Here is a 54,623-nt window from a genome sequence, read left to right as displayed (position 1 = left end):
ACACCGGGGACGTCCTGGCGGTCGACGCGCTGCTGCCCCCGGTGCTGGCCGGCGGCGCCGCCCGGCAACGCGCGACCGCGGCCGCCGGTGGTCTCACCGCCGTCGTCGACGAGCTGGCGGGCCTGCTGACGGAACCGGTGACCGGCCCGGCGGCGGGGGAGCGGAGCGCGGAGCACGCCCCGGTTACCCGGTGACGGCCGACGCTGTCCACAAGGGACAGTGCGCCGGTCAGCCTGCCGGGCCGGAGACGTCGAGGATGTCCCGCTGTTCGATCCAGCTCACCGCGTACGCGGGCCCGTCGTCGGCGATCACCGGGACGACGATGGTGCCGGCGGGCCGGTACCGGGGCCGGCCGGCGAGGGTTCCGGTGCGGGGCGACGCCGGATCCTTACCCGAGTAGGTGACTCGCCACCGGCCGACGCTGTAGGCGATCTGCCGCCGCGGCCGGTGGCCTGGACCGGTGGCCGCGCTCGCCGGCGGGATTCCTGGTGTCATCGCGTTTTCCTCGCTTTCCGGCGCCACCCACGCGAGCGTGGGGCGACTGCGGAGCCGAGGTCCGGGGCAGTCCGGCAAGTCTAGGCAGCGTTGTTTCGCCTGCCGCGAAAGTCCCCCGAACGGGTTACGCGCCGGGAAAAGGTTTCCTTCGCCTCCCGATCCGGGGACTTGTGACCCTGGGCGCCGCCGGTCCCCGGCACGGACGATGGATCGGGAACGGCGGGCCGTCGAGAGGACACCCCGAGCCGATCCGGATCGTGCGTGGCGGGCGTCGGCCACCACGGTCGACTGTCCTCAAAGGACTCTTCCGCGCCCGGTCGCGGGGTATGATTCAGCCGTACCAGCGCCGGAGCGCCCAGTCCCCGCCTCGCGACGAACCCACCGAACCCACCGAAGGCGGCCGCGGTGAGCACCGGCGCGGCCGGTCAGGAGCTCCGATCGTGAAACTCAACGTCTTCGACTTCCCCCGCCCCCGCCGTCCGCGGCCGGAATCCGCACCGGCGTCGCCGCCGGTCCCCGGAAACCGTGGCCACCGTGACGGACACAGTGTCATCCACGCGGTCTTCACCGCCTCCGGTGGCGGTGAGCCGCCGGTGCCGCGTTACCACGACCTGGCGATCACCGTGGAGCGGTCCGGCTGGACGCTGGTCGTCGCCGTGGTCGGCGACATCGACCTCAGCACCGCGCCCATGCTCCGGCACGCCCTCGACGAGGCCCTCGCCCGGACGCCGCGGCGGGTCGTCGTGGACCTGTCCCTCGTCCGGTTCCTGAACACCACCGGGCTGGAGGTGCTGCTCGACGCGCACCACCGGGCCGGGCCGGCCACCGACCTGCGGCTGGTCTCCACGACCCGCGCGACGTGGCGGCCCCTGGAGCTCACCAGGACGCACGAACGCCTGGTCGTCCACGCGTCCCGGGCCGCGGCGATCGCGGCGCCGCGATAACCGGGCGAAGGCGTCCGCTCACCGCCTCCGCGGCTGCGCGGTGTGCGGCCGCCGGCCGAGGAAGTGCGTCGGTTCCGTCGCCTGCGCCGGGACGTCCACCGCGGGGAGGCCGTCGGCGGGGCTGAGGCCGAGGACGGCGAGCAGCAGCCCGCAGTCGGCGGCGTCGTGTGCTTTCGACGCGACCACGCGGGTGGCCCGGCGCCGTTGCCCGTCGTCGAGGCTGAACGGATCCGCGGTCATCGCGTCCGGTGTTCCTGTCATTGCGGGCCCCTTCGGTCGGCCACGTGGGTGCCGGCCGCCGGGGGCCGGGGCGGTGCCGGGCCGCCGGCTGTGCACCGGCACCCGGACCCGCCAATGTAGTCCTCCGCGCGGGCGGGCTGGGCTGGCGAACGGGTGGGAGCTCAGGTCCGGTCCCGGTCGGGCGGACCGGGCGGGCGCGCGTCGAGGATGTCGGTGGCCCGGACCAGGCTGACCGGCGTGTCGGTGGCGCAGCCCTGCGGGCGGACCGGCACCCAGGTGGTGCTGGTGTGCTCGTCGCGGAGGCTGCGCCCGGCGACGGTCCCGAGCCGCTCGTGCCACACCGGTGTCGCGCACGAGGCGGACCGCGCGCGGCCCACGCGGCCGCGGAACCGGTAGCGGACGTGCCAGCCGAGCGGGTAGCCACCGCCGTGACGCGTGGGCCAGGCCCGGTGCCCGCTCCCCGCCGGGTGCGGATCGGTCTGCTCGTCGTCCACCGGTGCCCGCTTTCACTCCCGGTGCGCGAGCGGCGCACCGTCATCGGTCGCCGGGGTCCGGGGCGCGGTTCTTCCCAGCGTAGGGGCGCCGGCGCCGGCGGGGTTCGGCCAGCCGAGTGGTTCGTCGCCCGGGGCCGTCGCCGTCCTGGCCGGCCGTCGCGGGGGGCTTTTGTTGCCCGGCCGGGCTTTCGGCCGGCCGGCAGCCGGGGTCGGCGGCCGGGTCCGGGACAACGCGGTCCGGTCGCGGCGCGGGCCGCTCGGCCCGTTTCCCGCTGCTCCCGGGGCTATAGTGAGGTCGACGCCCCGGACCCCGGCATCGTGGTTTCCGCGGCGCGGGCCCGCCGGCCCGCGTCCGACCGGACGGCGAGGCGCACCATGGTGGCACGCGTGGCAGGGGTGGTCCTGCTCGTCCCGGTCTGCGTCCTGGCCGTGATCGGCGCGGCGCACACCTCGGCGGACGCCCTCATCGGCTGGAGCCTGGTGGGTCTCGGCGCCGGGATCCTCGTCGCGGTCGGCGCGCCCCGGTTGCGGCGCGGCCGCCAGATCGGGATGCACGGGCCCGACCTGCCGCTCGGCGTGGCCGCCGCGGCCACGTTCGTCACGGTCTGCCTGGTGATCGCCGGGCTGCTCGCCGCGTTCGGCGGCGGCCTCACGACGGCCGCGCTGCTCCTGTTCGCCGTCTCCGGGCTGTGGGCCGGGAACCACCACCGGCCACGGGCGCGCGCGACGCCGGTGGCGAACCCGCACGACGTCCTCGCGGCGGTCACGCTCCCCGCGTCGTCGACGCTGGTCGCCGACATGGGCACGGAGGAGCTGTGCGTGGCCTGGCGGCGCAGTTACTACCAGCTGGTCCTGGCCACCGACGAGCCGGCGCGCCGCCTGGTCGTGCAACGGCGGCAGGAGTTCCTCGACGAGATCGAACGCCGTGACGGCCGCGGCTTCCGCCGCTGGCTCGACAGCGGCGCCCGCGCCGGCGGCGATCCCGGCCCCTACCTGACCACCCGGAGCTGACCGTCCTCAGTGGACTCACACACGGAAAGGACGCCATGCCGCACCCGGACGGCGCGCCGCGGGGGGTGCGCGGTGGCTGAGGTCGAGGTGCTGCGCGCCGGGGTGCTGGCCGCGTTGCGGGAGCACGGCAGCGGTTCCGGGGTCGACGTCGTCGGCCGGGTGTGCCGGGCCTGCGTGCGGCTGCTGCCGGTGGACGGCGCCGCCGTGTCGGTGACCGTCGACGCCGGGCACCGGGAAGTCGTCTACGCCAGTGACGCCGTGAGCGCCGCGTTGGCGGAACTGCAGTTCTCCCTCGGCGAGGGGCCGTGTTTCGAGGCGTACGCCGTCGGCGGGCCGGTCCTGGTGCCGGATCTCGCGGCCGGGCTGCCGCCCGCGTGGCCGACGTTCGCCGCCGAGGCCGGCACGCACCCGGTGGCCGCGCTGTTCACCTTCCCGGTGCAGATCGGGGCCGTCCGGGTGGCGACCCTCGACACCTACCGCACGACCCCGGGTTCCCTGCTGCCCGGCGAACTGTCGACGGCCCTGCAGGTCGCCGACGTCGCCGCGCTCGCCTTGTCGGGGCTGCAGGCCGGTGGCGACCGCTGGCTCGACGGGGACGGCCGGTGGATGGCGGGGGCGGGGATGCGCTACCGGGAGGTGCACCAGGCCACCGGCATGCTCATCGCGTACTTCGACCTGTCCGCTTCCGCGGCGCTGGCCCGGCTGCGGTCCTACGCGTTCGGGCACGGCCGGCCCCTGCTCGACGTCGCCACCGACGTCGTGACCGGGCGGCTGGGATTGGACGGGGAGTTCCGGTGAGGAGCACCCTGGTGACCGCCGGCATACGAGGAGATGGTGGAGATGCCCGACCGTGAACGGCAGGTGATCCGGGCGTTCGTCGCGCTGGCCGACACGCTGGTCGACGACTACGACGTCGCGGATCTGCTGCACACGATGGTGGTGGAATGCGTGGAGCTGCTCGACATCACGGCCGCGGGGCTGACGCTCGTGGACGAGCGCGGTGGCCTGCAGGTGCTCGCGTCGTCCACCGAGCAGGCGCGCCTGCTCGAACTGTTCCAGCTCAACATCGACGAAGGACCGTGCGTCGACTGCTTCACCGGCAGCGCACCGGTGCTGGTGGCCGACATCGCCGCGCAGGCGGCACGCTGGCCGCGGTTCGCGGCAGAGGCGGCCCGGGAGGGCTTCGCGTCCGTGCACGCGCTGCCCCTGCGGCTGCGCAAGCAGACGATCGGGGCGCTGAACCTCTTCGGGCCCCGGCCGGGCGAGCTGTCGGCGGACGACGTGGCGCTGGCGCAGGGGATGGCCGACACCGCGACCATCGGCATCCTGCACGAACGCGCCCTGCGCCAGGGCGAGATCCTGTCCGAGCAGCTGCAGACCGCGTTGAACAGCCGGGTGATCATCGAACAGGCGAAAGGGGTGCTCGCCATCAGCGGGCAGCTGAGCATGGACGCGGCGTTCGCGGCCCTGCGCGGTTACGCCCGCCGCAACAACCGCCGGCTCAGCGACGTCGCCCGGGCTTTGGCCGACCACGACCTCGACCCGCGGCTCGTGCTGGCCCCGGCGAAGGCGGATCATCGTCGCTGATCGGCTCCTCGTCACCGGGCGGCGGCGACGGCGGTTCGAGGAACAGGCCGCCGTACCGCTCGTCCTGGGGTTTGACGAGCGCGCCCGGCCGGACGGGCTCGTCGGGGCTGTGACTGTCCATTGTGGAACCTTCCGGGCCGGTTCACCGGCCGGGGCTGGGAGCCGAGGACGGCACGGGCTCGACCACTCGCGCACGAGGTGCTCTCGGACGCCACCCACGCTACACGGCACCGCCGGTCCTCGCCCCGCGTCGCGGTCCGCCGGGTGCCGAACGCGGCGCGCCCCGGTGACCAACGGCCCTCGTGCGCCGGGGCCCGCCGGGTGATGCTGGGACCAGCCTTCGACGGGAGTGGCCATGCGGTTCCGTGATCGCCGGGAAGCCGGCGAGCGACTGGCCCTGCGGCTGCGCCCGCTGCGCGGGCACCCGGCCGTGGTCCTCGGCCTGTCCGCGGGCGGGCTGGTGGTCGGCGGCGAGATCGCCGACGTCCTCGGCGTGCCCCTGGACATCCTGCTGACGCGCCGGATCGAGTACGACGGCCCGCCGGCGACCACGCTCGGCGCGGTCGGCGAGGGCGGCCTGCTCGTCTCGGACCACGAGGCCATCAAACGGTTCGACGTCACCGCCGACGAGCTGACCCGCCTGGCCGGCGGCGCGCGGTCCGAGCTGGCCCGGCAGGTCGCCGTCTACCGCCACACCGTGGCCCCGGCCCCGATCGCCGGCCGCACGGTCGTCCTCGCCGACGACGGCGCCGCCACCGGCACGACCGCCCACACGGCGATCCGCGTCCTGCGCGCCCGCCAGGCCGGCCGCATCGTGCTGGCCGTCCCGGTCGCCCCGGCCCGCGTCCTCGACCGGCTCGCCCGCGAGGTGGACCAGGTGGTCTGCCTCCGGACGCCGACGTGGGTGCACGCGGTGCGCAACAGCTACCGGAAGTTCGGCGCGGTGGCCGAGACGGAGGCGCTGGAGCTGCTGCACCGCGAACCGCGGCTGCCGACGGAAGTCCCACGCTGAGTCCACAAGGGACAGTCAGCCCGGGAGGCGTACCGCGAGCCGTGTCTGCCGAACGAGGTTCCGCGACAAGTCCACCGGTCAGCCCGGGAGGCGTACCGCGATCTCGTCGCCCAGACCAGCCCGCCCAGCCCGGTTCGGTGAGGAGGCCGAGTCGGAGGCGTTGGAGTTGGAGTTGCTGCATCGTGAGCCACGGCTGCCGAACAAGGTTCAGCGGTAAGTCCACAAGGGATGATCAGCTCGGCCGGCGCATGGCGATCTCTCTCGCCCAGCACGACGCGGAGCCGAGGCAGAGGTGTTGGAGTGCTGCGCCGTGAGCCCCTTCTGCCGAAAGAGATTCCGCGACAAGTCCATCGGTCAGCCCGGGAGGCGGACCGCGATCTCGTCGCCCAGTTCGGCGCCGTCGTCGAGTTCCAGGTGGTCGCCGCTCCAGAAGCGGCCCGGGTCGTACCAGTTGGGGCGGCGGCCCTTGGGCAGCAGGCCCATCGCCTCGTACGTGACCGCGACGATCTCCGCGCAGTACCCCGACTCGAGGTCGACCTCCCGCGGCTCCCGGCCCTCCCGCTTCCAGGACGGCACCCGGCCGCCCAGCCAGCGGGACGCGAGGCGCGCGGTCGAGGGGAACGGCGTGCCGTCGAGGCGGGCGACCGTGCGCAGGGCCGCGTCCTCCATCTCCGCGGTGACCGGGTGGACGAGCTGGCGCAGCCAGACCCGCTGGTGGTACTTCTCCGCCCACACCTGCACCGCCCGGCTCAGGTCGTGCAGCTGGGCACCCCGCTGGTGCGTGCCCGACCAGACGTCGGGCAGCGACCGGCCCAGCTCCGCGTGCCACATCAGCGGCGGCAGGTCCTCGATCACCACGGCCATGCCGACGTGGTTGACCGGGCTGTTGGTGACCACGCGGATGGTGCGGTCGGCCGCCGACCGGCCGCGGAACAACCACAGGTCGCCGGTGCGTGTCACGGCTACTGCTTCGTCGAGATCCAGCTCGGTGCCCGGCACGGGCAGTAGCCTAGGCCGATGCGCTGGTGGAAGACAGTGGGCCTGGCCGGGCTCGTCGGAGTGGCCGCGACCGGAGTGGTCGTCGCCCGGCAGGAGCGCCGGCGGCGCGCCTACACCCCGGACGAGATCCGCGAACGACTGCACGCACGCCTCGACGGCCCTGATGCCACTCCGGAGGCCCCCAAGACCGACTGACGGGCTACGCGTCGGCCGGCTCCTCCTTGGCGGGGATCCGGCCGCCTTCGACTTCCCAGCGCTGCACGGCCGCGACGTCGGACGGTGACGTCTCGGCGGTGTCGTCGTCGCGGTGCGCCGCGGCCACCGGCGGGCCCGGCTTCACGCCGGGGCTCCCGGCCGTGAAGCGTCGGCGCCGGGCCGGCACGGGATGCCCAGGGCCGCGAAGACGCCGAGCAGCTTCGCGTTCTCCGCGCCGACGTCGACGACGAGGGCGCGGACGCCTTCGTGCTCCGCCGCGACGACGAGCTGTTCGAGCAGCAGGGTCGCCACGCCGAGCGCCCGCGCGCCGCCGTCGACGACCAGGACGACCGCCGCCTCGGCGGAGTCGGCCAGGATGTCGTAGCGGGCGACGCCGGCCAGCCGTGAGTGCAGGAAGCAGCCCATCGCGGTGTGCCCGACCCCGGCGTTGCGGGACAGCTGCGCCGCGAGGTCGGTCAGCCCGGTCTCGCCGAGGCCGAAGAACCGGAGGTGCCGGTCGCGGTCGGCGAGCCGGGCCCGCAGCGCGAGGACGGCCGCGGTGTCGGCGGCTTCCAGCTTGCGCACCCAGGCGATCTCGCCGTCGGGGAGCAGGGCGCGCGCCGGTGGGGTCGCGGTGGTCATGTCGTCTCCTCTCGGGCCGGCCCGAGGTACCGCTCGGCTTCCCGGCCCTGTGTGCGGATCGGTCGGAATGGCCCGGGTCCACAGTGTCCTGTCCTTTTCGCACAGAACACTGCGGAGTCCGGGGGCCGGCCGCGATCAGTTCCCGTCGGCCCGTGCGCCGTTCACGGCGGCCGGGGGCGGCACGATCGCGGCGGTGACGGCCGGGTTCGGCCGGCTCGCGGCGGCGGTTTCGCGGGCCAGGAAGGCCCCGAGCTCACCGATGGTGCTCATCAGCGGAGCGGGGAAGACGACGGTCGTGTTCTTGTCCACGCCGATCTCCACCAGGCTCTGCAGGTTGCGCAGCTGCAGCGCGAGCGGGTGCGCCATCATCGTGTCCGACGCCTCGCCGAGGGCCGCCGCGGCCTGGGACTCGCCTTCGGCGCTGATGATCTTGGCGCGCTTCTCGCGTTCCGCTTCGGCCTGCCGGGCCATGGCCCGCTTCATCGTGTCCGGCAGCTGGATGTCCTTCAGCTCCACCAAAGTCACCTCCACGCCCCAGTCGAGCGTGGTGACGTCGAGGATGCTCCGGATGTCGACGTTGATGCTGTCGGTCTCGGACAGGGTCTCGTCCAGCGTGTGCCGGCCGACGACCTTCCGCAGCGTCGTCTGGGCGATCTGGTCGATCGCGGCGTAGACGTTCTCGATCGCGACGACGGACTTCACCGCGTCCCGCACCCGGAAGTAGGCGACGGCGGACACGTCCACGCTCACGTTGTCCCGCGTGATGATGCCCTGGGACTGGATCGGCATGGTGATGATCCGCAACGGCACGCGACGCAGGACGTCGATGACCGGGATGATCAGCCGCAGCCCCGGTTCGCGCACGCCCAGCACCCGGCCGAGCCGGAACAGGACGCCCTGTTCGTACTGCTTGACGATCCGCACCGAGGAGGCCAGCAGTATCAGCACGACGATGACGACGATGACGAGAACGTTCATGGTGCTCCAGAGTCGACTGCTGCGCGGCGGGTGGTTCAGCCCGAGAGCTTCACCTGGTTGTCGACCGACGTGACGCCGGGGGCGAACCAGGCGGTCTGCTCGGCCGACCGGCGTTCGGCGGGGGTGAGCACCTCGCCGGTCAGGGTGACCTGGCCGTCGTCGATGCCGACCTCGACGTGCTGCGCGAAGCCCGGCGCGTGCCGGGCCAGCGCCGCGGTGATCTTCAGCTTGATGTCGGCCGGCGAGATCGACGTCGACGCCTTCAGGGTGATCAGGTTCCGCACCCCGCTGATGCCGGGGAGCGAGGAGACCGCGCGGCGGGCGGCTTCGCGCTGGTACTGCCAGTCGACCGAGCCGCGCAGGGTGATGACCTGGTCGCGCACCTCGACCTGCACCGAGTCCTTCGGCACGACGACGGTGCGGCGGTCGAACACGATCATGGCCTCCCGGGCGAGGTCCGCGTCCTCCGGGATGTCCGTGCCGTGGCGCACCAGGATCTTGTCCGCGGTCGTGGTCACGCCGTGGACGCGGGTGGCCGCGCGCAGGGCCTCTTCCTTCTCCGGGTACGTGCCGACGTGTCCCGAGAGGGTCGCGACGCCGTCGGTGACGGCCACGCCGATCTCTTCGGCGTTGACGCTGGGGGTCCAGGCGAGCTCATCGGTCACCGCGGTCTTGAGCTGGTGATCAGGCCTGTGCTGGATCTGTGTCATAGCTCCAGCGTTTCCCCCGCGCGGCGCGCGGCCTAGAGTCGCGGGACCCTTTCTTCCGGGGTCGTTCGGCGCGCGGGCGTAGCCTGGGGCGGTGGATGACCGCACTCGGCACGACCGGCCCGTCATCACCGTCTTCCTGGTCGACGACCACGAGCTCGTGCGGCGCGGCGTCGCCGAGCTCGTCGACGACGAACCGGACCTCACCGTCGTCGGGCAGGCCTCTTCCGTCGCCGAAGCACTGGCCAGGATCCCCGCGCTGCGCCCGGACGTGGCGGTGCTCGACGTCCGGCTGCCCGACGGCAACGGCGTCGAGCTCTGCCGGGACCTGCGCACGGCGCTGCCCGGCCTGCGGTGCCTGATGCTGACTTCCTTCACCGACGCGGATTCCATGGTCGACGCGGTCCTCGCCGGGGCCGAGGGGTACGTGATCAAGGACGTGAAGGGGCTGCAGCTGGTCGACGCCATCCGCCGGGTCGGGTCGGGCGAGACGCTGCTGGACGGCCGGGCGGTCGCCGCGCTCGTCGCCGAACTGCGGGCCACGACCGGGAAACCGGGCCCGCTGGCCGGGTTGAGCGAGCAGGAGCTCGTCCTGCTGGACCTGCTCGGGGAGAGCCTGACCAACCGGCAGATCGCCGAGCGGATGTTCCTGGCGGAGAAGACCGTCAAGAACTACGTGTCCCGGCTGCTGGCGAAACTGGGGCTGGAGCGGCGGTCCCAGGCCGCGGTGCTCGTCACCGGGCTCCACGGCGGGCAGCGCCGTCCGGGCGGCTAGCGGCGAACGGGTGCTCGTCGCTGATCACGACGTCTTCGAGCAGCGCCTGCGCGGACACCGGCACGGCGGTGCCGTGGCCGAGGCGCAGCATGATCTGGGGCCAGAGCCCGCCGCCGATCAGCTGCCGCAGTTCGCGCCGGGTCGCCGGCGCCGCCATCGGCTGGGAGGAGAGCGACGCCGAGATCCCGGCGGCGGTGGCCGTCAGCAGCACCCGCTGCATGGCCTGGCCGGCCTGCAGCCGGGCGAGCGCGGTGTCGTGCAGCGAGCCGATGACCACGACCAGCCGCTCGGGTTCGACGTCGAGGTCCGTCCCGCTGCCGGGCCCGGGGGTCGCCGGCGGGAGTTCCGAGCGGCGCATGATCTCGCGCAGCTGCGGCACCTGGTCGGCGGTGACGGTGGCCAGCCACGCGCGTTCCATCTCGGCGCCGCGGCGCAGCTGCCGCTGCACCGATGACGGCACGACGGCGGCGGTGAACGGACGGCGGTTGCTGTGCCGGTCGGCGATGGCCGTCACGAGCTCCTCGTCGTGCGGGGAGATCGTCTCGTACCCGTGCGGCCGCACGATGGCGAGCAGCTCGGGCCGGCCGGCGGTGGGGAACAGCCGCACGTCGGCGTGGCTGCCCTGCGCCTTGATCGCCAGCCGGAGGTTCAGCAGGGCCGCGCCGCAGTCCAGGAGCCGTTCACGCTGGTCGCTGTCGTTGCCGGTGAGCGGGTTCGCGTACAGCTCGATGGAGTCCGGGGTGCACTGGAACCGCCAGGGCCGGGAGTTCCGCAGCGGCGGGGGAGCCGTCGCCGAGAGCAGGACGGATCGCACCTGGCTGGCGCTGAGGTGCCCGACGGGCATGACACCGGTCTTCATGGACGGCTCCGAACTGTGGGTACCCGGGATGACGCTTCCCGCACACCGTCCGCCACGGCCGGGGGCGGGCCAAGTGCCGAACGGCCTCCGGCGGCCGGGCGAAGGTCGTCGGTTGCGGTTCGGCCGGATCCCGTCGCGGTCCCGGTGACTGTGCGAGGGTGGGGGCATGCCCGAACGAAGTGTGTCGGGCCGGGACCGGATGGCCGCGCTGCCGGCGGCCGTCCTCGCGTTCTCCGCCGGGCTGGAGCTCGAGACCACGCTGCGCCGGATCGTGGCGGCCGCGGCCGGGCTGGTCGACGCCCGCTACGGCGCCCTCGCCCTGCTCGACGAGGACGGCCGGACGACCGGGTTCGCCGTCACCGGCGTCGACGACGCCACCCGCGACCGGATCGGCCCGCCGCCCGCCGGCCACGGCCTGCTCGGCGCGCTCGTGGCGGGCCGGGATCCGGTGCGCCGGGCCGACCTCGGCGCCGCCGGGTTCCCGCCGGGGCACCCGGCGATGCGGACCTTCCTCGGCGTCCCCCTCCTCGTCCGCGGCGAGGTGCTCGGCCGGCTGTACCTGAGCGGCGAGCGGCCGTTCACCGCCGACGACGAACGGGCGATCGTGGCGCTCGCGGCGGCGGCCGGGATCGCCGTCGACAACGCGCGGCTCCACGAGCAGACCCGCAGCCGGCAGCGGTGGCTGGAGGCCACCGGGGAGATCGCCGCCGAGCTGCTGGGCGGCACCGACGTCCACGAGGTGCTGCGCCTGATCGCGAGCCGGGCGGTCGAGCTCACCGGCGCCGACGACGCGCTCATCGCGCTGCCCGCCGACGTCGGCGGCGCCCTGGTCGTCACGGTGTGCGCCGGCCCGGACGCCGACGCCCTGACCGGCCGCCGGATCCCGCTCGACGGGTCGACGTCCGGCGCGGTGCTGGCCGACCACGTGCCACGCAGCGTGCCGAGCCTGGCGTTCGACCTGGCCGACGGCCTGGGCGTCGACCTCGGGCCGGCGCTGGCGGTGCGGCTGCGGTCGGGGGAGTCCACCGCCGGGGTGCTCCTGGCGATCCGCGCGCCCGGGGCGGCGACGTTCGACGAGCACGAGCTCCAGATCGTCTCCGCCTTCGCCGACCAGGCCGCCCTCGCCCTGCGCGACGCCGAGAGCCAGGCCGCCCGCCGCGAGCTCGACGTCGTCGTCGACCGCGACCGGATCGCCCGCGACCTGCACGACCAGGTCATCCAGCGGCTGTTCGCGGTCGGCCTCGGCATCGAGGGCACCCGCCGCCGCACGGACTCGCCCGCGGTCGTCGTCCGGCTCACCCAGCACATCGACCAGCTCCAGGACGTCATCGAGGAGATCCGCGGCGCGATCTTCGACCTGCACGCCGAACCGGGCGCCGTGCGGGGCCTGCGGGCGCGGCTGCAGGACGCGATCACCGACACGACGGCCGACTCCGCGATCCGCACCACCGTGCGGTTGTCGGGCGCGTTCGACCGGGTGCCCGCGGCCTTGGCCGAGCACGCGGAGGCCGTCGTCCGTGAGGCTGTCAGCAACGTCCTGCGGCACGCGCGCGCCGCCGAGCTGACGATCACCGTGTCCCTGGACGGCGACCTGGTCGTCGAGGTCTCGGACACCGGCATCGGGATGCCGGAAGCCGTGGCGCGCAGCGGGTTGCGCAACCTCGGGCAGCGCGCGGCGGAAGCGGGCGGGTCCTTCCGGGTGGAGCGCCCGGCCGAGGGCGGCACCCGGGTCGTGTGGGCGGTGCCGCTGCCCGGGCGTTCGTGATGCTTGAAGTTCACCCGATCCGGGTACATCCCGGATGTCCACGGTTCAGCCGAGTAGCCGTTGTCCCATTCGCCGGTGCCCCGCACCGGCCTCGCGGCGACGGCTCGGTCCGCGGAGTCGCCGTCCGCCACGGAGGTGACAGCCATCATGCGCGATCCCCTGGACCGCTTCCACCGCAGCACTTCGACGCTCACCGTGACCACCACCTACGACTCGACGGTCGTGGCCGCCACCGGTGATCTCGACGGCGGTGTCGCCGAGCACCTGCTCGGCCGCCTCGCCGACGAGGTCGCCCTGCGGCCGCAGGCGCTGGTCATCGACCTGAGCCGGGTGGCCTTCTGCTCGGCCCGCGTCCTGCGCGTGCTGCTCACGACCTCGGCCGACGCGCACGCGGCCGGCATCCCGTGCGTGCTCGTCAGCGACCAGCGCGCGGTCCTGCGCCCGATCGCCGTGCTCGGGCTGGACCACCTCCTGCAGGTGCAGCACAGCCTCGCCGCCGCCCGGGAGTGGCTGGCGGTGCTGGGCACCGCCGACGTCACCGGGTAGCGCCGGTCAGGCCGCCGGGTACTGCCGTTCGCGGAGCAGGTGCGCGAGGTGGATGCCACGCCGGGTGACCGGCGTTTCCCGTGCTCCTCGCGCGGGTACGCGGAAGCGGACGATCTTTCGACGAGCGAGGAGTGCACTGTGGCCATCGCGACGGTCAACCCGGCGACGGGCGAGCGGGTCCGGGAGTTCGACGCGCTCACCGAGGAGCAGCTGGACGGCAAGCTGGCACTCGCCGCGGAGGCCTTCCGCGCCTACCGGAAGACGTCGTTCGGCGATCGCGCCGCGCTGCTGCGCCGGGCCGCGGACATCCTCGAGGCCGAGGCGGACGAGCTGGGCCGCCTCGCGACGCTCGAGATGGGGAAGACCCACGCCGCCGCCGTCGCCGAGGTGCAGAAGTCGGCGAAGGGCTGTCGCTGGTACGCCGACCACGGCGCGGAGATGCTCGCCGACGAAGCCTGGCCGGTCGAGGGCGCGAAGGTCTTCACCCGGTACGAGCCGCTCGGGCCGGTGCTCGCCGTGATGCCGTGGAACTTCCCGTACTGGCAAGTCTTCCGGTTCGCCGCGCCGGCGCTGATGGCGGGCAACGTGGGCCTGCTCAAGCACGCGTCGAACGTCCCGCAGTGCGCGTTGGCGATCGAAGACGTCCTGCGCCGCGCCGGTTTCCCCGAGGGCGTGTTCCAGACGCTGCTCGTGCCGTCCTCGGCGATCGAGGCCGTGATCGGCGACGAGCGCGTCCGCGCGGTGACGCTGACCGGCAGCGAGCCGGCGGGCCGTGAGGTCGGGGCCGCCGCGGGCCGCAACGTCAAGGCGAGCGTGCTCGAACTGGGCGGTGCCGACGCCTTCATCGTGATGCCCTCGGCGGACCTGGACAAAGCCGTCGAAGCCGGCGTCGGCTCGCGGACGCTGAACAACGGCCAGTCCTGCGTCAACGCCAAGCGGTTCATCGTCCACGAGGACGTCGCCGAGGAGTTCACCCGGAAGTTCACCGAGAAGATGGCGGCGCTGACGGTCGGCGACCCGATGAAGGACGACACCGACCTCGGCCCGCTGTCCTCGGCCGACGCCGTCGAGACGATCCACCAGCAGGTGAGCGACACCGTCCAGGCCGGCGCCCGGCTGCTCACCGGCGGGAAACCCCTGGACGGCCCGGGCCACTACTACCCGCCGACCGTGCTGGCCGACATCCCGGACGGCTCGCCGGGCCACCACGAGGAGTTCTTCGGCCCGGTGGCGCTGATCTGGCGGGTCCGCGACGTCGACGACGCCATCCGCGTCGCCAACGACTCGCCGTTCGGCCTCGGCGGCAGCGCGTGGACGGCGGACCCGGGGGAGCAGGAGCGGTTCGTGACCGAGGTCGAGACCGGGATGATGTACCTCAACGAGTTCACCCAGTCCACGCCGGAAGTCCCGTTCGGCGGCGCCAAGAACTCCGGGTACGGCCGCGAATTGGCGTCGTTCGGGCCGCGGACGTTCGTCAACGCCAAGACGGTCTGGATCGCCTGACCCGCGGTCGCGGCGACCGGCCGAATTGACGCGCCCGGGCGGGCGGGAACGTGTCTATCCTGATTGGCCGGTTTCGCTCGCGAAAGGGTCCCCGCCATGGAACAGACCGATCGTCCGACCACGACAGACGGAGTGAACCGGCGTAGCCTGCTCGCCGGGGTCGGCGGCCTCCTCGCCGCCAGTGGTGTCGCGTCGAGCAGCCTGCTCGCGCCACCCGCCGCCGCCGATCCCGTCGCCGCCAAGCCGGAGCGCAACGACCGTGTCGAGGGTCTGCTCAAGAAGATGACCCTCGCCGAGAAGCTCGGCCAGCTGCAGCTGCTCGGCAACGAGACCGACGCGCGCACGGCGCTGGCGACCGGTCAGCTCGGCGGCGTCTTCTCGGTGGTCGGCGCGGCGAAGCTCAACGCGTTGCAGCACCTCGCCGTCGAGCAGACGCGGCTGCGCATCCCGCTGATCTTCGGCCTGGACGTCATCCACGGGTACACCACCAACTTCCCGATCCCGCTGGCCCAGGGGTCGAGCTTCGACCCCGCCGTGGCGGGCGCGGACGCGTCGGTGTCGGCGAAGGAGGCCCGGCGCAGCGGCATCCACTGGACGTACGCGCCGATGATGGACGTCACGCACGAGCCGCGCTGGGGCCGCATCGCCGAGGGGTACGGCGAAGACCCTTACCTGGCCACGAAACTCGCCGTCTCGAAGGTCCGCGGCTACCAGGGTGACGACTATTCGTCGCCGGACCGCCTCGCCGCCTGCGCCAAGCACTTCGTCGCCTACGGCGGGGCCGAAGGCGGGCGCGACTACAACACCGTCGACGTCTCGCTGCAGCGGCTGCACAACTTCTACCTCCCGCCGTTCAAGGCGTCCGTCGAAGCCGGTGTGGCGACAGTGATGGCCAGTTTCAACACCATCAGCGGTGTCCCCGCGCACGGCAACGGTTACGTCCTGCACGACGTCCTCAAGGGCGCCTACGGTTTCCGCGGGTTCGTCGTCAGCGACTACACCGGCGTCCAGGAGCTGATCCTGCACGGGCTCGCCGGTGACGGCGCCGACGCCGCGGCGGCCGCGCTGCCGGCCGGTGTCGACATGGAGATGGTCAGCACGAACTACGTGCAGTACGGCCAGCAACTGCTGGCGCAGCGGCGGATCACGCGCGACCAGATCGATGACGCCGTCCGCCGGATCCTGCTGGTCAAGGTCCAGCTGGGGCTGTTCGAACGGCCGTACGCCGACGAAGCCGTCGAGGTCAAGGCGCCGTCGCCGGCCGCGCTCGCGGCGTCGCGTCAAGCGGCCGGGCGGTGCATGGTGCTGCTCAAGAACGACGGCCCGGTACTCCCGCTGGCGAAGACCGCCGGCTCGGTCGCCGTCGTCGGCCCGCTGGGCAACGCGACCTACGACCTCAACGGGACCTGGTCGGGCCTCGGCACCGGCGCGGCCACGACACCGCCGGTGACCGTGGTCGACGGGATCAAGGCCGCGGCACCCGGGGCGGCGGTGACGTTCACCGCCGGCTGCGCCGTCGAAGGGACCGACACCAGCGGGTTCGCCGCCGCGCAACAGGCGGCCCGCGCGGCCGACGTCACCGTCGTGGTGGTCGGCGAGACGGCCGCGATGAGCGGTGAGGCGGCGGCGCGCAGCAACATCGACCTGCCGGGCGTCCAGCAGCAGCTGGTGGCCGCGATCAAGGACACCGGGAAGCCGTTCGTGGTGGTGCTGGTCAACGGCCGGCCGCTGACGATCCCGTACCTGCACGACAACGCGCCCGCCATCCTCGAGGCGTGGGCGCCGGGCGTGCAGGGCGGCAACGCGGTCGCGGACGTCCTGTTCGGCACCGTGAACCCGGGCGGCAAGCTGCCGGTGAGCTTCCCGCGCGCGGTCGGGCAGATCCCGATCTACTACAACCACGAGAACACCGGCCGTCCGGCCGACCCGGCGAACAAGTACACGTCCAAGTACCTCGACCTGGAGTCCGGCCCGCTCTACGAGTTCGGTTTCGGCCTGTCGTACACGACGTTCCGCGTCGATGGCCTGCGCCTGTCGGACACCCGGCTGCCGGCTCGCGGCGGCCGGATCCAGGTGAGCGCCAAGGTGACCAACACGGGCGGCCGCGCCGGCGACGAGGTCGTCCAGCTGTACGTGCGCGACCCGGTCGCCTCGATCGTCCAGCCGGTCCGCCGGCTGCGCGGCTTCCAGCGGGTGACCCTGGCCGCGGGCGCGTCGACGACGGTCTCGTTCACCCTCACCCCCGAAGACGTCGGCTTCTACGACAACGCGGCCAAGTTCCGGGTGGAGCCGGGCAAGATCGAGGTCTACGTAGGCACCAGCTCGGCCGCCACCCTGACGTCGAGCTTCACGGTGGTGTGACCCGTAACTCGCGTGACTGGGCACGTAACTCGCGTGATGGGGGCCGGAACTCACGAGTTCCGGCCCCCATCACGTCGGATCCGGTACTGATCACGCGAGTTCCGTCTCCGATCACGCGAATCACGTCTCCGATCACGTGAGGGACGGGTTCGGTCCGCCGGTGTGACCGACAAGACATACAGGTAACTGTACAGTCTGACTGTACATTTCCCGCCGTCGCGGTTACGGTGACGGGCATGGGTGATCAACTGTCTCCGTCGGCCGTCGAGGCGTCACAGCGGGTCCGCGCCGTCATCCGGCGGCTGCGGCGGGGCATCGCCGGCGCCTCGGATCCCGGAGACGTCACGCTGTCGCAGGCCACGGTGCTGACCAGGCTGGCCGACAGCGACGGCCGCACCACCAGCGACCTCGCCGCGGCGGACGGGGTGCGGCACCAGTCGATGACCTCGACGGTCGCCGCGCTGCTCGACCTCGGCCTCGTCAAGCGGCGGCCGGATCCCCGGGACGGCCGCCGCCTGCTGGTCACCGTCACGGCCAAGGGGCGCCGGCACGTCGAGGCGGGCCGGCAGGCTCGTGGCGAGTGGCTCGCCGCGAGGCTGCAGGAGGAGTGCACGGAGGAGGAACGGCAGACCGTCCTGGCCGCGATGGCCGTGCTGGATCGGCTCGTCCATGAGTGACCGGACCGCGGAAGCCGCGAAGACCGGCTTCGACCGCGGGCTGATCCCGCCGATGCTGCTGGGGTCGATCCTGAACCCCGTCAACTCCACGATCATGGCCGTCGCGCTCGTCCCGATCGGCGCGGCGCTCGGCGCCCCGCCCTCGCAGACCGCGTGGCTCGTCTCGGCCCTGTACCTGGCCACGGCGCTCGGCCAGCCGATCGTGGGCCGGCTGATCGACATCTTCGGTCCACGCAAGCTCTTCCTGATCAGCACGAGCCTGGTCGGCGTCGCGGGTGTCATCGGGACCGCGGCCCCGGGCCTCGGCGTGCTGATCGCGGCGCGGGTGCTGCTCGGCTTCGGCACGTGCGCCGGCTACCCGGCCGCGATGGCGTTGCTGCGCAGCGAAGCCGAGCGCACCGGGGAGGACAACCCCGCCGGCGTGCTGACGGCGCTGGCCGTGGCCAACCAGACCATCGCCGTCATCGGCCCGCTGCTGGGCGGCCTGCTGATCGGCCTCGGCGGGTGGCGCGCCACCTTCGCGCTCAACGTGCCGCTGGCCGCGGCGGCGGTCGTGCTGGGCCTGCTGCGGCTGCCCCGCGCGCGGGAGACGTCCACCCGGGAACGCTGGACCGCCCGGCTCGACCTGCCGGGCATGGGCCTGTTCGCCGTGATGCTGGTGGCGCTGCTGTGGTTCCTGATGAACCTGCGGTTGAGCAGCTGGTACTTGTTGGTGCTCGCCGTCGCGGCCGGTGCCGCCTTCGCCGTGCGGGAGCTGCGGGCCGCGATCCCGTTCATCGACCTGCGGGTGCTGGGCGGCAACGCGCCGCTGCTGGCCACCTACGGGCGCGCGCTGGTCGCCTACATCGTCTCCTACGCCTTCCTCTACGGCTTCACGCAGTGGACGGAGGAGGGCTTCGGGCTCTCGCCGTTCTACGCCGGGCTGGTGCAGATCCCGATGTTCCTGGTGGCGATCGTCATTTCGATCACCACCGGCCGGCGCCGGGGTGTGCGGGGCAAGCTCCTGGTCGGCGCGCTGGCGCAGATCGCGGCCTGTGTGCTGATGCTGGTGCTCACCGGCGAGAGTCCACTGTGGATGTTGCTGCTGATCGCCGTGGTCTTCGGCATCCCGCAGGGCGCGGTCAGCCTGGCGCTGCAGAACTCCGTGTACCACCAGGCCGATCCCGAGCGCACCGGCTCGTCGGCCGGGCTGCTGCGCACCTTCGCCTACGTCGGTTCGATGGTCGCCTCCGCCACGACGGCGGTGGCCTTCGGCCCGCACGCGAGTACCGCGGGCATGCACACCCTGGCCTGGGTGATGCTCGCCGCCGGCGTCCTGTTCCTGCTGATCACGGTCGCCGACCGCAGCCTGCGCCACGTCTGATTCCCTTTGTACGGCAAGAAAGGCACGACTTTGTCCCGCACCGCCCTGCTCGCCATGGACCTCCAGAACACCCACCTCGCGCGCGTCCCGGACGGCTACCTGCCGCGCGCCGCGCGGGCGCTGGAGACGGCGCGCGATCACGACGTCCCGGTGATCCACGTCGCGCTCCGGCTGCGGCCGGACCACGCCGACGTCCACCCGCGCAACCGGATGTTCGGCGCCGTGCCCGCCGGCAAGTACACCGCGGCCGACGAGGGCGCGGCCATCCACCCCGGCGTCGCGCCCCTCGACGGCGAGATCGTCGTGTACAAGAACCGCGTCAGCGCGTTCGCCGGCAACAACCTGCACCAGATCCTCGGCGCCCAGGACATCGGCCACCTCGTCCTGGCCGGGATCGCCACCAGCGGCATCGTCCTGTCCACCGCGCTGCAGGCCGCCGACCTCGACTACGGCGTCACGGTGCTGTCCGACGCGTGCGTCGACCCCAGCCCCGAGCTGCACGACACCCTCGTCACGCAGCTCTTCGCCCGCCGCGGCGGCGTCGCGACGGTCGGGGAGTGGGCCGAGAGCCTCTCTTGACGCGCTCGACTTGACAGTGGCCGCTGCCGTCTCGCAGGATGCGAACAGGTGTTCGATAGTTGTCCTGGGTTCGCCCGCGGGTCCCTTGCGGGTGTCTCCGGTACGGGTTCGTGGTGCTGGAGGTGAGCGGCGGTGGCGGTACCGGAAGCGCTCACGTCCATCCCCGGCGTCCGGGTGGCTTCGCAGCTGCGCGAGCCGCATCCGGACGTCACCCAGCCGGGTGAATCTCTGCCGCTGACCCCGGCGCTGGCCGGCCTGTTCCCGGCGGGCGGCTTGCGGCGCGGCAGCACGGTGTCGGTCGCGGGGTCGACGTCACTGGTCCTGGCGCTGCTGGCGGAGGCGACGCGGGCCGGCTCGTGGGCGGCGGTGGCCGGGCTGCCGGACCTGGGCCTGGCGGCGGCCGCGGAACTCGGCGTCGACCTCGACCGGATCGCGCTGGTGCCCCGCCCCGGCGCCGAGGTGGTCGCGGTCCTGTCGGCGCTGGTGGACGGGTTCGACCTGGTGGTGGTCGGCCCGGCGGTCGCCCGCGGCGTCCAACCCCAGGTGGCCCGCCGCCTGGCGGGCCGGGTCCGCAACCGAGGCGCGGTCCTCCTGGCGGCCGGCCCTTGGCCGAGTGTGGACCTGGAACTGCGCGTCTCCCGCCGTCACTGGCGAGGAGCCACCACGGACGGCCACGGCCACCTACGGGCACGCGACATCACGGCGACCAGCCAAGGCCGCGGCGCGGCAGCCCGCCCGCAGACGGTGACGTTGCAACTGCCGGGCCCCGGAGGCGCGATCGCACCGGGCGAGCCCCCGGCGGGGCGGCGGCTGGTCGAGGTGGCCGGGTGAGCGGGGCGGCCTGCCGCGCGCCCGGTGCGGTGTTTCGTTGGTGGCCTGGTGAGTGCGCGGTGAGTGGTGCGCTGCTGCACTCAAGTGGTCGCCGCGGTGTGCGGCTGGGCCGGTGTGCGGTGTGTCGGTGGAGACCAGACGAGTGCGCGGTCGCACCGGGCGAGCCCCCGGCGAGGTGGCGGCTGGTCGAGGTGGCCAGGTGAACGGGGTGGCCTGCCGCGCGCCCGGTGCGGTGTTTCGTTGGTGGCCTAGCGAATGCGCGGTGAGTGGTGCGCGGCCGAGTGGTCGTCGGGGTTGCGGGGCGGGCGGTGCGTGGCCGGGCCGGTGTGCGGTGTGTTGTTGGCGACCAAGCGATCGCGCGGTGAGTGCTGCGCTGCCGCAGCCAGGTGATCGCCGGGGTTGCGGGGTGGGCGGTGCGTGGCCAGGTCGTTGTGCGGGGTTTTGTTGGCGGCCAAGCGAGTGCGCGGTGTGTGGTGCGCGGCTGCAGCCAGATGATCGCTGGGGTTGTGGGGCGGGCGGTGTGCGGCCGGGCCGTTGTGCGGGGTTTCGGCGGAGACCAAACGAGTGCGCGGTGAGTGATGCGCTGCCGAAGCCAAGTGATCGCCGGTGCAGGCGGTGCGCGACCCGGCCGTTTTGCGGGGTTTCTTTGGTGGCCAAGCGATCGCGCGCACCGAGGCCACTCGGCGAGTGGGGCGGTGAGGCTCGGACACCAACCGCGCGGCCAGGCCACTCGGCCGGATGGCGTCCCGACCGGGCTGGTGCGCGGCGGTTCGACGGTCGCGGGCGCCGCTCGGGGTCGGGTCGCGGCGTTCCGGTGGCCGCCGGGTGAGTGATGCGCCGCGGTTGCTGGTGCTGTGGTGCCCGGACTGGCCGGTCGTTGCCGCCGGGGCCGTCGTGGGGACGCCGCCCCTCGCGCCCGCCGCGGTGTTCTCCGCCAACCGGGTCGTCGCCTGTTCCGCCGTCGCGCGGCAGCACGGCGTCGTGCGGGGGATGCGGCGCCGCGACGCGCAGTCACGCTGCCCGGATCTCGCGGTGCACCAGCACGATCCGGAACGGGACGCGCGGCTGTTCGAGCCGGTCGCCGCCGCCGTCGAGGGGCAGGCCGTGGGCGTGGAGGTCGTGCGGCCGGGGATCGTCGCGGTGCCCGTCACCGGCGCGGCCGGGTACTTCGGCGGCGAGGAGGCCCTGGCCGAGCTGCTGCTCGACGAGGTGTCGGCGAACGCGGGCGTGGAGTGCCAGGTCGGGATCGCCGACGGCCTCTTCGCCGCGACGCTGGCCGCCCGCCGTTCCGCGCTCGTGCCGGCCGGCGGGGCGGCCGGGTTCCTGGCGCCGCTGTCGATCGCCGAGCTGAACCAGCCCGGCGACGACCGCGGCGAGCTGGTCGGCCTGCTCAAACGGCTCGGGCTGCGGACGCTCGGCGCGTTCGCCGCGCTGACCGAACGGGACGTCGCGGGCCGCTTCCCGCGCGACGCGATCACCGCGCACCGGCTGGCGCGCGGGCTGTCGGAGCGGCCGCCGTTGCGGCGGGCCCTGCCGCCGGAGCTGTCGATCACCGAGGAGTTCGAGCACCCGCTGGAACGCGTCGACGAGGCCGCGTTCGTCGCGAAGACGCTGGGGGAGCGGTTCTTCGCCGGGCTGGCGCGGCACGGGATGGCGTGCACGCGGCTGGCGATCGTGGCCGTGACGGAGGCGGGCGAGGAACGGGTCCGCGTCTGGCGCTGCGCCGAGCCGCTGACCGCGCGGGCGACGGCGGACCGCGTGCGGTGGCAGTGCGAAGGCTGGCTCACCGCCCGCGACGGCCGGCCCACCGCCGGGATCGTCCGGCTGCGCCTCGACCCGGAGGAGGTCGTCGGCGGGCAGGCGTTGCAGCTGCAGCTCGGGTCGATGGGCCGGGACGCCGACGCGGCCGAACGCGCGGCTCGCGCGCTGGTCCGGATCCAGGGCCTGCTCGGCCCGGACGCCGTCGTCACCCCGCTGCTGGACGGTGGCCGCGGCCCCGCCGAGCGCGTGCGGCTCATCCCGTGGGGCGACCCGCGGACGCCGGTTTCGCCGGACGCGCCCTGGCCGGGACGGCTGCCGGCGCCGTCCCCGGCCGTCCTCGCCGCCCACCCGGCCCGGGTGCTGGACGACCGCGGTGCCGTCGTCGTCTGCACCGATCGCGGCGAGCTGACCGCCCTGCCGGCAACCGTCGCCGTCGAGGGCCGATCATCGCGGCCGGTACTCGCCTGGGCCGGCCCATGGCTGCACCACCCGGCGCTGACGACCCGAGGCCGCCGCCTGGCACGGCTGCAGGTGGTGGTCGAGGACGAGACCGACGAGGTCGCTCTGCTGCTGACCGTGACCGTCGGCGGCACTCCACAGTGGACAGTCGAGGGCAGCTACGACTGACTCACCCGAACACCGCCTGGGCCACCGCCGTGCCGAGGTAAGCCGCGCCCAGTCCGGCGAGCACGCTCGCGATGACGTTCGCGGCAGCGGAGAACTTCGCCCCGGTCTCGGCCAGCCGGAGCGTTTCGTAGGAGAACGTCGAATACGTGCTGAGCGTGGCGCACAACCCCGGGCCGATCAGGTGCTGCAGCGGCTGGGGCACGGTCGTCGCGGTGGCGGCGCCGGTCAGGAAGCCGAGCACCGTGCAGGCGATGAGGTTCACCGTGAAAGTGCCCCACGGGAAGCCGGTGTCGTGGCGGGCCTGGACGGCGCGGTCGGTCAGGTAGCGCAGCGGGGCGCCGACCAGGGCGCCGGCGATGACCATGAGCCAGTTCACGAGCGGCTCCCGAGGCTCAAGGCGCGGCGGGTGAGCGCGGCCGTCGCCCACACCGCGGCGACGGCCGCGACGACCGTGGCCGCGAGGTAGAGCAGGGCGGTCAGGGCGTGGCCGCCGTCGAGCAGGTGCTCGGCGTCGACCGCGTAGGTGGAGAACGTCGTGTAACCGCCGAGGACGCCGGTGCCGAGGAAGGGCCGCACCAGCGGGTGGGCCGCCGGCATCGCGGTGATGACCGCCATCAGGACGCCCATGGCCGCGCAGCCGGTGACGTTGATCCAGAACGTCGTCCACGGGAACCCGCCGGACGCGGTGGGCCACAGCAGGGTGGCGCCGTAGCGGGCGCAGGCGCCGAGCACCCCGCCGGCCGCGACGACGGCGACGGTCTGGCGGTGACGGCGCCGCGGCGGGGAAGCGGGCTGGGAGTGCGGCACGACGGGCAGGCTCCTACCTGATCGGGGCACGAGGGCGGCCTCGTACGGCGTGGTTCAGGTAGGGACCGTTGGCGGCCGGATCGCCGCGGTTCGGGTACGGCGGGCCCCACCGCCGCGCGGCCGCCGGTGAGGGTGGTCGCGAACTCAGGGTAACAGCGCCCCGACGCTCTCGATCACAGCCCTCACCGGACCGTCTACCTGCGGTTATCGATGTCACGCCGAGTTGACAGCGCGCTCTTCCCGGCCCAGGATCAAGGGCGAGAGTCGTACGTGTGTTCGAACAGTAGTCGCTGACTTCCCCGCAGCGAACTCGTGTCGTGGGGAGCTGGCGTTGGCGTTCAACAACCCGAACGTGCCGTGGTCCGAGGTCGAGCGGGTCGCCTCAGGCCGCGCTCCGGTGATCGGAGACGGCGGCGACTCACCCGCGTGGTCGCGCAAGCGTGACGGCTACTCCGGCGCCCCGGCAGATCTGCAGCACCGCCGCAGCCGTGACGACGGCGGCGAGCGGCTCCGGGCGCCGTACGCCGAGCTGCACGTCCACTCCAACTTCAGCTTCCTCGACGGCGCCTCCCACCCCGAGGCCCTCGTCGAGGAGGCCGCGCGCCTCGAACTGGACGCCCTCGTCCTGACCGACCACGACGGGATGTACGGCGCGGTCCGGTTCAACGACGCCGCCCGCGAGCTCGGCGTCCGCGTCGGCTTCGGCGCCGAGCTGTCCCTCGACCTCCCGGCGCCGCAAGGGGGTGCGCCGGACCCGGCCGGATCGCACCTGCTCGTGATCGCCCGGCAGCAGGAGGGTTACCACCGGCTCTGCCGGGTGATCTCCCGCGCCCAGCTCGCCGGCGGCGAGAAGGGCCGCCCGGTCTACGACGTCGAGGAGCTGGTCGACGAGCTGGCCGGGCACGTCGTGGTCCTGAGCGGCTGCCGCAAAGGCGCCGTCCGCCGCGCCCTCGCCGAGCGCGGTCCCGCCGCCGCGCGCGCCGAGCTGACCCGGCTGGCCGGCTGGTTCGGGCGCGGCCACGTCGCCGTCGAGCTGATCGACCAGCGGCTCCCGCACGACTCGGCCGCCAACGACGTCCTCGCGGAAATGGCCGCCGACCTGCGGTTGCCGACGATCGTGTCGAACAACGCGCACTACGCCCGCCCCGACGACGCCGTCGTGGCCGAGATGGTGGCTGCGGTCCGCGCGCGGCGGTCGGCCGAGGAGCTGGACGGGTGGCGGCCGCCGTCCGGACAAGCGTTCCTGCGGTCGGGCATGGAACAGCGACGCCGTTTCGAGCACCGCTACCCCGGCGCGGTTGGCCGGGCCGCGCTGCTGGGCGTCGAAGTCGCGTTCGACCTGCAGGTAGTCGCGCCGGACCTGCCGCCGTTCGACGTCCCGCCCGGCCACGACGAGATGTCCTTCCTGCGCGACCTGACCTGGGCCGGCGCGATCACGCGCTACGGGCGCCGCGAGGACAACCCGAAGGCCTACGCCCAGCTCGACCACGAACTCGACGTCATCAAACAGCTCGAGTTCCCGGGTTACTTCCTGGTGGTGTGGGACATCGTCCGGTTCTGCCGCCAGGCGAACATCCTGTGCCAGGGCCGGGGATCCGCCGCCAACAGCGCGGTCTGTTACGCGCTGGGGATCTGCCACGCGGACCCGGTGAAGTGGAACCTGCTGTTCGAACGCTTCCTGGCGCCGGAGCGGGACGGGCCGCCGGACATCGACATCGACATCGAGTCCGACCGGCGCGAGGAGGCCATCCAGTACGTCTACGAGAAACACGGGCGGTTCCACGCCGCGCAGGTCGCGAACGTGATCACCTACCGGGCGCCGTCGGCGATCCGCGACGCCGCGAAAGCCTTGGGGCACAGCGTCGGGCAGCAGGACGCCTACGGCAAGCTCGTCGATCGCTGGGGCGGCGTCACCGCCACGAAACAGCAAGCCACCGGCGACATCCCCGACGACGTCCTCGACCTGGCGGCGCGGCTCGAGGACTTCCCGCGTCACCTCGGCATCCACTCCGGCGGCATGGTCATCTCGAAGCAGCCGGTGTCCGAAGTGGTCCCGGTGGAGTGGGCGACGATGAAGGATCGCAGCATCCTGCAGTGGGACAAGGACGACTGCAACAGCGTCGGCCTGGTCAAGTTCGACCTGCTCGGCCTCGGCATGCTTTCGGCGCTGCACTACATGATCGACCTCGTCGCCGAGCACCACGGGGCAGGAGTGGACATCGGGAAGCTGGACCTGGCCGATCCGGCCGTCTACGACATGCTCTGTGACGCCGACGCGGTCGGGGTGTTCCAGGTGGAGTCCCGCGCGCAGCTGGCGACGTTGCCGCGCCTGCGGCCGCGCAAGTTCTACGACCTGGTCGTCGAGGTCGCGTTGATCCGGCCCGGCCCGATCCAGGGCGGCTCGGTGCACCCCTACATCCGGCGCCGGCGTGGTGAGGAGCAGTGGCAGCACGCGCACCCGCTGCTGGCCGGGTCCCTCGACCGGACGCTGGGGGTGCCGTTGTTCCAGGAGCAGGTGATGCAGATGGCCGTCGACGTCGCGTCCTTCACCGGCGCCGAGGCCGACCAGCTGCGCCGCGCTATGGGCGCCAAGCGGTCCAGTGCGAAGATGCACGCGTTGATGGCGCGGTTCTTCGCCGGGTGCGAGGCGAATGGCCTGGATCGTGAGCTGGCGACGCGGATCTTCGAGCAGATCCACGCGTTCTCCGGCTACGGTTTCCCCGAGGCGCACTCGATGTCGTTCGCGTTGCTGGTCTACGCGAGCGCGTGGTTCAAGCTGTACTACCCGGCCGCGTTCTGCGCCGGGCTGCTGCGGGCGCAGCCGATGGGGTTCTACAGCCCGCAGTCCCTGGTCGCCGACGCCCGCCGCCACGGCGTCCTGGTGCGGGAACCGGACATCAACGCCAGTCTCGCCCACGCCACCCTCGAACCCGAGCCGGACAGCACCGGCGCCGTCGCACTGCGGCTCGGCCTCGCCGGCGTCCGCCACCTCGGCGACGACGTCGCCGAAGCGATCGTCGCCGAGCGCGACGCGAACGGGCCGTTCGCGTCGATCGGTGACCTCACTCGCCGCGTCCAGCTGAAGAAGACCGTCGTCGAAGCCCTGGCCACGGCCGGCGCGTTCAGCGGCTTCACCCCCGATCGGCGGCAGGCGCTGTGGGCCGCGGGCGCCGCCGCCGCGACCCGGCCCGGGCACCTGCCCGGCCTCGCGCACGGCCTGGACGCGCCCGCCTTGCCCGGGATGACCCGGTTCGAGGTCACCGCGGCCGACCTGTGGGCCACGAGCGTCTCGCCGGACAGCCACCCCGTGCAGTACCTGCGCGAATACCTCGACAAGCGCGGCGCGCTGACGGTCGCCGACCTGGCACGTGCGAAGGACGGGACGCGCGTGTGGGTCGGGGGAGCGGTGACCCACCGGCAGCGGCCGGCGACCGCGGGCGGGATCACATTCTTCAACCTCGAGGACGAGACCGGCATGGCCAACGTCCTCGTCTCACCCGGACTCTGGAACCGGCAGCGCCTCGTCGCCCGCACCAGCGCGGCGTTGCTGGTCCGCGGGCAGGTGCAGGCGGCCGAAGGCGTCGTCACGCTCGTCGCGGACCGGCTGGAACGGCTCGACCTCTCGATGGCGACCGGGCCGTCGCGTGACTTCCGGTGAGCCGGGCGACCGTCGGCGGGCCGGCGTCCGGGACGCGCGGCGAGTACGGCGAGCTCCTCCCCGTGCGCCCGGCGACCGCGGCGCCGCCGGTGGTGTGCCTGCGCGGCCACTACCTCGCGCTCTTCGGGATGATCAAGAGCCACAGCCCCCGCTACCGGCTGCACACCACGCTCTGCGAAACCTGCCGCAAGCAGGAGGCGCCCGACCCGGGTGAACGCCGGCTCGCCGAGTGGGCGCACCTCGACGTGAAGGTCCAGCACGCGCCGGACACCGCGCCGCAGGACGGCCTGGTCCTCGTCGCGGTCCCGCCCGCCGCCGGGTCGGCGACGGGGAAGATCGAACTGCGCCTCGACGGGCGGGCCACCGGCACGGCGTCGCTCACGTCCTGTTCGCCGTGCCGCACGGCCACACTGGACTACGTCCACGTCGAGGCCGCCCACCGCCGGCTCGGGTACGGGCGCACCCTGGTGAGCGCCACCCTCTTCCGCGCGCCGGGCTACACGTGGACGGCGCCGGTGCCGGACGGCCCGGTCGCGCGGGCCTTCCGCGCGCGCATCGCGCTGCCCCGCACCGGCCCGCTCTGCGTCCACCGCGGGAAGTGAGTGTCCCACTCAATGTGAACCTCACCTTGACAGCGAGCAACACCGAACTTAATCTCCTTCATCGTTACTCTCTTTTCGGAAACGCATTTATTCACATACGTGAACAAACACATACGTGAACAAATGAGTGAGCGAAGTCCTCTCCCCGCTTCGCTGCTCGCCGTGAAAGGACGCCACCATGCGTGTGCGCGCTATGCTCACCTTTCTCGCGATCCCGGCATTGCTGGCCGGGACCGCGATTTCCGCCGAGGCATTCCCCAGTGCCGAAGTCAGCGGAATCGCGTTGGCCCCCATGGCCGACCCGGGAGTTGCCCCCGGTGGCAACTTCGACCTCTCGACCTGGCAGCTGCAGGAGCCGGTGGGTTCACCGGGTTCGCCGACGACGATCTCGTCGTCCCGGCTGCAGGGCTCGAGCGGATTCCAGGACTCCTACTTCTACACCGACACGCGCGATGGCGCGATGACATTCTGGGCGCCGGAAAAAGGCGTCACCACACCCAACTCGAATTACGCACGATCCGAGCTGCGTGAGATGAACAAGAGCGGCTCCGCGGCGAACTGGTCGTTGAGCGGATCGCACAAGCTGAGCGCCACCCTGCGCGTGGTGTCGGTGACGTCCAACGTCTGCGTCGGCCAAGTCCACCTCGGCACCGGTGGCTCGTCGACGAAGCCGCTGCTCGAGCTGTACTACCACTCGAACGGCGACATCGTGCTGGGCACGGAGAACTCGCCCGACGGCGGCCAGACCGCGCACACCGTCGGCCACGTGGCCATCGGCAAGACGTGGACCTACACGATCGGCATCTCCGGCGGCAACACGATCGACCTGACGGTGAACGGCAGCACCACGCACTACAGCATCCCGTCGTCGTTCAAGGCGTACAAGCAGTACTTCAAGGCCGGTTCCTACAACCAGTCCTCTTCGGACAGCACGACGAAGGGTGCGAAGGTCGCCTTCTACGGGCTGACCGTGTCGCACAGCTGATCGGCTCTGTTCCCCGGGTGGGCGGACACCGGTGAGTGTCCGTCCACTCAGGACAGGACGGCGGAGATCTCGACGACTTCTCCCGTCGAGTCGCCGCCACCGAAGGCTTGACGCAGTTCGGCCATCTCCGGCAGTGTCGTGCGGCCGGTGACGAGCAGCGCGGCGAGCCGGGGCAGCGGGCGGCCCGCGTCGAGCAGGCGGCGCACCTGGTCGCCGTCCAGTTTGAGCACGCGCAACTCCGGCAGGTCGCAGACCTGGCCCAGGTCCGGCACCGCCGAGCCGGACAGGTTGAGCCGGGTCAGGCGGGGCAGGGTGGTCAGCACCGCGAGGTCGATCGGCAACCGGATCTCCTCCAGCTGGAGGTCCCACAGCACCGGGTGCCCGGCCAGGACGCCGAGATCGACGCGGCCGCCGCTGATCCGCAGCGACTCCAGGGCCCCGAGCCCGCCGATCAACGGGGTCACCGCCGCCGCGCGGTTGACCTTGAGCATCCGCAGCGACGTCAGCGGCTCGAACACCGCGAGGTCGGTGTCGGCGGGGTCGTTGAGGTAGACCTCCTGGACCAGCTCCGGATCGCGCAGCCCGGCCACCACCGCGGGCAGGCTCAGCTCCGACGCCCTGGAGATGACCTCGCTGTAGGAGCGTTCCCCGCCGTCGCGGAGGCTGGTTTCGGCGAACAGGTACTGCTCGCCCGGATCCTCGTACTTCCCGGCCCGCAGTGTCTCGACGACCTCGGTGAGCATGGCGGTCAGCGACGCCGACACGTACCGGAGCGGGCCGTAGATGTCCCGGCCGTACTCGAGGACCTGGCCGGCGTGGCCCCGCTCGGCCGGGTCGAGGTCCACCGCGAGGTAGTTCATCGCGCGGTCGCCGCCGAAGGTGACCCACGAGTCGTTGCGGGACAGGCGTTTCACCCGGCCGAACGGCACCGTCTCGAACACGACGCCGTCGTCCTCCACGTCGTCTTCCCAGCCGTACGAACCCGGATCGCCTTCGGTGTAGTTGCCGACGAGCCGGTCGAGGGAGTCGTAGGAGTACGGGCTCAGCAGCCCGGTCTCCTCCGGGTCGCCGTCCGCCAGCAGGTACAGCGCGCGCAGGTCTTCGGGCAGCCGGACGCCGATCCGCGCCTCGGCGGCGGCCAGGTCCGCCTCGGTGCGCCCGGACGGCCACGGCGGGGGAGCGCCCTTGATCCCGGCGTACAGCTCGGCGAACTCCCCGGCGAGCCGGGTGACCTCGGCGAGCACGGCCGGGTCCGTCGGCGCTCCGGGCGGCACCGCGGGCCGGGGCAGGCCGGGCAGGGGATGCCCGGGGTAGCGGAACGCCTCGTCGAACACCAGCCGCCCGGGTGACACGGCCGCGATGTCCGGCCGCGCCGTGAAGACGTACTCGCCGCCGGCGGCCAGCCTGACCTCCAGCACCGCCGGTGGCCGTTCGAACAGCCGCCGCGCGATCGACGTGTAGTCGACGCGCAGGCTCTCCCGCACGTCACTCCACGCCGTGCACGAAACCGAGCCACCCGTGTGGCGCAGCTGCAGGGTGGCAGCCGACCACAGCTCGCCCGCGCCCGTGCGCAGCGCCGCGGCCATGTCCTTCGCGATGTCGCCGTACCCGGCGTCCCCCGTCGTCACGCGACGGAGCCTAGCGACGGGGTCCGACAAAAGCCGTGCATCGGCTGTGACCGCCCGCGATGACCCGCCCTGGAGGAACTCCAGGGTTACGCTCGTGATCATGCGATTCGCCATCAAGACCTCGCCCCAGGACACCGTCTGGGCGGACATGCTCGCCGTGTGGCAGGCCGCCGATGAGATCGAGCTGTTCGAGTCCGGCTGGACGTTCGACCACTTCTATCCCATTTTCTCCGATTCGACCGGTCCGTGCCTGGAAGGGTGGGTCACGCTCACCGCGCTCGCGCAGGCCACGAAGCGGCTGCGGCTGGGCACGCTGGTCAGCGGGATCCACTACCGCCACCCCGCGCTGCTCGCGAACATGGCCGCGACGCTCGACATCGTCTCCGGCGGCCGGCTGGAGATCGGCATCGGCGCGGGCTGGAACGAGGAGGAGTCCGGCGCGTACGGCATGGAGCTCGGCACGGTCAAGGAGCGCAGCGACCGGTTCGAGGAGGGCTGCGAGGTGCTCGTCGGGCTGCTGACCCAGGAGACCACGACGTTCCAGGGGCAGTACTACCAGCTGACCGACGCGCGCAACGAGCCGAAGGGCGTGCAGCGGCCGCACCCGCCCATCTGCATCGGCGGCAGCGGCGAGAAGCGCACCCTGCGCACCGCCGCGAAGTACGCCCAGCACTGGAACTTCGTCGGCGGCACGCCCGAGGAGTTCGCCCACAAGCGCGAGGTGCTGCACCGCCACTGCGCGGACATCGGCCGCGACCCGGGCGAGATCACGCTGTCCTCGCACGTCCGGCTCGGCCCGGACGCCGACTACGCCAAGGTCGCCGCCGAAGCCGAAGCCCTCGGCGAAGCCGGCCTCGACCTGGCGATCGTCTACTTGCCGCCGCCGCACACCCCGGCCGTGCTCGAGCCGCTGGCGAAGGCGCTCGAGCCGCTGCGCTGACCTGATCCACTTCCCGAACAAGGAGCCGAAGCGGCTCCGGACCACGAAATTGGCCGAACAGCGCGCGGACGGCGCCGGTACTCGGTAGCGTCGTGCCCGCGGGTCGGCGCGCTCCCTCCCCCTCGGCGCGCCGACCCGCGTTACGCCATCCGGGTGTGGCCTTGCTGCGCGGCTCAACCGCCCGCGGCCCGCAGGCGTGTGCGAGACGTTCCTGATCGCGACCCCGGAAGGGCAGGACGTCATGCACGAGAACACGGTCCCGGAGTTCGAAGACCCGATCGGCCCGCCGATGATCACCTCGGGGCTGCCCGGCGCGGATGCGCGCAACCAGGCCCTCACCGGCCGCCGGGTTCGCAAGGACGGCCTCGGCACGCTCATCCAAACCACCACCATCAGCGTGCGCACCGACTGAGCATCGGCCGAGAAAGCGAGACGTCATGCACGAGAACACGTTCTCGGAGATCGAGGACCCGATCGGCCCGCCGATGATCAACTCGGCGGCACCGAACCCGGACGCGCGCAACCAAGCGCTCACCGGCCACCGCGGCCGGAAGGACGGCCTTGGCACGCTCAGCACCTTCACCACCATCGGGGCGCCTGTCGGCTAGTGCAGTACGCCCGGCTCGGCGACCGAACCCGAGCGCGCGGAGCCGGGCGCTCGGCGGCAGCAGCGTCCGCGAAACAACCCGCGCCGGCTAGTGCAGTACGCCCAGTGCCGCGGGTGAAAACGGCGTGATGGCCTCCTCGCGGCCGGTCACGATCTTCGTCGCCCACTCCGGGTCCCCCAGCAATGGGCGGCCGACGGCGATCATGTCGAACTCGTCGGCCTCCAAGCGGTGCAGGACGTCCTTGATGCCGGTCGCGGACGCCGAGGCGCTCGACGTGAACTCGGTGTCCAGGCCGATCGAGCCGACCGTGATGGCCGGTTTGCCGGTCAGCTTCTTGGCCCAGCCCGCGAGGTTGAGGTCCGAGCCGTCGAAGGCCGGCTGCCAGTAGCGGCGGGTCGACGCGTGGAAGGCGTCCGCTCCCGCGTCGGCCAGCGCGCCGAGGATGACGCCGAACTCTTCGGGGCTCTCGGCGATCCGGGCGGTGAAGTCGTTCATCTTCCACTGGGACAGCCGCACGACGATCGGGAAACCGGGGGACACCGCGCGGCGGATCTCGCCGACGACCTCGGCGGCGAACCGGGTCCGGGCGCGCAGGTCGCCGCCGTAGGCGTCGGTGCGGTGGTTGGTGCCCGCCCAGAGGAACTGGTCGATCAGGTAGCCGTGGGCGCCGTGCAGTTCGACGCCGTCGAAGCCGAGCCGCTCGGCGGTGACGGCGGCCTCGGCGAACGCCCGGACGACGTCGTCGATGTCGCCCTGCGTCATCGTCCGGCCCGGCTCGCCGGGGCTGCCGTCCCCGGACACGGGCACGCCGGACGGGCCGATCGCGGGCGCGTCCGGGTGCGGCACCGCGGCCCCCTTGCGGGTCATCCCGACGTGCTGGAGCTGGGGGAAGATCACGCCGCCGGCCTGGTGGACGGCGTCGACGACCCGGGTCCAGCCGGCCAGGGCCGCGTCGCCGTAGAGGCGTGACACCTGGTCGTGCTCGCCGGACGACGGGTGCCCGACGTAGCTGGCCTCGGTGATGATCAGCCCGGTGCCGCCGGCCGCGCGCCGGGCGTAGTAGGCGGCGAGCTGCTCGGTCGGTACGCCGCTCTGTGACTGGGCGCGGGTCATCGGCGCCATCGCGACGCGGTTCGGGACGGTGAGGTCGCCGAGCACGAGCGGGCGGGACAGGGTGTGCGTCACAGGAATCGCTCTCCTTCGTGAGGTTCCCTGTTACGCTAGAACCTCACGTGGACGTGAGGTTCAACGTCGAGTGCGGCAGATCACTCCGGGAGGGAGCGGCGATGCGGATCGGGGAACTGGCCGCGAAGGCGGGCGTGAGCGTCCGGGCCTTGCGGTACTACGAGGAGCAGGGCCTGCTCGTGCCGGAACGCAGCTCCGGCGGCCACCGCCACTACTCCGACCGCGGGGCCGACCTGGTCTGGCTGATCCAGCAGTTCTACGCCGCGGGGCTGTCCAGCAAGTCGATCCTCACGATCCTGCCGTGCGTCGAGACCGGGAAGACGACGCCCGAGGCGCTCGACATGCTCGTCGCCGAACGGGAGCGCATCGACCGGCAGCTGACCGAGCTGGCGCGGGCCCGGGACAAGCTCGACACCGTCATCGCGAACGCCGAGGCGCCGTGCGACCACGCCTGCCGCCCGGAATGACCGATCAGGCCGGGCAGCTGACGTCGTGTCGCGGCGTCTTCAGTGTCAGCAGGTAGTCGTCGACCGCCGACCGCGTGCAGGTGTTGCGCGGGTAGACGACGTGACCCGAGCCTTCGTAGGTAAGCAGCGTGGTGTTCGCCGGCGCCTGGCGGTGAATGTTGCGCGCCCAGGCGTACGGCGTCGCCGGGTCGTAGCGGGCGTTCAGCAGCAGGACCTGGGGCGCCCGCGCGATGTCCAGCCGGTGCGGCGGGTTCGCGGGCGGGCCGGCGACGCCGAGGCACGCGGTCGCCTCGTCGTGGCCCAGCGTGCTGCCGCGCATGATCGGCCCCCGGCGCAGCTCTTCGGCGCGCACCGCCGAATACTGCGCGAAGTCCCGGATCCGGAGGTCGAAGTCCTGGCAGACCACGGCCAGCCGGATCGACCGGTAGTTGTACTCGAACCGGGCCGTCATCGGCGGCCGGCCGGCGGCCGCGTCGGCGATCAGCTGCGCCACGTCGTCCCAGTTCGGGCCGTACATATCGGAGAACACCAGGTCGCGCAACGATGTCCCGGCATTGGCGAAGGCCCGCTCCCAGGTCGCCCGGACGTCCTGGCCGTGCAGGGCACAGGTTTCCGTCCGGTCGCACCACGCGGTGAACTGCCCGAACAGCTCGTCCGCGGCGGTGGCGCGGTCGCCCACGAAGTGCCGGAGGTCGACGCTGTGGTCGATGGAGCTGTCCAGCACCAGCGCGCGCACGTGCTCGCCGTACTTCTCGGCGTACTGCTGGCCGAGCAGCGTGCCGTAGGACATGCCCTGGAAGCTGATCTTCTCCTCGCCCAGCGCCCGGCGGAGCGCGTCCATGTCCTGGGCGTTGACGGCGGTGTCGGCGTGGTCGAAGACCGGCAGGTTGCCGGCCCGGCAGTCCGCGACCTCCTGCCGGCTGTACTGGCGCAGGGCGTCGAACTCCGCCCGGTTCGCGGGCTCGTCGCTCGGCGGGACGGTCGTGTCGTCGCACCGGATGAACGCGCTGCGGCCGGTGCCCCGCACGTCGAAGCCCACGGTGTCGAACCGCGCCCGGACCTCCGGGCTGAAGAAGCTCGTGGCCAGCGCGAACTCCGCGCCCGAGGTGCCAGGACCGCCGGCGTCGGCCAGCAGCACGCCGATCCGGTGCGCCGGGTCGGTGGCCCGGTGCCGGGCCACCGCCAGGTCGATCGACGGGCCGTGGGGCCGGTTCCAGTCGAGCGGCACCCGCAGCGTGCCGCACTCGCCGTCCGGTGGCGTGGGGCTGTCCGGGTCCTCGGGACAGGCGCCCCAGGTGATCGGCGACGGGCTCGCGTCCGCCGCGGCGGCCCCGGACAGCAGGAGCGCGCTCACCATCAGGACTGCGCCGAACACCCGCACGGGACCCTCCAGTGTTGCCGGTGAGTTTCCGACCGTAGGGGTGGTGTGGTCCGGACCACAAGGCTCAACGGCCGGTCGTGCCGTCGGCGAGCTCGCGCAGGATGTCGGCGTGCCCGGCGTGGCGGCCGGTCTCCTCGACCAGATGGGTCAACGTCCAGCGCCGTGACGCGCGGCGTGGCCCCGGCGCACCGAGGTCGTCCCAGCCGGCGATCACCGCGTTCGCCCGCGCCGTGGTCGCGCGGTAGGCGGCGAGGATCTCCCCGGCGGTCTCGGCCGGCTTCGGCCGGAAGGTCGCCGGCCAGTCGGTGACGGCGACGCCGAGCAGCCAGTGGGCCTCGACGTGCGTGAGGTGCTTGACCAGGCCGAGCAGGTTCGTGCCCGACGCGACGCCGGGGGAGCGGACCTGCGGTTCGGGCACGCCCTCGGCCTTGGCGGCCACCGCGGCGCGCAGGTAGTCGAGGAAACCCACCAGCACCTGCACTTCCGCGGCCCCGGTGGCCGGTGGCCCGGCGTCGCGCGTCATCGCGTCCGCCGGACGAGCAGCATGTGGTCGGTGACGGTCGCGGTCTCGCCGGCGGGCCCGGTCGCCAGGCGCTCGGGACTGTCCGCGCGCTCGACCGACCACCGCGCCGGGTCGAGGTCGAGCGTGGTCCGGACGCCCGCCTCACGGCTCCACGACCACGGCGCGGCGGACCCGTGGTCGACGACCAGCAGCCGCCCGCCGGGCCGCAGTGCCTCGGCGGCCCGGCGCAGCACCCGCTCACGCGGCAGCGGGAACGGCGTGTGCAGGTACTGCGCGGAAACGAGGTCGAAAGTGCCCTCGGGGAACGCCTCGGCCAGGTCGACGCGCACCGCCGTCACGGGCAGGCCCTCGGCCCGGTCCCGCAGGGATTCGACGGCGACGCCGGACAGGTCGACGGCCGTCACCCGCCACCCCCGGCGGGCCAGCCAGAGCGCGTCGCCGCCGGCGCCGCAGCCCAGGTCCAGCGCGTCACCGGTGGGCAGCGGGCCGGCGACCTCGGCGAGCAGCGGGTTCACCCGGTCCGCCTGCGGGGTCCGGTGGTGGAAGTCCCAGAAACGTACGTTCATGCCACCACCGTCACCCGGCGGTGCCGCCGGGAGCACGAAAACTTGCCGTTCCGGCAAGATGGCGATCATGGCCGACATCGACGACGAGGTCCTGGACGCGGTCGGTCCGCGGCTGCGCGTGCTGCGCCGGCAACGCGGGTTCACCCTGGCCGACCTGACGGCGGCGACCGGGATCTCGGAGAGCACGTTGTCCCGGCTGGAAAGCGGCGGCCGCCGGCCCACCCTGGAGCTGCTCCTGCCGCTGGCGCGCACCTACGGCGTCCCGCTGGACGACCTGGTTGGCGCGCCCCGCACCGGCGACCCGCGGATCCACCTGCGGCCGATCCGCCGCCACGGCATGACGTTCGTGCCGCTGACCCGCCGGGCCGGCGGACTGCAGGCGTTCAAGATGCTCATCCCGGCTCGCGGCGAACCCGCCGAGCCGACACCGCAGACGCACGGCGGCTACGAGTGGGTCTACGTCCTCGACGGCCGGCTGCGGCTGGTGCTCGGCGACCGCGACCTGGTCCTGCCCGCCGGCGAGGCCGCCGAGTTCGACACGGCGCTGCCGCACTGGCTCGGCTCGGCCGACGGCCGGGCCGTCGAGACGCTCGTCCTGTTCGGACCGCAGGGCGAACGCGCCCACGTCCGGGCCCGGACGTCAGCCGCGGCCCGGGATGGGCTCGGCCAGCTCGGCCCGGGCGGGTGACGCCGGGAACGGGTCGGCGAAGTACTGCGTCTCGTGCGTCACGAACCCGCCGGTGAACTCCATGACGCTCACCGAATGGGTGGCCGCGCCGTCGTAGGTGATCACGCACTCGCTGACCCAGAAGTCGCCGCCGCCGGAGATCCGGCCGATGGTGAAGTGCCGCTCGGCGGGGTGGCCGCCACGTTGCGCCTGGATCTTGGCGCGGCCTCGGAAACGCTCGTCGGACTGGGGGTAGTCGAGGACCGCGTCGACGGCGTAGATCGCGTGCTCGGTGTCGACGTCCCCGCGCTCGGAGGCCGTCCAGTGCTCCTCGATCCGGGCGCGGGTCTCGGCGTCACGAGTCATGCGACGCAGGTTACCCGGGGGAATCAAACCGGGCTCTCGAACGCTTGGACCTGCGTGAAGAAGATTGGTTTCCTCTCGTTCGGCCACTGGTCGGCGAGCGCGCACTCCGAGACCCGGTCGGCCGCCGACTTCCTGCACCAGTCGATCGACCTGGCGGTCGCGGCCGAGGAGCTGGGCGTCGACGGCGCGTACTTCCGCGTGCACCACTTCGCGCGGCAGGCGGGCAGCCCGTTCCCGCTGCTCTCGGCGATCGGCGCGCGGACGTCGAAGATCGAGATCGGCACCGGCGTGATCGACATGCGCTACGAGAACCCGCTGTACATGGTCGAGGACGCCGGCGCCGCCGACCTCATCTCGCGCGGGCGGCTCCAGCTCGGCGTGAGCCGGGGATCCCCCGAGCAGGTGATCGAGGGCTGGCGCTACTTCGGGTACTCCCCGGCCGAGGGCGAGACCGAAGCCGACATGGCCCGGGAGCGCGTCGAGGTCTTCCTCAAGCTGCTCGAAGGCGAGGGGTTCGCGCAGCCGAACCCGCGTCCGATGTTCGCCAACCCGCCGGGCCTGCTGCGGCTCGAGCCGCACTCCGAGGGCCTGCGCGAGCGCATCTGGTGGGGTTCGAGCTCGAACGCGACGGCCGTCTGGGCCGCGAAGCTGGGCATGAACCTGCAGAGCTCCACGCTGAAGGACGACGAGACGGGCGAGCCGCTGCACGTCCAGCAGCGCAAGCAGATCGAGGTCTACCGCGAGGCGTGGAAGGAAGCCGGCCACGCGCGGGAGCCGCGGGTGTCGGTCAGCCGCAGCATCTTCGCGCTGACGAACGACCTCGACCGCGCCTACTTCGGCCGCGACCGGAACTCGCGCGACCAGGTGGGCATGATCGACGAGAACACCCGCGCGATCTTCGGCCGCTCGTACGCCGCGGAGCCGGACGAGCTGATCCGCGAGCTGAAGGAGGACGAAGCCGTCCAGGCCGCGGACACGCTGCTGCTGACCATCCCGAACCAGCTCGGCGTCGACTACAACGTCCACGTGCTGGAAAGCATCCTGACCCACGTGGCCCCGGCGCTCGGCTGGCGCTCACCCAGACCCGTCGTGAGTGTTTAGGGCGGTTCTAACCGCCCTAAACACTCACGACCGTCAGGTGCGCAGGAGTGTGGTCAGTTCGCCGAGGTCGGCCAGCTCCGCCAGGCCGTACGTCAGCTCGGTGACGCGCGTGCTGACCTCCTCCGGGAGCACTCGGGCCGCGTTCAGGCGGAACTTCGTTGCCAGCTCTTCCGCCGACAGCGGGTTTTGCGGGCCGCCGCGGTTGGCGTCCACTCGTTCCTCCAGCTCGCGGCCGTCGCGCAGGCGTACCCGCAGGACCGCCGGGAACTGGTGGGGGAAGATCTCGTCGCACCTCGCGTCCGGGATGCACTCCACCTTCGCCGCCAGGGCCAGGCGTGCCGGGTCCGCCGCGGCCTCGTCGGTGAAGTCGTCGTGGAAGACGCCCAGCCCGCTGCCGCCCAGGAGGCCCGCCGCCACCGTGTACGGGCCCGAGAACGCCGCGTGGTACCCGGACTTCGGGCGGATCTTGTCTTCACGCGGCTCGGCTATCGTGCGCAGCACCGACGTCGGCGCGCCCAGCTCCAGAGCGACGATCTCGGCCGGGTCGACACCCAGCGAACGCAGCCGCCGGGCCGCGTCGATGCCCGCGTGCGTGAAGTGGTTGCAGGGGTACGGCTTGAAGAAGATCCCCGGCAGCTCCCAGCGCTCGCCGAGGCCGTCGACGATCGCGTCCACATCGGACTGATCGCCGCAGAACGCCTGCAGCAGGCCGAACCGGCCTTCGAGGACGGTCGGCGGGCCGGTGATGCCGTGACGCGCCAGGCCCGCTGCCGTCACCGCGGCGTGGGCCGCCCAGCCGCAGTGGATCCGCTTCACCGTGCCGCCCGTGCGGTTCGCCTCCAGCAGGCCCGAGCCCATGCTGGCCGCGATGCCGATGGCGTCCGCGATCCCCTCTGAGTCCACATCGGACAGCATCGCCGCGGCCGCCGCCGCGCCGAGAGCACCGCAGATCGCCGTCGCGTGCAGGCCGCGTTCGAAGAACACGGAGTTGCCCAGCTCCTCGTCGTAGCCCGCCATCCCGAGCCGGACGGTGATCTCGACGCCGACGCCGATCGCGTCGAGCAGCTGGGCCCCGGTCGCCCCGCGCGACTCCGCGACGGCCAGTGCGGCCGGCACCACCGTCGCCGACGGGTGCAGCACCGACGGCAAGTGCGTGTCGTCGAAGTCGAGCGAGTGCGCGAGGGTGCCGTTCAGCAGCGCCGCGCTCGGTTCTGGCAGCCGGTCGCCGGTGCCGATCGCCGTGGCCCGGCCGGTGCCGCCCCACTCCCGGACCAGCGCGCCGACGGCGGCCGCGGGCCGCTCCGACGTCGCGGCCAGGCTGTTGCCGAGGACGTCGAGGACGCGCCGCGCGGCGTCGTCCCGCAGCTCCGGCGGCAGGCCCTTGGCCCGCACCGACGTCGCGAACGCGGCCAGCTGCTGGACGATCGTCGCGCTCACGCCGTCACCGCCGCGAGGGGACGCACGGGGGAGCCGGTGCCGCCGACGATCCGCAGCGGCGCCAGCACGAACACGAACTCGTGCCGGCCTTCGGCCGCGACGGCCTCCAGGTTCAGGTGCTCCAGGATGAAGATGCCCGACTCGACCAGCAGGATCCGGTGCACCGGCAGCACGGCGTGCCCGGCCCCGGCCGGGATCTGCTCGTAGGCCGTGGTGTCCGCGCCGGTCGCGACGACGCCGCGCGCCGCCAGCCACTCCGCCGCCGACGTCGTCGCGCCGGGGACGCCGGTCTCCTTGCCCATGTACGTCGTCGCGTCGTCGAAGTTCCGGGCCCAGCCGGTGCGGATCAGCGCGACGTCGCCCGTGCCCGGCTCGGTTCCGGCGCGCTTCGCCGCCGCGTCCAGGTCCTCGGCCGTGACGCCGTACCCCGGCTCCAGCGTGGGGACGTCGTGCACCGCGGCGACGTCCAGCAGCACCGCGCGCCGCAGCAGACCGGGCAGGTTTTCCGCGCCGTGCGTGCGAAACACGCCGCCTTGCTGGGCCTCGGCGGCGTCGACGTCGCCGTGGAGCTTGCCGTCGTGGCTGACGTGCGAGAGCGCGTCGATGTGGGTGCCGACGTGCCCGCCGGTCACGATGATCTCGTTGGCGGCCGACCCGCCGTCCGGGCGGCGCATGTCGCCGTGGCGGCGGATCAGCGTCATCCGGAACCCGGGGTGGTTCGGCGAGCAGGGCATGCCGGTGAAGAACGGCTGCCCGAGCTCGATCAGCCGGACCCCGCCGGCGATCGCCGACAGCAGCGGATCCTGGGGTCGTGTCATGAGTGCTGGCCTTCCTTTTCTTCCGCCTCCGCGAGCGCGAGCACCCACCGGGCGCGCGCCACGATCGCGGCGTCGACGAACTGTCCGTTGTGGTCGATCCAGGCGGCCGTCCCGGCCTCCGAGAGCCGGTCGAGCAGCTCGCTCGCCCACGCCGTCTCGGCCGGGTCGGGCGCGAAAGCCTGGTGCACCACGGGAATCTGGGCGGGGTGGATCACCGACCGCCCGAAGAACCCGGCCCGCCGCCCGGCTTCGGTGCTCGCGCGCAGGCCGTCGAGGTCGCGCACGGCGGTCCAGACGCTCTGCACCGGGCTCGGCAGCCCGGCCGCCCGCGCGGCGACGACCACCCGGGACCGCGGCCAGGTCAGCGCGTCCCCGCCGGCGACGCGCAGATCCGCGGCGAGGTCGGCTTCACCGAGGGAGATCCCGGCGACGAGCGGGTGCGCGGTGGCGATGACCAGCGCGTTCTCCACGCCCAGCGCCGATTCCAGCACCGGGTACACCGGCACGCCGAGCGCGTCGGCGACGCGGCGCAGCTCGCCCGGGTCCTCGCACTTGGGCACCCGCACACCGGCCGGGGCCCGTGGTGCCAGCGCCGCGATGTCGGCCTCACCGGCCGGGGTGCCCGGCGCGTTGATCCGGACGAACGCGGTCGCGCCGTCGCCCAGCGCGGCCAGCACGTTCCGCCGGGCGTCGTCCTTCGCGGCCGCGGCGACGGCGTCCTCGAGGTCGATGATGACGGCGTCCGCCGGGCCGGCCAGGGCCTTCGTGATCCGGTCCGGCCGGTCGCCCGGGACGTAGAGCCAGCTGCGGATCACTTGATGACGCCTTTTTCGCGCAGCGCGGCCAGTTCCGGCTCGCCGACGCCGTAGCGGCCGAGGACCTCGGCGGTGTGCGCGCCGAGCGGCGCCCCGGCCGAGGTGAGGTGCCCGGGCGTCTCCGACAGCCGGAACAGCACGTTCTGCATCTTCACCGGCCCCAGCTCGTCGTCCTCGACCGTCGCGATGCTGTTCAGCGCGGCGAACTGCGGGTCGGCCATCACATCGGCGGCGGTGTAGATCGGCGCGACGGCGGCCTGGGCCTCCTCGAACGCCTTGACGACGTCGTCGCGGTCGCGGTCGGCGATCCACGAGCCGACGGCGTCGTCGAGCAGGTCGGCGTGCTGCGCGCGCTCCGAGCCGGACGCGAACCACGGCTCGTCGATCAGCTCCGGGCGCCCGACCAGCCGCATCACGCGTTCGGCGATGGACTGGGCGCTGGTGGAGATGGCGACCCAGCTGCCGTCACGGGTGCGGTAGGTGTTGCGCGGCGCGTTGTTCGTGGACCGGTTGCCGGTGCGCGGCTGCAGCGTGCCGAGCTGGTCGTAGGCGATGATCTGCGGCCCGAGCAGGGTGAGGATGGGCTCGATGATGGCGAGGTCGACGACCTGGCCGCGGCCGGTCTGGTCGCGCGCCCGCAGCGCCGTCAGCACGGCGTAGGCGGTGGTCAGCGCGGCGATCCCGTCGGCCAGGCCGAACGGCGGCAGCGTCGGCGGGCCGTCGGGCTCGCCGGTGATCGCGGCGAACCCGCTCATCGCCTCGGCGAGCGTGCCGAAGCCGGGGCGCTTGGCGTACGGGCCGACCTGGCCGAACCCGGTCACGCGCGTGAGCACCAGGCCGGGGTTGATCTCGCGCAGGACGTCGTAGCCCAGGCCCCAGCGCTCCAGCGTGCCCGGGCGGAAGTTCTCCACGACGACGTCGGCGTCGGCCACCAGCTTCTTGAAGATCTCCTGGCCCTCGGGGGAGCCGAGGTAGAGCGTGATCGCCTTCTTGCCGCGGCCGAGCATCTTCCACCAGAGGCCGACGCCGTCACGCTGCGCGCCGTGGCTGCGGACGGGGTCGCCCTTCGGGTGCTCGATCTTGATCACCTCGGCGCCGAAGTCGCCCAGCAGCGTCGCGGCCAGCGGGCCGGCGAACAGGGTGGCGGTGTCGAGCACCCGGATCCCTGACAAAGCGCCCGTCATGGGGCGTACCTGCCTTTCTCGTCCGGCGGCCCGGGAATGGATGCCCGTTTCGCCGGGGGGAACAACTGTGAACGTCGTGTTTCGTGGTGACGTCTCTCCGTGTTCCCCAAGTTCGCACTGATCACGCGCGTACGTCAAGTTATGCGCAGATGTTGACCAGACGTCGGGCCGGGTGTCACGATGACCGACAACAAATCTGGCGTTTCGCTTAGCGGAACGACAGCCCTTCCAGTGGGAAGAGGTGACATGTCCGCACGAAAACTCGTCGCGGCGCTCGGCGCGTGCGCCCTGCTCGCGACCGGGTGCGGGGGCTCGGCGCCGATGGGGGCCGGCGGCGCGGCCTCGGGGCGGGACGAGGGCCCGGTGAAGATCGGCGCGCTGCACCCGGTCAGCGGCTCGAACGCGGTCGACGGCCTGCAGATGCGCCGCGGCGCGCAGCTGGCGGTCGACGCGATCAACGCGGCCGGCGGCATCAAGTCGCTCGACGGCCGCAAGGTCGAGCTGGTCACCGGCGACACCCAGGGCAAGGCCGACATCGGCCAGAGCGAGGCGCAGCGGCTGATCTCGGCCGGCGCGGTGAGCCTGGTCGGCACCTACCAGAGCGCCGTGAGCACCAACGTCGCCGTCGTGGCCGAACGCAACCGGGTGCCGTTCGTGATGGACGTGACCGCTTCCGACGCGATCTTCGCCCACGGTTACCAGTACTCGTTCCGCGTCCAGCCGGGCAGCAACGCGATCGCGACCGCCGCCGCGCAGTACCTGAAAGCGGTTTCGGAGCAGGCCGGGAAGCCCGTCCGCAAGGTCGCGTTCCTGCACGAGCAGAGCGACTTCGGCAGCGGTGCGGCCGACGCCTTCACCGCGGCCGCGAAGCAGCTCGGCATCGGCGTGGGGCCGAACATCAGTTACGACGCCACCACCGTCAGCGACCTGACCGCGCAGATCACCCAGGTCAAGGCGTCCGGCGCGGACGTGCTGGCCGTCGCGGGCTACTACCGCGACAGCCTGCTGGCGGCCAAGGCGATCGCCTCGGTGAAACCGGACCTCAACGCGGTCTGGGGCGTCTCGAACGGCGCGTACGACCAGCCGAAGTTCGTCACCGACGCGGCCGCGCTCGGCAACCTCTACTTCAGCACCAACTACCACTACGACGCGACCAACCCCGAGACCGTCGCGCTGCGCGAGCAGTACCAGAAGCAGTACGGCGACCCGATGCGCACCGGCGCGGTCCTGTCCTACGACGCGGTCCAGGTGATCGCGCACGGCGTCGAGCAGGCCGGCAGCACCGACCTGGAGAAGGTCCGGGACGCGATCGCCGCCGCCCAGGTGTCGCCGCTGACCGTCGGTCGCGGGCCGATCCAGTTCGCCCCCAACGGCGACAACCGCAACGCCTTCCCGGTGCTGATGCAGGTCCGGGACGGGCGCGTCCAGCAGGTCTATCCCCCCGAAAAAGCCGAATCCCGGCCCGACTACAGGGTGGCGTGGCGCCCATGACCGAACTCGACACCGGGGCGCCCGTCGTCCCCGAAACCGCACCTCCCGACCGGAAAGCCCAGGTGGACAAGGGTTTCCTCCGCCGCGCCGGCATCGTCGCCGCGATCCTCGTGCTCGCGGTCGTCGTCGCGCTGCTGCAGTCCGGCAGCGGCCTGGTCGTCTGGCAGTCGGTGGTCACCGGCATCCTGACCGGCGGGCTCTACGGCCTGATCGCGATGGGGCTGACGCTGATCTTCGGCGTGCTCGACATCGTGAACTTCGCCCACGGCGCGTTCCTCGCGGTCGCGATGTTCATCTCCTTCGGCGTGGTGCAGGCCACCGGACTGCACCCGTACCTCACGATCGTCGTGGCCGTCCCCGTGCTGTTCCTGCTCGGCGCGGCCGTGCACTGCGGCCTGCTGTCCGGGGCGGGCGGCCGGTCGCTGGAGAACCAGCTGCTGATCACGCTCGGCCTGTCGTTGCTGCTGGAGAACGGGCTGCAGATGTTCTTCGGCGCCGAGCCCAAGACCATCACGCTGCCCGGAGACTTCCAGTTTTCGCTGCTGGGCGCGGTGGTCGCGGGCTCGCGGCTCTACGCGTTCCTCGGTGCCGTCGTGCTCGGCGGGCTGCTGTACTGGCTGCTGCGGCGCACCCGGCTGGGCACGGCGATCCGCGCGGTCGCCGCGAACGCTCCGGGCGCGGCACTGGTCGGCATCAACGTCCGCCGGATGCACACGCTGACCTTCGCGATCGGCACGGCGTGCGCGGGGGCCGCGGCGGTGCTCGCCGGCCCGCTCGTCACCGTGACGCCGACGCTGGGGGACCAGTTCAACATCACCGCGTTCGTCGTCGTGGTGCTCGGCGGCATGGGCAACGTCGCGGGCGCGCTCGTCGGCGGCCTGCTGATCGGGCTGGTCGAACAGCTCACGACGATCTACCTCGGCGGCCAGAGTTCCCTGCTCGGCGTGTTCGTGGTGTTCGTGCTGGTGCTGTTCCTCCGCCCGCAGGGTCTGTTCGGGAGGCGCGCATGAGCGAGCTTGCAAGCGAATCATCCGCTGTCGGCACGATCACGATCGCCCCGCCGAGCAACGCGGACGTCGTCAAAGCACCGCCGTTGCGGCCGCAGAACCGGCAGTTCGCGATCCTCGCCATCCTCGTGGTGGTCGCGATCCCGCTGCCGCTGATCCTGCCCGCCGCGCAGGGCGCGGTCGCCGTGCGGATCCTGATCTTCCTGCTGATGGCCGTCGGCTGGAACATCATGAGCGGCTTCGGCGGGATGTTCAGCTTCGGGCACGCCGCCTACTTCGGCCTCGGTGCCTACACCAGCGCGTACCTGCTGGTGAAGCACAACGTGTCGCCGTGGATCGGGATGCTGGCCGGGATGGCGGTGGCCGCCGCGGTCGCGGTGGTCATCGGCTACTTCTCCTTCCGCTACAAGCTGCAAGGCGCGTACTTCGCGCTGGCCACCTTCGCGTTCGCGGAGATGCTGCGGCTGATCGTCACGAGCAGCGCGTTCGCCAACAAGTCCGTCGGCTACAGCGTGCCGCTGATCCAGGGCTCGTCGCTGTGGCAGATCCAGTTCCCGGCCGACTCGCCCGCGTACTTCTGGGTGGCGCTCTTCCTGGCCGGGGCGGCGGTCGCGATCAGCATCGGCTTCCTGCACTCCCGCGCCGGCCGGTACGTCACGGCCATCCGCGACGACGAACTGGCCGCCGCGTCCCTCGGCGCCCCGGTGCTGCGGCACAAGCTGATGACGGTCGCGCTGTCGGCCGCGATCACCGCCGTGGCCGGCGCGTTCTACACGCAGTACTACCTGTTCGTGAACCCCGATCTCGGGTTCGGCTCGGCCATCTCGATCCAGGCGATCGTGCCCGTCGTCATCGGCGGCATCGGCACGGTGTGGGGCCCGGTGGTCGGCGCGATCATCATCGGCTCGCTCACCGACGTCACCGCGACGCTGTTGCGCACGCCACCGGGCTTCCTGGACTTCCTGCAGGGCCGCAGCGGCCTGGACGTCGTGCTGTACGCCGTGCTCGTGATCCTCATCGTGCGGTTACTGCCCAAGGGGATCGTCGGCACTCTCGCGGCGAGGTGGCGACGATGAGCATCGTCGAGGTGAGCGGCGTCGGCAAGGCGTTCCGCGGCGTGCACGCACTGTCCGATGTGGACGTCGAGGTGGCCGAAGGCGAGATCCTCGGCGTCATCGGGCCCAACGGCGCGGGCAAGACCACGCTGTTCAACGTGATCTCCGGGGCGCTGTCGCCGGACACCGGGCGGGTGCGGCTGGCGGGCGACGACGTCACCGGCCGCGCGCCCGACCGGATCGCGCGCGCCGGGATGGTGCGCACGTTCCAGCTGATGCGGCCGTTCGCGAGCATGACGGTGGCGCAGAACGTCAGCCTGGCCGCGCAGCACCACCGGCTCGGCGCGAAGGCGCTGCGGGAGCACTCCCTGGACGTCGTCGAGCGCGTCGGCCTCGGGCCGTGGGCCCACCGCGCCGCGACCGACCTGCCGACCGCCGGGCTCAAGCGCCTCGAACTTGCCCGCGCGCTGGCGACGCGGCCGAAGGTGCTGCTGCTCGACGAGGTGCTCGCCGGACTGGTCCCGGCTGAGCGCGAGCCGGTGCTCGACCTGCTCGCCGGCCTGCGTGAGCAGGAGGGCGTCACGCTGGTGTTCATCGAGCACATCATGGCCGCGGTGATGCGGCTGGCCGACCGGGTGCTCGTGCTCGACCAGGGCCGCGTGCTGGCCGTCGGCTCGCCCGCCGAGGTCACCAGCGACCCGCGCGTCATCGACGCCTACCTGGGTGAGGAGCCGACCCGTGCTGACGCTTGAGAAGGTGTGCGCCGGGTACGGCCGGATGCGGATCCTGCACGACGTCGACCTGCGCCTCGACGCCGGCGAGATCGTCGCGCTCGTCGGCGCGAACGGCGCCGGCAAGACCACAACGCTGCGGAGCATCTGCGGCCAGCTCAAGCCGTTGTCGGGCACCATCACGCTCGACGGCGCGCCGACCGCCGGTCGCCGCCCGGACCAGCTGGTGCGTGACGGCCTGGTGCACGTGCCCGAGGACCGGGCGCTGTTCGGCACGCTGACCGTCGAGGAGAACCTGCGGATGGGCGCGTGGACCCGCACGCCCGCGCAGGCCGCGACGTCGCTGGCCGAGGTCTACGAGCTGTTCCCGGTGCTCGCCGAGCGCCGGACGCAGACCGCGCAGACGTTCAGCGGCGGCCAGCAGCAGATGCTCGCGATCGGTCGCGCGCTGATGGCCGGGCCGCGGCTGCTGATGCTCGACGAGCCGTCGACCGGGCTTTCGCCGAAACTGACCTGGACCGTGCTGGAGGCGGTGCGGCGGATCCGGGACAGCGGGGTGGCGGTGCTGCTGGTCGAGCAGAACGCGAAGCAGGCGCTGGCCATCGCGGACCGCGCGTACGTGCTGGAAAGCGGGTCGACGGTGCTGGAGGGCACCGGCGCCGCGCTCGCCGGCGACAACCGGGTCAGGAAGGCGTACCTGGGACTGTGAACCGTGAACGAGCGGCTTCCGCCACCGCGGACCTCGGCGCGTGGGTGTCCGAACTGGACGTCACGAGTGTCCCGGCCGCGGTGCTGGACCGGCTTTCCCTCGTCCTGCTCGACGTCGTCGGCGTCACCGCATTGGGTGCTTCTCTGCCGGAACAGCGGGCGCTGGCCGACGCCTGGAACGCGCCACCCGGACCGGCGCCGCTGATCGGCGGTGGCCGGCTGGTGACGACGGACGCGGCGGCCTGGCTCAACGCCGTGGCGCTCGTCTCGCTGGAGCTGGACGAGGGCCACAAGTACGCCAAGGGCCACCCCGCCGCCCACGGGTTCCCCGCGGTGCTGGCGCTGGCGGCCGAACTGGACAGCACGGGCGCGGACACGGCGGCGGCGCTGCTGGCCGCCTACGAGGTCGCCGCGCGGTTCGGCCGCGCGACCACGTTGCGCGCGGGCGCGCACCCGCACGGCAGCTGGGGTGTCCCCGGCGCGGCGGCCGGGTGCGCCCGCCTGCTCGGTCTCCCACCGGGCGCGGCCGCGGCCGCGATCGACACCGCGGCCGGGATGAGCATCGCCGGGCACTTCGACTCGGCGACTCAGGGCAACCCGGTGCGCAACGCGTGGCTGGGCGCCTCGGCGACGTCCGGGCTCGCCGCCGCCCGGATGGCCGTGGCCGGGATGGCCCGCACCACCGGCACGGCCGCGCTCTCCCTCGGCACGGTGCTGGGCGAGTTCGAGCCGGCCGAGCTGACCGCGGACCTCGGCACGCGCTGGGATATCTCGCGGGGTTACTTCAAGCGGCACGCGTCGTGCTCCTTCACCCACCCCGCCGCCGACGCCGTGCTCGAACTGCGCGCGCACCCGGCGTTCCGGGCCAACGGGATCACGCACGTCCTGGTGGAGACCCACGTCCTGGGCGCCGGACTGTCCGATGTGGACTGGTCCAACCGGCTCTCGGCGATGTTCTCGACGCCGTTCGTGGTGGCGACCGCCGCACTGACCGGCGAGGTCGGGCCGGCCAGCCCGCTCGACGACGCCGACGTGCGGGCCCTGGCGAGCCGCGTACGCCTGGTCGAGGCGGCCGACCTCACCGCACGGCTCCCGGACGAGCGCGCCGCCCGCGTGACCATCGCCTTCGACGACGGCGCCTCGCTGACCCGCGAGGTGCCCAACCCGGTCGGCGACGCCGACCACCACCCGCTGACCGAGCCCGACCTGGCCGGTCTGCTCGAGTCCTGGCTGCCCGCGCACGTCGTGCAACGGGCCGCGGCGCTGGGCCATGACCTGCCCGGCCTGTCCCGCGTCGGCGCGGCGCTGCGCGAGCTGGCCGGGACCGACGAGAAGGAGCTGAGCTGATGCGTGCCCTCGCGGTGACGCCCATCCACCTGCCGCCCGAGGAGATCCGGCGGCGCCAGGAGCGGTACGACCGGCTCGCGCCGCCGGGCCTGGAGATCGAGCTGCGGGACGTCGGCCCGGCGGCCCCGAAGACCTTGGACACGGACGCGTCCATGCGCGTCTCGGAGAACGCCGTCGCCGCCGTGCTCGCGGCCGCCGGTGACGGCTGGGACCTGGCCTTCCCGGACTGCGTGCTGGACCCGGCGGTGCCCGACGCCGTCGCCGAACCCGCGTTGCCGGTGCACGGCCTGCTCAAGCTGTCGGCCACCTACCTGGCCGCCAAGGGCGTCCGCTTCGGCGCGGTCGTGCGCAACGAGGCGATCGCCGAAGAGTTTTCGAAGCGCATCGCCGCCTACCGGCTGACCGAGTACCTGGCCGGGATCCGCGTGCTGGACCTGCCGTTCTCCGCGATCGCCGAGACCGAGACCTGGAACGCCGCGCTCGGCACCGCCGTGCGCGAGCTGGCGGAGCTGGGGGCGACGGCGGTGATCAACGGCTGCTCGGCCGTCGACGTCGAACCCGCCGACCTGCCCGCGCGGATCGTCGACCCGACGGCGCTGGCGATGCGGCTGCTGGCCGTCGAGGAGCAGCCGTGACCGACGGACCCGACCTCGTCGTCGCCGGCGCGGGCGGCGGCCTCGCCGGGGCCCTGCGCGCGGCCGAACTCGGGCTCTCCGTCCTCGTGGTCGAGGCGAGTGAGCACTTCCGGCGCGGCAACAACACCTCGATGTCCACGGCGATGTTCCCCGGCGCCGGCTCCCGCTGGCAGGCGTCGGAGGGCGTGGACGACTCACCCGAGAAGTTCGTCGCCGACATCATGGCCAAGACGCACGGGCAGGCCGACCCACGGCTGGCCCGGACGCTGGCCGAGGTGAGCGCCCCGCTGGTCGAGTGGCTCGCGGACTCCGCCGGGCTGCCGTTGTCGCTGGTCACGGACTTCACCTACCCCGGCCACGCCGTGCCCCGCTGCCACTCGATCCCGGGCCGGCACGGCTCCGGCGTCATCGACCACCTCGCCCGGCGCGTGACCGAGCACGAGAACGTCGAACTGCTCGCGCCCGCCCGGCTGACCGACGTTCTGTCCGATGTGGACGGTGTCCGCGCGGTCGTCGTCCGGTACCCGGACGGGACCGAGGAGGAGATCCCGACCCGGGCGGTCCTGCTGGCCACCAACGGCTTCGGCGCCGACGCGGACCTCGTCGAACGGCACCTGCCGGAGATCGCCGGGGCGTTGTACCACGGGAGTGACCAGTCGCTCGGCGACGCGTTGCGCATCGGCGGGAAACTGGGCGCCGCCACCGGGTTCCTCGATGCGTACCAGGGCCACGGCGCCGTCGCGGCCAACGCCGGGACGCTCGTCGGCTGGGCGACGATCATCCACGGCGCGGTCCTGGTCGACCTCGAAGGCCGCCGCTTCGGCAACGAGACCCGCGGCTACTCCGAGTACGCCGCCGAGCTGGCCGCGCGTCCCGGCTCGACCGGCTGGATCGTGCTCGACGAGACGATCTTCGAGCAGTGCCAGCCGTTCCAGGACTTCCGGGACACGGTCGCCTCCGGCGCGCTGGTCTGGGCCGACGACGTCGCCGGCCTGGCGACGGCGACCGGCCTGCCACCGGACGCGCTGACCGAGGAACTCGCCACCGCGGCCGCGATCGCCCGCGGCGAACGCGACGACGAGCACGGCCGCACGAACTGGGAACGTCCGCTGTCGGGCCGCTACGCCGCGGTGCGCGTCGTGCCCGCGCTGTTCCACACCCAGGGCGGCCTGCTGGTCGACGAGCACGCCAACGTCGTCGACCCCCAGGACCGCCCGATCCCCGGGCTGTACGCCGCCGGTGGCGCCGCGGCGAGCATCTCCGGCCACGGAGCTGCCGGCTACCTGCCGGGCAACGGCCTGCTGCCCGCGTTCGGCCTGGCGTACCTGGCCGCCGGCGATGTCGCCCGGCGCCGCACCCCCGACCCCGCAAGCTGAGGAGAGACATGGCAACGACGGAACTGCTCGTGAAGAACGTCCGGGTCGTGCGGCCCGACGACGCCGACGGGGCCGAGCCGGAACTGCTGGACATCACCGTCAACGACGGCACGATCACGCGCGTGGCGCCGGACCTGCCCGCCGCCGACGCCGCCCACGTCGTCGACGGCCGCGGGCTGCTGGCCTTCCCCGGCGTCGTCGACGCGCACCAGCACTGGGGCATCTACAACGAGCTGGCCACCGACACCCGCACCGAAAGCCGCGCGAGCGCGCAGGGCGGCGTCACGACGTCGCTGACGTACATGCGCACCGGCCAGTACTACCTGAACAAGGGCGGCAGCTACCGCGACTTCTTCCCCGAGGTGCTCAGCGCGTCCGAGGGCAACGCCTACGTCGACTACGCCTTCCACCTCGCGCCGATGAGCTCGCAGCACATCTCCGAAATCCCTTACCTGGTCGAAGAATTCGGCGTCACGTCGTTCAAGATCTTCATGTTCTACGGCAGCCACGGCCTGCACGGGCGCTCCACCAGCCAGAGCGACTTCCTGATGATCCCGCCGGACGAGCGCTACGACATCGCGCACTTCGAGTTCGTGATGCGCGGGGTCCAGCAGGCGCGCGAGGTGCTGACCGAGTACGCGCCGCACCTGTCGCTCTCGCTGCACTGCGAGACGGCCGAGATCATGACGGCGTACACGAAACTGGTGGAGCAGGACGGTTCGCTGTCGGGCCTGCGGGCCTACAGCGCGTCGCGGCCGCCGCACTCGGAAGGCCTCGCCGTCACCATCGCGTCGTACCTGGCGCACGAGACCGGGCTGCCCAACATCAACCTGCTGCACCTGTCGTCGGAGAAGGCGCTGTCGGCTGCGCTGACGATGGGGAAGGCGTTCCCGCACATCGACTTCCGGCGCGAGGTGACGATCGGGCACCTGCTGGCCGACGTCGACACCGCGTCCGGCATCGGCGGCAAGGTCAACCCGCCGCTGCGCGAGCGCGACGACGTCGAGGCACTGTGGCGGCACGTGCTGGCCGGCGACGTCGACTGGGTGGTCAGCGACCACGCGTGCTGCCGCGACGAGCTGAAGTTCGGTTCGGACCGCGAGAACGTGTTCCTGGCGAAGTCCGGTTTCGGTGGTGCCGAGTACCTGCTGCCCGGCCTGGTCGGAGAGGGCACCAAGCGGGGCCTTTCGCTGCAACGGATCGCGCAGCTGACGTCTCTCAACCCCGCACGCCGCTACGGCCTGCTGAACAAGGGCACGATCGCGGAGGGTTTCGACGCCGACTTCGCGCTGGTCGACCCGGACGTCCGCTGGACGGTGCGCGCGGCGGAGTCGGAGTCGACGCAGGAGTACACGCCGTTCGAGGGCTTCGACATGACGGCGAAGGTGACCGACACGTTCGTCCGAGGAAATCACGTGTTCGCCGACGGCAAGATCGCGGGCGACCCGGTGGGCCGCTACCTCAAGCGCGGCAAGTGATCGGAGGCGGCCGGTGGGTTTCCCTACCGGCCGCCGGACTCCTGCAGCCAGGCCCAGCTCTGCCGGATCTCCGCCGCGGCTTCGCGCACGAGGTCGCGGTAGCGGCTCACGGCGTCGGGGGTGAAGCGGTACTGCGGGCCGCAGATGCTGATGGAGCCGTGTACCTCGCCGTCCGGCCCGAACAGGGGAGCGGCGACGGACCCCGCGCCGGGCTGCCGTTCCCCGAGCGACACGGCGACGCCGTCACGGGCCACCTCGGCGAGGGCTTCGCGCAGCTGTTCGGCGGTGGTGATCGTGTGCTCGGTCAGCGCGGGGAGTTCCCGGTGCAGCAACGCTTCCCGGCGGTCTTCGGCCAGCGACGCGAGGATGACCTTGCCGGAGGAACCGGCGTGCAGCGGGAACCGCCGGCCCAGCTCCACGGTCATCTTGATCTCGCGCGGGCTCTCGAACTGGTCGAGGTACACGCGTTCGTCACCGACCAGGCCGGACAGCGTGGTGGTTTCCCCGGTCTCCTCACGCAGCCGCCGCAGCACGGGCGTGGCGGCAACACGCGCGTCGAACCGGCGCAGAGCACTCGCCCCGAGAGCGACGGCCGCCGGCCCGAGCCGATAGCCGGCGACGCCAGGATCGGTGGCGAGCATCTCGCGCGAGACGAGCGATTGCAGGATCCGGTAGACGACGGCCTTGGAGAGATCCAGCTCGCGACTGATCGCGCTGACGCCCAGGTACCGGGGCCCGCCGGTGAAGAGCAGCAACACATCGGCCACCCGCGCGGCGGCCTCGGTACCAGTGTTGTCCGACGCGGCGGCGGGCTTGCGCCCGGCGGTACTGTTGACGGCCAAGCCGAGAGACCTCGAATTCCGGATCGTTTCGCTGACAGGAACGATTTCGGGCGTAATGGTAGCACTTTCGCGCGCGACCCGGAGTTCGTTCCGTCCAGCGATACATGGTGAACGTGCCACGCTCCGTGGCCGACCGCGGAGTCCGTCCCGGCAAGCGCCCTGGGGCCGATCGCGATCTTCTGGTGCGGCTCCGTCGACGCGGTGTCCGGGCGCTACTCGGGCGCGTCGACGACCGGAGTCGTTCCCGCGGTGAGCCGGGTCAGGTGCGCTTCGAGGGTCGTCAGCTCGGCCGGGCCGATCTCCGCCGCCCAGCGGTTGCGGACCTCGTCCAGCAGCGTGCCGCCGATGCGCATCATCTCGTGGCCGTGGGGCGTGACCCGCAGGCGCTTGCGGCGGGCGTCGGCCGGGTCGGCTTCGCGCTCGACGTAGCCCAAGTCCTCGAGGATGGCGATCCGCTGCGCCGCCGCCTGCTTGGTGACCGACAGGTGTCGCGCCAGCTCCGACGCCGTGTCGGCGCCGTTGTCGACCGCTCGCAGGGCGAACTCGTCGGCGGGGCGGACCCTCGGGTGCCCGTGGTCGGCCAGCTCCATCGAGACGTCGTCCACCATCGACCGGAACCCGCGCAGCAGCAGGAGCGCCAGCTCGGCACCCGAGGATCGCTCCATGGGCAAAGCATAGACAGCCGACGTCATGGACAAGAGCCTTGTCTATCTGTAGCTTGGACAAGCAGCTTGTCCATCAATGAAGGAGCCCCATGAACCTCCCCGGCGTCGACCACCACCGCGTGCGCGTCAACGGCACCGAACTGCACTACGTCACCGCGGGGGCGACCGGTTCGCCCGTCCTCCTGGTGCACGGCTTCCCCGAGTCCTGGTGGGTCTTCCGCAAACTGATCCCGCTGCTCGCCGCGCACCATCGGGTGTTCGCGGTCGACCTGCGCGGGTTCGGCGACTCCGACGTCGCGGGCGACGACCACGACAGCGTCACCGCCGCGAACGACCTGGCCGCCCTGATCACGGAACTGGGCCTCGGTCCCGTCCACCTGACCGGACAGGACGTCAGCGGCGGCACGACGTTCCGGCTCGCGGCCACGCGTCCGGAGCTGGTGCGCAGCTACGCGGCCATCGAGACCGGCCTGCCCGGGTTCGGCGTCGAGGCGCTGGCCGACGTCACCCGCGGCGGCGCCTGGCACATCGGCGTGCTCGTCGCGCCCGGGATCCCCGAGCTGCTGCTGGCCGGGCGCGAGCGGGAGTTCCTCGCCGAG

At 72.7% G+C, this 54,623-nt stretch carries 59 protein-coding genes (2 of these 59 cut by a window edge); 36 read left to right on the top strand and 23 right to left on the bottom strand.

Annotation, left to right across the window (positions count from 1 at the left end; genetic code table 11):
- Positions 1-194, top strand: partial view of a carboxylate-amine ligase gene (locus OHS58_RS19250; protein WP_328649288.1) — the final stretch only. The gene continues 958 nt to the left of window position 1, outside the view; the window shows 194 of its 1,152 coding nt (coding positions 959-1,152); its start codon lies off the left edge, out of view; its stop codon occupies positions 192-194.
- A gap of 34 nt (positions 195-228) precedes the next feature.
- On the opposite strand, the gene OHS58_RS19245 is transcribed toward OHS58_RS19250, so the two are convergent.
- Complete coding sequence (locus tag OHS58_RS19245; protein ID WP_326948423.1) at positions 229-495, bottom strand: hypothetical protein; 267 nt, start codon at positions 493-495, stop codon at positions 229-231.
- Between the two features lie 440 nt (positions 496-935).
- Here OHS58_RS19245 and OHS58_RS19240 point away from each other — a divergent pair, with 440 nt between their 5' ends.
- Positions 936-1,439, top strand: a complete 504-nt coding sequence (locus OHS58_RS19240; RefSeq protein ID WP_326948424.1) for an STAS domain-containing protein — start codon at positions 936-938, stop codon at positions 1,437-1,439.
- Between the two features lie 18 nt (positions 1,440-1,457).
- Here the strand turns inward: OHS58_RS19240 and OHS58_RS19235 are convergent, their stop codons facing one another.
- Together OHS58_RS19235 and OHS58_RS19230 are read right to left on the bottom strand one after the other, a co-directional pair.
- Entirely contained in the window at positions 1,458-1,700 is a 243-nt protein-coding gene (locus tag OHS58_RS19235; protein ID WP_442792286.1) for a hypothetical protein, read from the bottom strand.
- Positions 1,701-1,840: 140 nt separating this feature from the next.
- Complete coding sequence (locus tag OHS58_RS19230) at positions 1,841-2,173, bottom strand: hypothetical protein (protein ID WP_326948425.1); 333 nt, start codon at positions 2,171-2,173, stop codon at positions 1,841-1,843.
- Positions 2,174-2,560: 387 nt separating this feature from the next.
- Here OHS58_RS19230 and OHS58_RS19225 point away from each other — a divergent pair, with 387 nt between their 5' ends.
- The 4 genes from OHS58_RS19225 (at position 2,561) to OHS58_RS19210 (ending at position 5,783) form a co-directional block, all read left to right on the top strand.
- Positions 2,561-3,184 (top strand): hypothetical protein, encoded by a 624-nt coding sequence (locus OHS58_RS19225; RefSeq protein WP_326948426.1) that lies wholly within the window; start codon positions 2,561-2,563, stop codon positions 3,182-3,184.
- Between the two features lie 72 nt (positions 3,185-3,256).
- Positions 3,257-3,982, top strand: a complete 726-nt coding sequence (locus OHS58_RS19220) for a GAF and ANTAR domain-containing protein (RefSeq protein WP_328649287.1) — start codon at positions 3,257-3,259, stop codon at positions 3,980-3,982.
- Between the two features lie 42 nt (positions 3,983-4,024).
- A complete protein-coding gene (locus tag OHS58_RS19215; protein ID WP_326948428.1) occupies positions 4,025-4,771 on the top strand; it encodes a GAF and ANTAR domain-containing protein in 747 nt (248 codons plus the stop codon).
- A 355-nt stretch (positions 4,772-5,126) separates the two neighbouring features.
- Positions 5,127-5,783 (top strand): phosphoribosyltransferase, encoded by a 657-nt coding sequence (locus tag OHS58_RS19210; RefSeq protein WP_326948429.1) that lies wholly within the window; start codon positions 5,127-5,129, stop codon positions 5,781-5,783.
- Positions 5,784-6,137: 354 nt separating this feature from the next.
- Here the strand turns inward: OHS58_RS19210 and OHS58_RS19205 are convergent, their stop codons facing one another.
- A complete protein-coding gene (locus OHS58_RS19205; RefSeq protein ID WP_326948430.1) occupies positions 6,138-6,782 on the bottom strand; it encodes a hypothetical protein in 645 nt (214 codons plus the stop codon).
- Between the two features lie 18 nt (positions 6,783-6,800).
- On the opposite strand from OHS58_RS19205, the gene OHS58_RS19200 reads away from it, so the two are divergent.
- Positions 6,801-6,977, top strand: a complete 177-nt coding sequence (locus tag OHS58_RS19200; RefSeq protein ID WP_328649286.1) for a hypothetical protein — start codon at positions 6,801-6,803, stop codon at positions 6,975-6,977.
- 4 nt (positions 6,978-6,981) lie between these two features.
- Here OHS58_RS19200 and OHS58_RS19195 read toward each other — a convergent pair whose 3' ends face one another.
- From OHS58_RS19195 to OHS58_RS19180, 4 genes are all read right to left on the bottom strand, one after another.
- Positions 6,982-7,122, bottom strand: coding sequence for a hypothetical protein (locus tag OHS58_RS19195; RefSeq protein WP_326948432.1), 141 nt, complete (start codon positions 7,120-7,122; stop codon positions 6,982-6,984).
- Complete coding sequence (locus OHS58_RS19190) at positions 7,119-7,619, bottom strand: GNAT family N-acetyltransferase (RefSeq protein WP_326954259.1); 501 nt, start codon at positions 7,617-7,619, stop codon at positions 7,119-7,121. The genes OHS58_RS19195 and OHS58_RS19190 overlap by 4 nt, the downstream gene beginning before the upstream one ends.
- A 135-nt stretch (positions 7,620-7,754) precedes the next feature.
- Positions 7,755-8,597, bottom strand: coding sequence for a slipin family protein (locus OHS58_RS19185; protein WP_328649285.1), 843 nt, complete (start codon positions 8,595-8,597; stop codon positions 7,755-7,757).
- A 35-nt stretch (positions 8,598-8,632) separates the two neighbouring features.
- Complete coding sequence (locus tag OHS58_RS19180) at positions 8,633-9,307, bottom strand: BON domain-containing protein (protein WP_326948435.1); 675 nt, start codon at positions 9,305-9,307, stop codon at positions 8,633-8,635.
- A gap of 91 nt (positions 9,308-9,398) precedes the next feature.
- Between OHS58_RS19180 and OHS58_RS19175 the strand changes: the two genes are divergently transcribed.
- Positions 9,399-10,079 (top strand): response regulator transcription factor, encoded by a 681-nt coding sequence (locus OHS58_RS19175; protein ID WP_326948436.1) that lies wholly within the window; start codon positions 9,399-9,401, stop codon positions 10,077-10,079.
- Here the strand turns inward: OHS58_RS19175 and OHS58_RS19170 are convergent.
- Entirely contained in the window at positions 10,039-10,938 is a 900-nt protein-coding gene (locus OHS58_RS19170; protein WP_328649284.1) for a hypothetical protein, read from the bottom strand. The two genes, OHS58_RS19175 and OHS58_RS19170, sit on opposite strands and share 41 nt — an antisense overlap.
- Before the next feature lie 166 nt (positions 10,939-11,104).
- Between OHS58_RS19170 and OHS58_RS19165 the strand changes: the two genes are divergently transcribed.
- From OHS58_RS19165 to OHS58_RS19125, 9 genes are all read left to right on the top strand, one after another.
- Entirely contained in the window at positions 11,105-12,703 is a 1,599-nt protein-coding gene (locus OHS58_RS19165; protein WP_328649283.1) for a GAF domain-containing sensor histidine kinase, read from the top strand.
- A gap of 147 nt (positions 12,704-12,850) precedes the next feature.
- Positions 12,851-13,249 carry an STAS domain-containing protein gene (locus tag OHS58_RS19160; protein ID WP_326948439.1) on the top strand — a complete coding sequence of 133 codons (399 nt, stop codon included), beginning with the start codon at positions 12,851-12,853 and terminating at the stop codon, positions 13,247-13,249.
- A 138-nt stretch (positions 13,250-13,387) separates the two neighbouring features.
- On the top strand, positions 13,388-14,752 hold the full coding sequence (locus OHS58_RS19155; protein WP_328649282.1) for an NAD-dependent succinate-semialdehyde dehydrogenase: 1,365 nt from the start codon (positions 13,388-13,390) through the stop codon (positions 14,750-14,752).
- A gap of 132 nt (positions 14,753-14,884) precedes the next feature.
- Positions 14,885-17,113 carry a glycoside hydrolase family 3 N-terminal domain-containing protein gene (locus OHS58_RS19150; RefSeq protein WP_328649281.1) on the top strand — a complete coding sequence of 743 codons (2,229 nt, stop codon included), beginning with the start codon at positions 14,885-14,887 and terminating at the stop codon, positions 17,111-17,113.
- Between the two features lie 236 nt (positions 17,114-17,349).
- Positions 17,350-17,790, top strand: coding sequence for a MarR family winged helix-turn-helix transcriptional regulator (locus OHS58_RS19145; protein WP_326948442.1), 441 nt, complete (start codon positions 17,350-17,352; stop codon positions 17,788-17,790).
- Positions 17,783-19,153 carry an MFS transporter gene (locus tag OHS58_RS19140; protein ID WP_328649280.1) on the top strand — a complete coding sequence of 457 codons (1,371 nt, stop codon included), beginning with the start codon at positions 17,783-17,785 and terminating at the stop codon, positions 19,151-19,153. Before OHS58_RS19145 ends, OHS58_RS19140 begins: the two co-directional genes overlap by 8 nt.
- Positions 19,154-19,183: 30 nt before the next feature.
- A complete protein-coding gene (locus OHS58_RS19135) occupies positions 19,184-19,732 on the top strand; it encodes a cysteine hydrolase (RefSeq protein ID WP_328649279.1) in 549 nt (182 codons plus the stop codon).
- A gap of 132 nt (positions 19,733-19,864) precedes the next feature.
- Positions 19,865-20,563 carry a hypothetical protein gene (locus OHS58_RS19130; RefSeq protein ID WP_328649278.1) on the top strand — a complete coding sequence of 233 codons (699 nt, stop codon included), beginning with the start codon at positions 19,865-19,867 and terminating at the stop codon, positions 20,561-20,563.
- An 825-nt stretch (positions 20,564-21,388) separates the two neighbouring features.
- Entirely contained in the window at positions 21,389-22,951 is a 1,563-nt protein-coding gene (locus tag OHS58_RS19125; RefSeq protein ID WP_328649277.1) for a DNA polymerase Y family protein, read from the top strand.
- Position 22,952: 1 nt separating this feature from the next.
- Here OHS58_RS19125 and OHS58_RS19120 read toward each other — a convergent pair whose 3' ends face one another.
- Positions 22,953-23,327: a fluoride efflux transporter FluC gene (locus OHS58_RS19120; RefSeq protein WP_328649276.1), complete on the bottom strand. Its 375-nt coding sequence runs from the start codon at positions 23,325-23,327 to the stop codon at positions 22,953-22,955.
- Complete coding sequence (gene crcB, locus OHS58_RS19115; protein ID WP_328649275.1) at positions 23,324-23,758, bottom strand: fluoride efflux transporter CrcB; 435 nt, start codon at positions 23,756-23,758, stop codon at positions 23,324-23,326. The genes OHS58_RS19120 and crcB overlap by 4 nt, the downstream gene beginning before the upstream one ends.
- Before the next feature lie 331 nt (positions 23,759-24,089).
- On the opposite strand from crcB, the gene OHS58_RS19110 reads away from it, so the two are divergent.
- The 3 genes from OHS58_RS19110 to OHS58_RS19100 all read left to right on the top strand — a co-directional run bounded on the left by OHS58_RS19110 (position 24,090) and on the right by OHS58_RS19100 (position 29,003).
- Complete coding sequence (locus OHS58_RS19110) at positions 24,090-27,416, top strand: error-prone DNA polymerase (protein ID WP_328649274.1); 3,327 nt, start codon at positions 24,090-24,092, stop codon at positions 27,414-27,416.
- Complete coding sequence (locus tag OHS58_RS19105; RefSeq protein WP_326954244.1) at positions 27,413-28,018, top strand: GNAT family N-acetyltransferase; 606 nt, start codon at positions 27,413-27,415, stop codon at positions 28,016-28,018. The genes OHS58_RS19110 and OHS58_RS19105 overlap by 4 nt, the downstream gene beginning before the upstream one ends.
- A 178-nt stretch (positions 28,019-28,196) precedes the next feature.
- Entirely contained in the window at positions 28,197-29,003 is an 807-nt protein-coding gene (locus OHS58_RS19100) for a polysaccharide lyase family 7 protein (protein ID WP_328649273.1), read from the top strand.
- Between the two features lie 47 nt (positions 29,004-29,050).
- On the opposite strand, the gene OHS58_RS19095 is transcribed toward OHS58_RS19100, so the two are convergent.
- A complete protein-coding gene (locus tag OHS58_RS19095) occupies positions 29,051-30,631 on the bottom strand; it encodes an SMI1/KNR4 family protein (RefSeq protein ID WP_328649272.1) in 1,581 nt (526 codons plus the stop codon).
- Positions 30,632-30,731: 100 nt separating this feature from the next.
- On the opposite strand from OHS58_RS19095, the gene OHS58_RS19090 reads away from it, so the two are divergent.
- The 3 genes from OHS58_RS19090 (at position 30,732) to OHS58_RS19080 (ending at position 32,179) form a co-directional block, all read left to right on the top strand.
- Positions 30,732-31,571 (top strand): LLM class F420-dependent oxidoreductase, encoded by an 840-nt coding sequence (locus OHS58_RS19090; protein WP_328649271.1) that lies wholly within the window; start codon positions 30,732-30,734, stop codon positions 31,569-31,571.
- A 196-nt stretch (positions 31,572-31,767) separates the two neighbouring features.
- Complete coding sequence (locus OHS58_RS19085; protein ID WP_328649270.1) at positions 31,768-31,983, top strand: hypothetical protein; 216 nt, start codon at positions 31,768-31,770, stop codon at positions 31,981-31,983.
- 25 nt (positions 31,984-32,008) lie between these two features.
- Entirely contained in the window at positions 32,009-32,179 is a 171-nt protein-coding gene (locus tag OHS58_RS19080) for a hypothetical protein (RefSeq protein WP_328649269.1), read from the top strand.
- Between the two features lie 87 nt (positions 32,180-32,266).
- Here the strand turns inward: OHS58_RS19080 and OHS58_RS19075 are convergent, their stop codons facing one another.
- Positions 32,267-33,364: an oxidoreductase gene (locus OHS58_RS19075; RefSeq protein ID WP_328649268.1), complete on the bottom strand. Its 1,098-nt coding sequence runs from the start codon at positions 33,362-33,364 to the stop codon at positions 32,267-32,269.
- A gap of 101 nt (positions 33,365-33,465) precedes the next feature.
- On the opposite strand from OHS58_RS19075, the gene OHS58_RS19070 reads away from it, so the two are divergent.
- On the top strand, positions 33,466-33,831 hold the full coding sequence (locus tag OHS58_RS19070; protein WP_328649267.1) for a MerR family transcriptional regulator: 366 nt from the start codon (positions 33,466-33,468) through the stop codon (positions 33,829-33,831).
- Positions 33,832-33,835: 4 nt separating this feature from the next.
- Here the strand turns inward: OHS58_RS19070 and OHS58_RS19065 are convergent, their stop codons facing one another.
- The 3 genes from OHS58_RS19065 to OHS58_RS19055 form a co-directional block, all read right to left on the bottom strand.
- Complete coding sequence (locus OHS58_RS19065; RefSeq protein ID WP_328649266.1) at positions 33,836-35,212, bottom strand: alpha/beta hydrolase; 1,377 nt, start codon at positions 35,210-35,212, stop codon at positions 33,836-33,838.
- A 64-nt stretch (positions 35,213-35,276) separates the two neighbouring features.
- On the bottom strand, positions 35,277-35,735 hold the full coding sequence (locus OHS58_RS19060) for a DinB family protein (RefSeq protein WP_328649265.1): 459 nt from the start codon (positions 35,733-35,735) through the stop codon (positions 35,277-35,279).
- Positions 35,732-36,301 carry a class I SAM-dependent methyltransferase gene (locus OHS58_RS19055; protein WP_328649264.1) on the bottom strand — a complete coding sequence of 190 codons (570 nt, stop codon included), beginning with the start codon at positions 36,299-36,301 and terminating at the stop codon, positions 35,732-35,734. The genes OHS58_RS19060 and OHS58_RS19055 overlap by 4 nt, the downstream gene beginning before the upstream one ends.
- A 67-nt stretch (positions 36,302-36,368) precedes the next feature.
- Here OHS58_RS19055 and OHS58_RS19050 point away from each other — a divergent pair, with 67 nt between their 5' ends.
- Positions 36,369-36,989, top strand: a complete 621-nt coding sequence (locus OHS58_RS19050; protein ID WP_328649263.1) for a helix-turn-helix domain-containing protein — start codon at positions 36,369-36,371, stop codon at positions 36,987-36,989.
- Here the strand turns inward: OHS58_RS19050 and OHS58_RS19045 are convergent.
- Positions 36,942-37,334, bottom strand: coding sequence for a nuclear transport factor 2 family protein (locus tag OHS58_RS19045; RefSeq protein ID WP_328649262.1), 393 nt, complete (start codon positions 37,332-37,334; stop codon positions 36,942-36,944). The two genes, OHS58_RS19050 and OHS58_RS19045, sit on opposite strands and share 48 nt — an antisense overlap.
- A 54-nt stretch (positions 37,335-37,388) precedes the next feature.
- Between OHS58_RS19045 and OHS58_RS19040 the strand changes: the two genes are divergently transcribed.
- Positions 37,389-38,435 carry an LLM class flavin-dependent oxidoreductase gene (locus OHS58_RS19040; RefSeq protein WP_328649261.1) on the top strand — a complete coding sequence of 349 codons (1,047 nt, stop codon included), beginning with the start codon at positions 37,389-37,391 and terminating at the stop codon, positions 38,433-38,435.
- Between the two features lie 33 nt (positions 38,436-38,468).
- Here OHS58_RS19040 and OHS58_RS19035 read toward each other — a convergent pair whose 3' ends face one another.
- Genes OHS58_RS19035 through OHS58_RS19020 form a run of 4 tightly spaced genes read right to left on the bottom strand, consistent with a single transcriptional unit; the run spans position 38,469 to position 42,689 of the window.
- Positions 38,469-39,872, bottom strand: a complete 1,404-nt coding sequence (locus OHS58_RS19035; RefSeq protein ID WP_328649260.1) for an MmgE/PrpD family protein — start codon at positions 39,870-39,872, stop codon at positions 38,469-38,471.
- On the bottom strand, positions 39,869-40,690 hold the full coding sequence (locus tag OHS58_RS19030; protein WP_328649259.1) for a cyclase family protein: 822 nt from the start codon (positions 40,688-40,690) through the stop codon (positions 39,869-39,871). The genes OHS58_RS19035 and OHS58_RS19030 overlap by 4 nt, the downstream gene beginning before the upstream one ends.
- The gene (locus tag OHS58_RS19025; RefSeq protein ID WP_328649258.1) at positions 40,687-41,505 is read right to left on the bottom strand and encodes an HpcH/HpaI aldolase/citrate lyase family protein; all 819 of its coding nucleotides are present in this window, start codon (positions 41,503-41,505) and stop codon (positions 40,687-40,689) included. The genes OHS58_RS19030 and OHS58_RS19025 overlap by 4 nt, the downstream gene beginning before the upstream one ends.
- Complete coding sequence (locus tag OHS58_RS19020) at positions 41,502-42,689, bottom strand: CaiB/BaiF CoA transferase family protein (protein ID WP_328649257.1); 1,188 nt, start codon at positions 42,687-42,689, stop codon at positions 41,502-41,504. Before OHS58_RS19020 ends, OHS58_RS19025 begins: the two co-directional genes overlap by 4 nt.
- Positions 42,690-42,935: 246 nt before the next feature.
- Between OHS58_RS19020 and OHS58_RS19015 the strand changes: the two genes are divergently transcribed.
- From OHS58_RS19015 to OHS58_RS18975, 9 genes are read left to right on the top strand one after another with little or no spacing between them, the layout of a single operon-like run.
- The gene (locus OHS58_RS19015; protein WP_328649256.1) at positions 42,936-44,180 is read left to right on the top strand and encodes an ABC transporter substrate-binding protein; all 1,245 of its coding nucleotides are present in this window, start codon (positions 42,936-42,938) and stop codon (positions 44,178-44,180) included.
- Entirely contained in the window at positions 44,177-45,190 is a 1,014-nt protein-coding gene (locus OHS58_RS19010) for a branched-chain amino acid ABC transporter permease (RefSeq protein WP_328649255.1), read from the top strand. The genes OHS58_RS19015 and OHS58_RS19010 overlap by 4 nt, the downstream gene beginning before the upstream one ends.
- Positions 45,187-46,263 carry a branched-chain amino acid ABC transporter permease gene (locus OHS58_RS19005; protein ID WP_326954223.1) on the top strand — a complete coding sequence of 359 codons (1,077 nt, stop codon included), beginning with the start codon at positions 45,187-45,189 and terminating at the stop codon, positions 46,261-46,263. Before OHS58_RS19010 ends, OHS58_RS19005 begins: the two co-directional genes overlap by 4 nt.
- Entirely contained in the window at positions 46,260-46,994 is a 735-nt protein-coding gene (locus OHS58_RS19000) for an ABC transporter ATP-binding protein (protein WP_328649254.1), read from the top strand. The genes OHS58_RS19005 and OHS58_RS19000 overlap by 4 nt, the downstream gene beginning before the upstream one ends.
- The gene (locus OHS58_RS18995) at positions 46,981-47,682 is read left to right on the top strand and encodes an ABC transporter ATP-binding protein (protein ID WP_326948474.1); all 702 of its coding nucleotides are present in this window, start codon (positions 46,981-46,983) and stop codon (positions 47,680-47,682) included. Before OHS58_RS19000 ends, OHS58_RS18995 begins: the two co-directional genes overlap by 14 nt.
- Entirely contained in the window at positions 47,679-49,028 is a 1,350-nt protein-coding gene (locus OHS58_RS18990; protein ID WP_328649253.1) for an MmgE/PrpD family protein, read from the top strand. Before OHS58_RS18995 ends, OHS58_RS18990 begins: the two co-directional genes overlap by 4 nt.
- Positions 49,028-49,663 carry an aspartate/glutamate racemase family protein gene (locus OHS58_RS18985; RefSeq protein ID WP_328649252.1) on the top strand — a complete coding sequence of 212 codons (636 nt, stop codon included), beginning with the start codon at positions 49,028-49,030 and terminating at the stop codon, positions 49,661-49,663. The genes OHS58_RS18990 and OHS58_RS18985 overlap by 1 nt, the downstream gene beginning before the upstream one ends.
- Positions 49,660-51,039, top strand: coding sequence for an FAD-dependent oxidoreductase (locus tag OHS58_RS18980; RefSeq protein WP_328649251.1), 1,380 nt, complete (start codon positions 49,660-49,662; stop codon positions 51,037-51,039). The genes OHS58_RS18985 and OHS58_RS18980 overlap by 4 nt, the downstream gene beginning before the upstream one ends.
- Before the next feature lie 8 nt (positions 51,040-51,047).
- Positions 51,048-52,517, top strand: a complete 1,470-nt coding sequence (locus OHS58_RS18975) for a dihydroorotase (protein WP_328649250.1) — start codon at positions 51,048-51,050, stop codon at positions 52,515-52,517.
- 23 nt (positions 52,518-52,540) lie between these two features.
- Here OHS58_RS18975 and OHS58_RS18970 read toward each other — a convergent pair whose 3' ends face one another.
- Together OHS58_RS18970 and OHS58_RS18965 are read right to left on the bottom strand one after the other, a co-directional pair.
- Entirely contained in the window at positions 52,541-53,359 is an 819-nt protein-coding gene (locus tag OHS58_RS18970; protein ID WP_247050334.1) for an IclR family transcriptional regulator, read from the bottom strand.
- A gap of 212 nt (positions 53,360-53,571) precedes the next feature.
- Positions 53,572-54,024 carry a MarR family winged helix-turn-helix transcriptional regulator gene (locus OHS58_RS18965; RefSeq protein WP_328649249.1) on the bottom strand — a complete coding sequence of 151 codons (453 nt, stop codon included), beginning with the start codon at positions 54,022-54,024 and terminating at the stop codon, positions 53,572-53,574.
- A gap of 89 nt (positions 54,025-54,113) precedes the next feature.
- Here OHS58_RS18965 and OHS58_RS18960 point away from each other — a divergent pair, with 89 nt between their 5' ends.
- Positions 54,114-54,623, top strand: the 5' portion of a protein-coding gene (locus OHS58_RS18960; protein WP_328649248.1) for an alpha/beta fold hydrolase. The gene runs 360 nt beyond the window's last position; only the first 510 of its 870 coding nucleotides appear in the window; it begins with the start codon at positions 54,114-54,116; its stop codon lies beyond the right edge, outside the window.

The sequence above is a fragment of the Amycolatopsis sp. NBC_00348 genome (assembly GCF_036114655.1).
GTDB lineage: Bacteria > Actinomycetota > Actinomycetes > Mycobacteriales > Pseudonocardiaceae > Amycolatopsis.
The sequence above is the reverse complement of the archived record's forward strand: the minus strand, read 5'-3'. Positions and strand labels throughout refer to the sequence as shown.

Excerpts from the sequence above, each read along its gene's own strand:
- OHS58_RS19180 (WP_326948435.1), bottom strand. The coding sequence starts at position 9,307 with ATGACACAGATCCAGCACAGGCCTGATCACCAGCTCAAGACCGCGGTG.
- OHS58_RS19160 (WP_326948439.1), top strand. The coding sequence starts at position 12,851 with ATGCGCGATCCCCTGGACCGCTTCCACCGCAGCACTTCGACGCTCACC.
- OHS58_RS19030 (WP_328649259.1), bottom strand. The coding sequence starts at position 40,690 with ATGACACGACCCCAGGATCCGCTGCTGTCGGCGATCGCCGGCGGGGTC.
- OHS58_RS18975 (WP_328649250.1), top strand. The coding sequence starts at position 51,048 with ATGGCAACGACGGAACTGCTCGTGAAGAACGTCCGGGTCGTGCGGCCC.
- OHS58_RS19245 (WP_326948423.1), bottom strand. The coding sequence starts at position 495 with ATGACACCAGGAATCCCGCCGGCGAGCGCGGCCACCGGTCCAGGCCAC.
- OHS58_RS19090 (WP_328649271.1), top strand. The coding sequence starts at position 30,732 with ATGCGATTCGCCATCAAGACCTCGCCCCAGGACACCGTCTGGGCGGAC.
- OHS58_RS19200 (WP_328649286.1), top strand. The coding sequence starts at position 6,801 with ATGCGCTGGTGGAAGACAGTGGGCCTGGCCGGGCTCGTCGGAGTGGCC.
- OHS58_RS19185 (WP_328649285.1), bottom strand. The coding sequence starts at position 8,597 with ATGAACGTTCTCGTCATCGTCGTCATCGTCGTGCTGATACTGCTGGCC.
- OHS58_RS19000 (WP_328649254.1), top strand. The coding sequence starts at position 46,260 with ATGAGCATCGTCGAGGTGAGCGGCGTCGGCAAGGCGTTCCGCGGCGTG.
- OHS58_RS19070 (WP_328649267.1), top strand. The coding sequence starts at position 33,466 with ATGCGGATCGGGGAACTGGCCGCGAAGGCGGGCGTGAGCGTCCGGGCC.
- OHS58_RS19020 (WP_328649257.1), bottom strand. The coding sequence starts at position 42,689 with ATGACGGGCGCTTTGTCAGGGATCCGGGTGCTCGACACCGCCACCCTG.
- OHS58_RS19010 (WP_328649255.1), top strand. The coding sequence starts at position 44,177 with ATGACCGAACTCGACACCGGGGCGCCCGTCGTCCCCGAAACCGCACCT.
- OHS58_RS19080 (WP_328649269.1), top strand. The coding sequence starts at position 32,009 with ATGCACGAGAACACGTTCTCGGAGATCGAGGACCCGATCGGCCCGCCG.
- OHS58_RS19050 (WP_328649263.1), top strand. The coding sequence starts at position 36,369 with ATGGCCGACATCGACGACGAGGTCCTGGACGCGGTCGGTCCGCGGCTG.
- OHS58_RS19210 (WP_326948429.1), top strand. The coding sequence starts at position 5,127 with ATGCGGTTCCGTGATCGCCGGGAAGCCGGCGAGCGACTGGCCCTGCGG.
- OHS58_RS19170 (WP_328649284.1), bottom strand. The coding sequence starts at position 10,938 with ATGAAGACCGGTGTCATGCCCGTCGGGCACCTCAGCGCCAGCCAGGTG.
- OHS58_RS19060 (WP_328649265.1), bottom strand. The coding sequence starts at position 35,735 with ATGACGCGCGACGCCGGGCCACCGGCCACCGGGGCCGCGGAAGTGCAG.
- OHS58_RS19100 (WP_328649273.1), top strand. The coding sequence starts at position 28,197 with ATGCGTGTGCGCGCTATGCTCACCTTTCTCGCGATCCCGGCATTGCTG.
- OHS58_RS19215 (WP_326948428.1), top strand. The coding sequence starts at position 4,025 with ATGCCCGACCGTGAACGGCAGGTGATCCGGGCGTTCGTCGCGCTGGCC.
- OHS58_RS18965 (WP_328649249.1), bottom strand. The coding sequence starts at position 54,024 with ATGGAGCGATCCTCGGGTGCCGAGCTGGCGCTCCTGCTGCTGCGCGGG.
- OHS58_RS19190 (WP_326954259.1), bottom strand. The coding sequence starts at position 7,619 with ATGACCACCGCGACCCCACCGGCGCGCGCCCTGCTCCCCGACGGCGAG.
- OHS58_RS19055 (WP_328649264.1), bottom strand. The coding sequence starts at position 36,301 with ATGAACGTACGTTTCTGGGACTTCCACCACCGGACCCCGCAGGCGGAC.
- OHS58_RS19235 (WP_442792286.1), bottom strand. The coding sequence starts at position 1,700 with ATGACAGGAACACCGGACGCGATGACCGCGGATCCGTTCAGCCTCGAC.
- OHS58_RS18985 (WP_328649252.1), top strand. The coding sequence starts at position 49,028 with ATGCGTGCCCTCGCGGTGACGCCCATCCACCTGCCGCCCGAGGAGATC.
- OHS58_RS19005 (WP_326954223.1), top strand. The coding sequence starts at position 45,187 with ATGAGCGAGCTTGCAAGCGAATCATCCGCTGTCGGCACGATCACGATC.
- OHS58_RS19145 (WP_326948442.1), top strand. The coding sequence starts at position 17,350 with ATGGGTGATCAACTGTCTCCGTCGGCCGTCGAGGCGTCACAGCGGGTC.
- OHS58_RS19015 (WP_328649256.1), top strand. The coding sequence starts at position 42,936 with ATGTCCGCACGAAAACTCGTCGCGGCGCTCGGCGCGTGCGCCCTGCTC.
- OHS58_RS19165 (WP_328649283.1), top strand. The coding sequence starts at position 11,105 with ATGCCCGAACGAAGTGTGTCGGGCCGGGACCGGATGGCCGCGCTGCCG.
- OHS58_RS19045 (WP_328649262.1), bottom strand. The coding sequence starts at position 37,334 with ATGACTCGTGACGCCGAGACCCGCGCCCGGATCGAGGAGCACTGGACG.
- OHS58_RS19140 (WP_328649280.1), top strand. The coding sequence starts at position 17,783 with ATGAGTGACCGGACCGCGGAAGCCGCGAAGACCGGCTTCGACCGCGGG.